This window comes from Streptomyces sp. NPDC058092, from assembly GCF_042884935.1.
Classification (GTDB): domain Bacteria; phylum Actinomycetota; class Actinomycetes; order Streptomycetales; family Streptomycetaceae; genus Streptomyces.
This window is the reverse complement of record NZ_JBHVSY010000010.1, coordinates 230,687-286,656: the sequence shown is the minus strand read 5'-3', so window position 1 is coordinate 286,656 and position 55,970 is coordinate 230,687. Positions and strand designations below refer to the sequence as shown.

Below are 55,970 nucleotides of genomic sequence, written 5' to 3'. Positions count from 1 at the left end.
GGCCACCGGGCCTCAGGAGGTGGTGAGCACCATCCGGAAGCGGGCCGCGCCGGACATCATCTTCTGGTACGCGGCCTCCGTGTCGTCCAGCGGCACGGTCTCGGTCATCGGGCGGATCCCGTGCAGGGTGCTGAACGCCAGGGTGTCCTGCACGTCCTGCGCGGTGCCGGACGGATGGCCCCGGACGACCTTGCCGGACATCAGCAACTGGTTCGGGCTGATCCCCAGCGGCTCCGGGTCCGCACCGATGACCACCAGCTCGCCGCGGGGCGCGAGCCCCTCCACGGTCGCCGTGATGGCCCCGGAGTTGGCGGCGGTGGCCAGGACGACCCGGGCGCCGCCCAGGGACTGCAGCGCGTCCGCGACGGTGGTGCCCGCGGTGCTGTCGATGTAGTGGTGCGCGCCGAGCTCCTTCGCGAAGTCGGCCTTGGCGGCTCCGCGGGCGATCGCCACCGTCTCGAAGCCCATCGCGGCCGCGTACTGCACGCCCAGGTGCCCGAGGCCGCCGATGCCGAGCACGGCGACCAGGTCTCCCGGCCGGGCGGCGCTGCGCCGCAGCCCGTTGTACGTGGTAACCCCCGCGCAGCCCATGGGCGCCGCGTCGACCGCCGACAGCGCGTCGGGGATCCGGGCCAGGGCGTCCATCGGGACGGTCACGCTCTCGGCATAGCCCCCGTCGTACGCCCACCCGGGCACCTTCAGGTGCAGGCAGACCATGAAGTCGCCCCGCCTGCACGGTGTGCAGTGGCCGCAGCTGCCGCCGAACCAGCCCACCGCCACCCGGTCACCCACCTGCCAGGAGCTCTGCGTGCCGTCGCCGAGCTCCTCGATCCGGCCGGCGATCTCGTGCCCGGGGACCACCGGGAACCGTACGCCGGGGAGCGCGTTGTCCACGAAGAGGGCGTCGCTGTGGCAGACGCCGCAGGCGTCCACGGCCACCCGGACATGACATGGACCCGGGTGCGGCACCGCCCGCTCGACGATCTCGAAAGGACCGCCGGCGGCGGTGGCCTGCGCGGCTCGGTAGACGCTGGGGACGCTCATCTGGATCTCTCCGGGACATAGGAGTGGACGGCCCCCTGGAATCAGCAGACCAGCTCCGGCCCGGTCGCGCGCGCCGAGCGGCGCGGACGGGGGCGGGCCCGCCCCCGTCCGCGCGTCGCCCGTTCAGGAGGAAGGCGCTCCTTCGCCGTGCCAGGAGCGCCAGAGCGCGGCGTAGGCGCCGTCGGCCGCCACGAGATCGTCGTGGGTGCCGAGTTCGGTGATCCGGCCGTCCTCCATCACGGCCACCCGGTCGGCGTCGTGAGCCGTCTGCAGGCGGTGTGCGACGGCGACGACGGTCCGGCCTTCGAGGACGGCGGCCAGCGCCCGCTCGGTGTGCCGGGCCGTCCTCGGGTCCAGGAGCGCGGTGGCCTCGTCGAGTATCAGCGTGTGCGGATCGGCCAGCACCACGCGCGCCAGGGCGAGCTGCTGCGACCGGGCGCCGTCCGGCCGATGCCCGCCGTGGCCCAGATCGGTGTCCAGGCCGTCCGGCAGCTCGTCGGCCCAGTCGGCGCCGACGGCGGCGAGTGCCGCGCGCAGTTCGGCATCGGTGGCGCCGGCCGAGGCGATCCTCAGGTTGTCCCGGACCGTGCCGAGGAAGACGTGGTGCTCCTGGGTGACCAGGACGACGTGCCGGCGCAGCCGTTCGGGGTCCAGCCCGGCGACCGGGACCCGCCCGACCGTCACGGAACCGGTGCGCGGTGCGTCCATGCCCGCCAGCAGCCTGCCCAGGGTGGTCTTGCCCGCGCCGGAGGGGCCGACGATCGCGAGCCGCTCGCCGGGACGGACCGTCAGGTCGACACCGTGCAGGACGTCGCCCCCGCCGTCGTAGGCGTAGCGCACATCCGTCACTTCGACCCGGTCGTCGGCCGGTGCGGGGGAGGCGGCCGGTGGCGTGTGCGCCGCCAGGCCGAGGCCCTCGACCCTGGCGAAGGAGGCGCTGCTGCTCTGCAGCTGTTCGAGCCGCTGGAGGATGGTGTCCAGGGGCTGGGAGAGCTGTCGCAGATACAGGGCCGAGGCGACCACCGCGCCCAGGCTCATCGTGCCGTGGTCGTGCAGTACGCCGCCGATCAGCAGGACACCGGCCACCGGAATGACGTACGAGATGTCCACGGCCGGGAAGAGCACACTGCGCAGGAACAGTGTCCGGGTCCGGGTGCTCCAGCACTTGTCGATGGCCTCCCGGCATGCCGTGATACGGCGCTGCTGAAGCCCGAGGGCCTCCACGGTGCGGGCGCCGGCGGCGGTGGCCGCGAGCTGCTCCGCGAGAGCCGAGTTGGCGGCTCCCTCGGCCAGGTACGCGGTGAGCGCCCGGCGCAGATACCAGCGGGCGGCGAACCAGATGCCGAGCAGGCCCAGCACCCCGCACGCACCGAGCAGCGGGTCGAGCGCGAAGACCGCACCGAGGATGAACAGCGCCTGGACCCCGGCGATGAGGACTTCGGGCCCGGCGTCCCGGAGGGTGGCGCCGACCCTGGCGACATCGGTGGTGCCGCGGGTCATCAGGTCGCCCGCGCCGGCCCGCTCGACCACCGGGGCGGGCAGCGCGAGCACCCGGTCGGCGAACTGCTCGCGGATGCGCGCCAGGGTCCGCTCGCCGAAGCGGTGTCCGACGTAGCCGGCGCAACGGACCAGGAGGAGCTGCGCCAGGGCGAAGGCGAGGATGGTGAGCGCCAGGCGGTCCACCGCGGCCACCCCGCCGCCGGCCCTGACCTCGTCGATGATGCGGCCGAGCAGCCACGGGCCGACGAGCCCGGCACCGGCGGCCAGCGCGTTGAGGCCGATCACGGCGGCGAAGACCCGACCGTCCAGCCGGATCAGCCGGAGCGCCGCCCGGCGTATCCGGGACGGTTCGGCGATGGGCAGGGCCTGGGGTGTCGGCTCGGATCCCGTGGTCATCGCACGGCCTCCCGGGACGGCGGAACGATTCCTTCGTCGGCGGGGCCGTCGTCCTCGTCGTCCGCGCCGCGGGACACCAGGAGGCGGTAGCCGGGCTCCCGGTCCAGGAGTTCACGATGGCTGCCGACGGCTGCGACACAGCCGTCGACCAGGTAGTACACGGTGTCCGCCCGGTCCAGCAGGAGCGGTGAGGTGCTGGTGACGACCGTGGTGCGGCCGGAGCGTGCGGCGCGCAGCCGGGTCGCCATGGCCGCCTCGGTGTGCGCGTCGACCGCCGAGGTGGGCTCGACCGCCAGCAGCACCTCGGGATCGGCCAGCAGGGCCCGGACCAGCCGGATGCGCTGGCGCTGGCCTCCGGAGAGATTGCGGCCCTGCGCGTCGACGGGCGAGTCGAGTCCGTCCGGCAGACCGCGGACGATGTCCTGCGCCACGGCCGCGTGCAGGCAGCGGCCGATGGATTCCTCGTCCCGGTCCCGGGCGCCGCTGATCACCTCGCGCAGCGGACCGGCGAACAGATCGGCCTCGTTGTCCGCGACCAGGATCCGCCGCCGCACCTGCGTCAGGTCGATCTCGTCCAGGCGTATCGCGCCCCAGGTCGCGGCCGACCCGGTGAACCGGCCGAGCCGCTCGACCACCGCCGCGGACTCCGACGGCCGGGCGCCGGCCAGCGCGGTCAGCCTCCCGGGCACCACCTCGACGCCGGACGCCGGATCACGGAGCGCGGACGGCGACCCGGGCCCGTCCACGGCCGCCTCGCCGCCCGCAGAGTCGGGCTCCAGGTCCAGGAAACGTATGACTCGGCGGGCGGCGACCAGCCCGCGGCTGAGGTCGTAGCCGCCCTCGATGAAGGACGAGACCGGCACCACGAGCACTGCGGCGTACCCGTAGACCGCGACCAACTCGCCTACGCTGATGGTTCCTTGAGCGGCCATCCGGGCCGCCAGCCAGGTCACGGCCCCGAGGAACAGGGTGGGCAGGCCGACGCCGAGGGCCTGGATCCAGCTGGTCACCGCGCCGACGCGGTACCCCTGCGCCCGCAACTCCCGCGAGCCGTGCCGGTAGCGCTCGGCGTACACCTCCTTGCCGCCGATGCCGTTGAGGACGCGCAGGCCCCCGACCATGTCCTCGAAACGGTTGGCGAGCCCGCCCTGCCGCTCCCGGTACGCCGCCTCGACGCCCTGCAGCCGCCCCAGCAGCGGGCCCACCAGCACCGCGAGCAGCGGCACCCCGAGCAGCACCACCGCGGCGAGCAGCGGCTCCACGGCCAGCAGCAGCGCGGCCACGACGACGAAGGCGAGGACCGCGCCGACACCGGGGCCGGTGATGGTCAGCGTGTTGGCGATCACGGCGACGTCACCGAAGCCGATCGTGACGACTTCCCCGGCGGTGGCCCGGCGCGGCAGCGCCCCGCCCAGCCGGGTCGCCTGCGCGACCACGGCCCGCACGGAACGGAAGGCGGCGTCCAGCCGCACCCTGGTCATCGTGCGGTGCCGCATGATGGCCAGCCACGCGTTCAGCACCCCCACACCCAGCAACGCCGCGACCCAGCCGGCCAGCGCGGGCCACCGCCCCGGTTGCAGCCCGTCGTCGATGGCGCGGGACAGCAGGTACGGCGGCAGCGTCAGACAGACCATCCAGGCGCTGCCGAGCAGCGCCCCGGCAGCGATCCGCCGGCGTTGACAGACGATCAGCCACCACAGGTACCGCAGGGCGCTGCGACGGTCGGGGGGTGGGATGGAGTACAGCGAGCGATTCTTGATCTGGATCCCTCCCCGGGGTGGCAGCGGAACGTGGTCGCGGGTGCCTGCTCCGTGGATCGTACGGACAGCGTGTACGTGCAGTCCGTGTCGGGGACGACGACGAGCAGTGGGGCGCCGCGCTTGAGGTGTGCGTGGGCGGCGCGTTGGCTCTCGCGGTCCTCACCAGGCGCGGAGTTCCGCGAGGTGGCCGAGGCGGGGGTCGAGGCCGAGCCGGTCCACGATCCACAGCGCCTGGCCGCCGAGCCACCGCAGCGCGAGGACGGGGGAGATGGTCCGGAAGGTGCCCAGGACGTACCGCGCCGTTTCGTCGGTGCCGTACACGAGCCCTTCGGCGAGCACCTCGCACTGGTAACTCATCGGCTCAGGCTGCCCGTTCACGCCGGGTCGGCCATCCACATCACCGGTCACAGGATCCGCCCCGCGCTCCGGGCATTGCACCGCGAGATCTCGGCCCGCAACCGCTCTATCGGGCTCGGCGGCCGCACGTTTGCGGGCTTCGCCTCCCACTCCGTCCCGCCGCAGACCGGTCGTAACGACCAGTACGGGCCGGCCACTCCCCGGAACTCTCCCACCTGGTCACGACGGCTGGTGTCCACCAACAGCGTGCCGGGGGAGGGTGCTTGTGGGGGGTTCTGCTCGTTCGGGGGGCCGTCTTCCGTAGACACGGGCCACTCCTCTCCGTAACGGTTCCGCTACCAAGGGGGATCAGCGTGGCTTAGAGTCGGAGGGTCTTCAACTTGCACAAGTTGTTTGGGGAATGAGGCGGTGGCCGTTGAATCGGAAAGAGTTAGACCCCGAGGCATCGCCGAGCGCGCAGTTCGGGCAACGTCTGCGCATGCTGAGGGATGAACGAGGCTGGACACAGGACGAGCTGGCCTCGCGCATCGGATGCTCGGGAACGCACATTTCCGCCGTAGAAACTGGGCGTCGGCCTCCAACTCGCCGCTTTGCTGCAAGCGTTGACAAGGTGTTCGGAACTGGAGACAGGTTCGAGCGTCAGAGCCTCGCTGTGCGTCAAACGGCGCTCATCGAAGGGTTCCCGGAGTACGTCGCCCATGAAGCGCGAGCCTCGGAGATCAGGCTGTATGAGGTGGGCGTCATCCCTGGCCTGCTTCAGACGCTGGAGTACGCAGCGGCGCTCGAAGCGGACGCAGTGCGGCGGGAATCAACCACCCCCGAGCAAGCAGACGAACGTGTCGGGCTGGTGGCAAGGCGCCAAGCTTCCCTCGTGCGGTCGCCATCGCCCCTGATCCTTGCGGTACTCGACGAAGGATGCATCCGCCGGCCAATGGGGTCTCCCGCTGTCACGGACGCCCAGTTCGCGCGCTTGCTCGAGTTCGCCGAGCTACCGAACACGGTGTTGCAGATCGCACCGTTCTCCATGGGGGAGCGCAGACCGTTCAGCCTGCCCATCACCGTGCTCACCATGCCGGACCGCTCGCTGATGTCCTACGCCGAGTCCACTCACCGGGGTCATCTCGAACGGGAAAGTACTTTCGTGCTGCCGATACTGACGGCCTACCATCAGCTACAGGCCGAGGCGCTCTCCCAGGCGGCATCCGTGGCCATGATCGAGCAGGTACGAAAGGGCACCCCGTGACTACCGAATCCCCCCGTTGGTTCACGTCCTCCTACAGCGGCAACGGCGGCCAGTGCATCGAGGTCGCCGCAAATCTCGTCGCTTCGCGCAGCGTGGTCCCTGTCCGCGACTCCAAGAACCCGAGCGGCCCGGTGCTGAGCGCCTCCGCCGCCTCGTTCGCCTCCTTCGTGGCGGGTGTCAAGGCCGGAGAGTTCGGCACCGTCTGACCAACCGGCTCCGCACGTACTGATCCCGGACACGACGAAAGCCCCGCCACACCCCTGGAATTCGCCGGGAGCGTGGCGGGGTCTTGAATCCGGCTGTGGGTCTGCCGTCCGGGGCCATCCAGCCCTGGGCCATCTGCCCGTCACGGGAGATGTGCCGCTGAAGCGAGGTCAGATGCTGCCCGGGGGGACCGCGAAGGCATGCGGCCCGCTGTCGGCGCCGAGCGCATCGAGATGCACGGCGAAGAGGCGAATGCGGAGCTCACCAGCCCGCTCGCCCCGGGTGATCCCCGGCGCTGAAGACGGTCATTTGCCGAATCGCCGTTCACGATTCGCGTACGAGCGAAGTGCGCGCAGGAAGTCCACGTGACGGAACGCCGGCCAGAAGCAGTCCACCCAGTGCATCTCGGCGTACGCGGACTGCCAGAGAAGGAAGCCGGACAGCCGCTGTTCTCCGGAGGTTCGGATGATGAAGTCGGTGTGGTCGGCTGTTGGCGAGTACAGATGCCGGGAGATGTCCTCGATTTCGAACCGCTCAACCAGTTCGGCAGGGTCGCCACCGGCAGCAATGTGTTCCTCGAAGGCGCTCTTCACCGCATCGACGATCTCCCGTCGGCCGCCGTAGCCGACCGCGACGTCCACCTTGAGCCCGCCTCGCCCCGCGGTCGCGGCGGCGGCCTCCTTGAGTACTTGGGCACTGGTACCAGGCAGCATGTCGAGCGAGCCGATCACCTGGACCTCCCAGGGACGGCCTGCGGCCGTGATGTCCCGGACGGTCTCTTCGATGATCTCGATCAGCGGGCCGAGCTGCTCGGCGGGGCGCCCGAGGTTGTCGTCGGAGAGCATGAAGAGGGTCACGTGCTCGATTCCGTCGGCAGTGCACCAGCCCAGGAACTCGGTCGTCTTGGCACCGCCCGCCCGGTACCCCTCCCGGACGTCCGTGTGACCCGCCTGCCGAGCCCAGCGCCGATTGCCGTCGAGCATGATCCCGACGTGCCGCGGGCGTGGCAGCCCCGCCAGGGTGGCGGCCAGTCGGCGCTCGTACACCGCCTCGATCGGCCGTCGGAGAAACAGCGGGAGCAGCCTCATGAACCATCTCCATCGCGTTGTGATGCTCTTCGCGGACCCTACCAGGGGCTCTTTGCCGAGCTCGGCGAGCATTCAGAACACCTCTGCTGTGCACGCTACTTGGCCAGGAGTGCACGCTTCGGTGGGTCTGTTCGGTGAGGGTACGCATCAGTGAACGTCGACCCCCGCTCTGGTGCCGCCGACGTAGTCCACCCCGGCGGCGCTTTCCGCGACCACCGGGGATGCGTGGGGGTGCAGCTCGTCCTGCGGGTTGCTCGAGATCAGCCGGGCAGTCGTTCATCGCCCACCGCGGGCGATCCGGGGCGGCCTCGGGAACCGGTCAGCCGGCTCGCCGGGTTCGCCCGAGGCCCCTCGCCCGAGGAGGGGGCGCCAGCGGTCGGCCGACTCCATGATGTCCAGGCTGACCCGCTCCAGGAATGCCCCCGCCCTGGCCATCCGTTGCCCCACGGGGCTGTCGGGCCCGGACGCCTCCGCCGTGGCCATCGCGGACTGCGCCGCATCGAGTGTCTGCCGCGTGCTGAGAACGATGGAGTGGTACCAGGCCTCGTCGTCGATGACGTAGACGTCGCGACGCCGCTGCGGATCGCGCTCGCGCCGGACATAGCCGTGCTGGACGAGGTAGTTCACGGCCACAGAGACGGAGGCGGGGCTGACCTTCAGCCTGCGGGTCAGCTCGGCCGCGGTGCGCCTGCCGTCTTCGGACAGCAGCAGGTCGACGTGCACGCGTGCTGTCATCCTCGGCAGCCCCGCCCGGACTGCCATCTCGATGATCTCCTCACCCGTCGTGTCACCCGGCGGTCCGGCCGCGCGCGCGGGTGCCGGTGTGCCACGCCGTGCTCGCTGGGCCGTCGCCCGGTGCGCCCGCTGGGGCTGGTAGCCGCTGGGGCCACCGTTGCGTCCGATTTCCCGGCTGATCGTCGAGGTCGGGCGGTCGAGCCGCCTGGCGATCCCGGCGTAGGAGAGCCCGTCGGCGATTCCGGCCGCGATGCGCTGGCGGTCCTGCTGGGTCAACCGTTCTCCTGGCATGTCGTCAGTATTGCTTTCGCCATCATTCATTGCAACGAACTATTGCATTCGACCGCATCGTCATTGCATCAATTCTCTGCCGCTGACCTGGGTAAATGCGTTTCCGTCGATTGACAGAAATTCTGAATGCAACGTAGCTTTCAAGCATCGTCAAACACGTGCTATCGCGAGATGAGGAATGATTATGAGTGAATTCCTGCACACCGTCGCGACGATGCCGACGGCGCGTCAGTCCGGCTGCCCCTTCGACCCGCCGGCCGAGCTGGTCGACGCCCGCCGGCACGGCCCCATCAGCCACTACACCTTCCCCGGCGGAAGACCCGGCTGGCTGATCACCGGATACGACCTGGTCAGGTCGGTCCTGGCCGACTCGCGGTTCAGCTCACGCAAGGAGCTCATGCTCCACCCGACCATCGACTACGGAGACATGAAGGCACCCCCGGCGCCGCCCGGCGAGTTCCTCCTCATGGACGAGCCCCGGCACAGCCGCTATCGAAAGCCGCTGATGGGCAAGTTCACCGTACGACGGATGCGACTGCTCACCGCGCGCGTCGAGCAGATCACCGCCGACCACCTGGACGCCATGGAGGAGGCCGGGCCGTCGGCGGACCTGGTGATCGCGTTCGCCAAGCCCATTCCCGCCATCGTGATCTGTGAACTGCTGGGGGTGCCGTACCAGGACCGGGGGTCCTTCCAGGAGCAGGTCGACTCGTTCATGAACGGGGAGACAAGCGACGAGGACCTGCTAGCGGCCTATACCGCGACCCAGGACTACCTCGCGGAGCTGGTGGCCGCCAAACGCGCGGACCCCACCGACGACGTGCTCAGCGACCTCACCGACAGCGATCTGACCGACGAGGAGCTGAAGGGGATCGCCCTGATCCTGCTGGCGGCCGGGCTCGACACCACCGCGAACATGCTGGCCCTTGGCACCTTCGCGCTGCTGCGCAACCCGGAACAGCTGGCCGCGCTGCGCGCCGATCCCGCGATCGCCGACCGGGCCGTGGAGGAGCTGCTGCGGTACCTCAGTGTCGCCAAGACGTTCATGAGGACGGCGCTGGAGGATGTCGAGGTGGGCGGCCGGACCATCAAGGCCGGCTCGCGGGTGATCCTGTCGTACAACACCGCCAACCGCGACCCCGAGTGCTTCGCCGATCCCTACGTGCTCGACCTCCGCAGGCAGGGCGGCGGGCATCTGGCCTTCGGCCACGGCATCCACCAGTGCCTGGGGCAGCAGCTGGCCCGCGTCGAGATGAGGGTCGCGTTCCCCGCGCTGCTCAACCGCTTCCCCACGCTGCGCCTGGCCGTACCCCCCGAAGAGGTTGCCCTGCGTCCGGAGACCGCGGACGTCTACGGGGTGAAGAGCCTCCCGGTCACCTGGGACGCGTGACCAATGAGGATCACTGTGGACGCCGAGCGCTGCGTCGGCTCCGGAATGTGCGTGTTGACGGTCGGCGAGGTGTTCGACCAGCGTCAGGACGACGGCAAGGCGATCGTGCTGCGACCCGAGCCGCCCGCCGGGACGCGGGACTCGGTTCGCGAAGCCGTCGACCTGTGCCCTGCCGCGGCGATCGCCCTGTCGACCCCGGGTACCCCTGTTTCGTAGGTGGTCGCTCATGGACGGTCTCCACCCGCCCCATCAGGCGCCCCGAGCTGGAGGCCGCTCACGCCAGGCTCTCCCGCCAAGCCCGGTGGAGCCCGGCGAAGCGGCCCGTGCCGCCGATGAGTTCGGACGGGGCACCGTCCTCCACGATGCGGCCGTGCTCCATCACCAGGATCCGGTCCGCGATCTCCACGGTCGACAGGCGGTGGGCGATCACCACCGCGGTGCGGCCGTGGAGCACCGTGTCCATGGCCCGCTGCACCGCCCGTTCGCCGGGGATGTCCAGGGAGCTCGTCGCCTCGTCGAGGATCAGCACGGACGGGTTCGCGAGCAGGGCCCGGGCGAACGCGACCAACTGGCGCTGACCGGCCGAGATCCGGCCGCCCCGCTTGCGTACGTCCGTGTCGTACCCCTCGGGCAGCCCGGCGATGAAATCGTGTGCGCCGATCGCCTTGGCGGCCTGCTCGATCTCCTCGCGGGTCGCGTCCGGGCTGCCGATCGCGATGTTCTCGGCGACCGTCCCGGAGAACAGGAACGCCTCCTGGGTCACCATCACCACACCCCGCCGCAGCTCGGGCACGGCCAGATCCCGCAGATCGGTCCCGTCGAGCAGCACCCGGCCCTCGGTCGGGTCGTAGAAGCGGGCCAGCAGCTTGGCGAGCGTCGACTTGCCCGCGCCCGTCGAACCGACCACGGCGACGGTCTGACCGGACGGGACCGTCAGATCGAAGCGGGGCAGCACCTCGCCACCCGTACGGTAGGCGAACCGCACCGAGTCGAAGACGACCTCGCGGCCCGGGTGCTCACCCGCGAGCGCGGGCAGGCCGACCGGATTCGTCGTCTCGGGGACGGAAGGGGCCTGGGCCAGCAGACCCGCGATCTTCTCCAGCGAAGCGGCGGCCGACTGGTAGGAGTTGAGGAACATGCCCAGCCGGTCGATCGGGTCGTACAGCCGGCGCAGATAGAGCACGGCCGCGGCCAGCACACCGAGCGCCAGCGCGCCCGACGCCACCCGGTACGCACCCCACAGCACGATCCCCGCGACCGCCGTGTTGGCGACCAGCCGGGAGCCGACGACATAGCGCGCCATCTCCAGCATCGCGCCGCTGTTCGCCCGCCGGTGAGCCGAGTTGAGGCCCTCGAAGTGCGCGTCGTTGAGACGCTCGCGGCGGAACGCCTGGAGGGGGCGGATGCCGTTCATCGACTCGGCGAACTTCACGATGACCGCGGCGATCGCCGTCGACCGCGCCGCGTAGAGCACTCCGGCCTGCCGCTGGAAGCGCCGTACCAGCAGATACAGCGGGACGAAGGAGAGCACCGCCACCGCGCCGAGACCGAAGTCCAGCCAGAGGAGCACCAGCGAGATGGAGACGAAGGACAGGACGATGCCGATCAGCTCCTGCAGCCCCTCGCTGAGCAGTTCCCGCAGCGATTCCACATCCGTGGTGGAACGCGAGATAAGCCGCCCCGAGGTGTAGCGCTCGTGGAAGTCCACACTCAGCGCCTGCGCGTGGCGGAAGATCCGGCCCCTCAGATCGAGCAGCACGTCCTGGTTGATCCGGGCGGAGACCATGATGAACGCGTACTGCATGAGCCCGGCGGCCGCCGAACACAGCGCGTACCCCACGGCCACCGCGATCAACGGCCCGTAGTCCGCGTCCCGGAACGCGGGCACACCGCTGTCGATGGCGTACGCGACGAGCAGCGGGCCCGCCTGTACCGCCGCCTGCTGGATCAGCAGCAACAGCGCCGACACCAGCACCCGGCTCCGGTGCGGCCGGAGCAGCGACATCAGCAGCGCCCGGGTCGCACCGCGGGGCGTGGGCAGATCGTCCCGGTCGAACCGGTCCCCGGCACCGTCGGAGGGGGACGGGCCCCCGGGCTCCTTCCGCGCGTCCGGCTGCCGCTCGGCGGGCCCGGCCGTCGTCGTACCGGTCGTCGTGCTGGTTGTCGGGCTGGTCATCGGGTACGGCCCTTCTCGGCAGGGAAGTCCGGTACGAGATGGCCCTCGCCGGACAGGTCGGGGACGGCGTCCACAGCGGGGGCACCCTCCTGTGCGCCGGTGGCCCCCGACATCAGCCACGCGTACTCCGCGTTGCCGCGCAGCAGTTCCTGATGGGTGCCGACGGCGGTGATCCGGCCCTCGGAGAGCAGCGCCACCCGGTCCGCGAGCATCACGGTGGACGGCCGGTGCGCGACCACGATCGCCGTCGTCTCCTCCAGCACCTGCCGCAGCGCGGCCTCCACCAGCGTCTCCGTATGCACGTCCAGGGCGGAGAGCGGATCGTCGAGCACCAGGAAGCGGGGCCGGCCGACCACGGCGCGGGCCAGCGCGAGCCGCTGCCGCTGCCCGCCGGAGAGGCTGAGCCCCTGCTCGCCGACCTGGGTGCCGATGCCGTCGGGCAGGTCGTACACGAAGTCGGCCTGCGCGACGTCGAGCGCCCGCCGCAACTCGTCCTCCCCGGCGCCCTCGGCGCCCATCAGCACGTTCTCCCCGACGGTCGCCGAGAAGAGCGTCGGCTCCTCGAAGGCCACGGACACCAGCTTGCGCAGTTCCTCCCGGGGCATGGCGGTGATGTCCCTGCCGTCCAGCGTGATCCGCCCCCCGGTGGCCTCGTGCAACCGTGGTACGAGAGCGGTGAGCGTCGTCTTCCCGGAGCCCGTGGCCCCGACCAGGGCCATCGTCTCGCCGGGGCGGATGCGCAGATCGATCCGGGACAGTACGGGTACGGATCCGGGCTCCGCGTCGGGATAGCGGAACTCCACGCCCTCGAAGACCATTTCGCCCCGACCGCCGTCCGTGCCCTGCGGCGCGCGGCCGTCGGCGGCGGCCGCGTCCTCCTCCTCGGCCACATCCATCACCTCGAAGAACCGCTCGGTCGCTGTCGCCGACTCCTGACTCATCGCCAGCAGGAAGCCGATCGACTCGATCGGCCACCGCAGCGCGAGCGCCGTCGACAGGAAGGCGACCAGCGTGCCCGCCGACAGCCCGCCGTCGGCGACCTGGACCGTGCCGAGGACCAGCGCCGCCCCGATGGCCAGCTCGGGGATCGTGGTGATGACGGCCCAGATGCCCGCGAGGAGACGTGCCTTGCCCAGCTCCGTGCTGCGCAGCCGCTGCGAGAGGGCACGGAACGCGAGGGCCTGGCTGCGGTGCCGGCCGAAGCCCTTGATGATGCGGATGCCGAGCACGCTCTCCTCGACGACCGTCGTCAGATCACCGACCTGGTCCTGCGCCTGGCGCGCCACGACCGAGTACTTCGTCTCGAAGACCGAGCAGAGAATCACCAACGGCACCACCGGAGCGAGCAGCACCAGCCCCAGCGTCCACTGCTGCATCAGCAGAATGATGAAACCGACCAGGATCGTCGTGCCGTTGACGAGCAGGAACGTCAGCGGAAAGGCCAGGAACATGCGCAGCAGCATCAGGTCCGTGGTCCCGCGCGAGAGCAACTGCCCCGACGGCCAGCGGTCGTGGAACGCCACCGGCAGCCGCTGCAGATGCCGGTACAGGTCGGCCCGCATCGCCGCTTCGACCCCCGCCAGCGGCCGGGCCACCAGCCACCGCCGTATCCCGAAGAACACGGCCTCGGCGATGCCCAGCAGGAGCAGGTACAGCGCGCCCAGCCAGACACCCCCCGGATCGCGGTCCGCCACCGGGCCGTCGACGATCCACTTCAGTACGAGAGGGATCACCAGCCCCATGCACGAGGCGACTATCGCGACCAGCGCGGCGCCGAACAGGCGGTTGCGCACCGGCTTCACATAGGGCCACAACCGCAGCAGGGAGCGTGCGGTGGACCGTTCCTTGGGCTCTGCATGTTCTTCGGGCATCACAGACGAGCCTACGGTTCACCACTGACAACGCTCATGTGGTTTTTCGGCCGTCCGGCGGTGCCTGAGCCGTCGTCCGGCGGTGCCTGAGCCGTCGTCCGGCGGTGCCTGAGCCGTCGTCCGGCGGTGCCTGAGCCCGCTGGTCGTACCCCGTATCAACCGATCGGCCGATGCCGTTTCGAGCGCGATGGACGATGGTGCGCCGGTTCCCCGGACACGATGCTCGTAGGCATGGCAATCATCGAAGTGAGCGCGGTGCACAAGGCCTACGCCGGGCGCCCCGCGGTGGACGGAGTGAGCTTCGCCGTCGACGAGGGGGAGATCTTCGGGATCCTCGGCCCCAACGGAGCGGGCAAGACCACCACCGTCGAGTGCATCGAGGGGCTGCGGGTCCCCGACGCCGGTACGGTCCGGGTGGCCGGCCTCGACCCCGTCGCCGACCACGACCGGGTGACCGGGCTGCTCGGCGCACAGCTCCAGGAGAGCGAACTCCAGCCCAAGCTCACCGTGGCCGAGGCGCTGGAGCTGTACAGCGCCTTCTATCCGGACCCCGCCGACTGGCGCGCGCTGGCCGAACGGCTCGGTCTGCACACCATGTACGGCACCCGGTTCGCCAAGCTGTCCGGCGGTCAGAAGCAACGGCTGTCCATCGCGCTCGCCCTGGTCGGCAACCCGCGGGTCGTGGTCCTCGACGAGCTGACCACCGGTCTGGACCCCCGGGCCCGCCGGGATACCTGGAAGCTGATCGAGGACGTACGCGACAGCGGTGTGACGGTCCTTCTGGTCACCCACTTCATGGAGGAGGCCAACCGGCTCTGTGACCGTGTCGCCGTGATCGACAAGGGAAAGGTCGTCGCCCTCGACACCCCGTCCGGGCTGGTCAGCAGGGCCGGCAGCGCCACGGTCATCTCCTTCACGCCGTCACAGCCGCTCGACGACACCGAGCTGGACCAGCTGCCCGGGGCGGTCTCCGTCGAACAGAACGGCGGCCGGATCGTCATCAACGGCACCGACGAGACGGTCAACGCGGTGATCTCGCTGCTGGCCCGCCACCGCGTCACCGCACACCAGCTCCGCGTCACCGAGGCAACGCTCGACGACGCCTTCCTCGACCTCACAGAACAGGCGGCCTGAGATGACCACGGCGAACCCGGCCAGGACGACGGCCACCCCCACCCCATGGGCAGCGGTACTCAGGGCCGAGACACGGCTCTTCCTCCGCGAGCCCGGCAGCCTGTTCTGGATCCTCGTCTTCCCGGCCGTGCTGCTGACGATCCTCGGCCTGATCCCGTCCTTCCGGGACCCCGACGACGCACTCGGCGGCCGCCGCGTCATCGATCTGTACGTACCGGTGTCGGTGCTGCTCGCCATGATCATGGCCGGACTGCAGGCCATGCCGCCCGTCCTCACCGGCTACCGCGAGCGCGGGATCCTGCGCCGCATGTCGACCACTCCGGTACGGCCGTCCGCCCTGCTCACCTCGCAGATCGCCCTGCACGGCGCCGCGGCCCTCGGCTCCGCCGCGCTGGTGATGGCCGTCGGCCGGACCGCCTTCCAGGTCACGCTGCCCGGACAGCCCTTCGGTTATGTCCTGGCGCTGCTCCTGGCGACGGCGAGCGTCCTCGCCCTCGGCGCACTGCTCTGTGCGCTCTCCCGCACCACCAAGGCCTCCGCCGCCATCGGCTCGGTCGTCTACCTCGTGATGATGTTCACCGCCGGGGTCTGGATCCCGGTGCAGACCATGCCCGACACCCTCCGGCGCATCGTTCAGGTCACCCCGTTCGGTGCGGCCTCCCAGGCGCTGGACCGGGCGGCGTCCGGGGGCTGGCCCGGCTGGGCCCAGCTGGGCGTGATGGCGCTGTGGGCGGCCCTGGTGACCCTGCTCGCGACCCGTCTGTTCCGATGGGAGTGACCGGTTCCGGGGGAGACTTCACCCATGAACGCGGGGGACATGGCTGAGGCGACCACAACCGGACCGACGACGGCCGCGCAGTTGGGCGATCGGTTCTTCCGGTACGGGCCGTACGGTCTGCTCGGCCTGGGCACCGCGGTCTCGGCCGTGGCCGCCGACCTCGTCATGTCCCGCGCGGACGTGTACGCCGTCGCGGTACTGGTTCCGGTGGCGCTCGTCCTCCAGCTCTGGTGGGGGCGGGTGCGGCCGGGTGTTCCCCCGAAGTCGCGGGTGGCGCAGTTCTACTTTGTCGCCCGCACCCTGCTCGCCTTCGCCCTGACCTGGTGCAACCCGTTCTTCTCGATGTTCGCGGTGCTCGGCTACTTCGACGCGGGCCGGCTGCTCCCGGATCGGGCCTTCCGGGCCGGCCTGCTCGCCACCGCCGTCATCATGGCGGGCTCGCAGTGCGGCAGTGGTCTCCCGCCGGACACTCTCATGAACTGGATTGCCTTTGGCATCCTCCTTGCTCTGCATGGGACTCTCACGATGGTGTTCGCCCAGATCGGCTACCGGGAGGCCGAGCACGCCCGCAACCAGGTCGACACCATCACCGAGCTGGAGTCCGCCAACGCCCGACTCGAACAGGCCCTCGCCGAGAACGCGGGCCTGCACGCCCAACTCCTCGTCCAGGCCCGCGAAGCGGGCGTCGCCGACGAGCGGCGCCGGCTCGCCGCCGAGATCCACGACACCCTCGCGCAAGGCCTGACCGGCATCATCGCCCAGCTCCAGGTGGTGACCTCGGTCGCCGACACCGATCCCGCTCTGGCCAGGGAGCACCTCGACCGTGCCACCGCCCTCGCCCGGCACAGCCTGGGCGAGGCGCGCCGCTCGGTACACGATCTGGTCCCCGCCGCACTGGAGCACGACGACCTGCCGGGCGCGCTGAAGAAGACGGTCGCCGGCTGGGCCGAACGCCACGCGGTCCGGGCCGAGTTCACCGTCACCGGTACCGTCGAGCCGCTCCACGACGAGATAGCAGCCACCCTGCTCCGTATCGCCGAGGAAGCCCTCGCCAACGCCGGCCGCCACTCCGGGGCCTCACGGGTCGGCATCACCCTGTCCTTCATGGGTGACGAACTGGCCCTGGACGTACGGGACGACGGCTGCGGCTTCGACCCCGTCGCCCTGCCGCCGCGCCGCCGCGGCGCGGGCGGATTCGGGCTCGGCGGCATGCGGGCCCGCGCCGAACGCATCGCGGGCACCGTCGAGGTGGAGACGGAACCGGGCCGGGGCACGGCGGTCTGCGCCCGGGTGCCCCTGGTCCGGCACGGCTGATGACCAGTACGGTTGCCCTGCCATGGCTGAGGATTCCGCACGCGTCATCACGCTCGTCGTCGTCGACGACCACCCCGTCGTACGGGACGGTCTGCGCGGCATGTTCGACTCCGACCCGGGGTTCCGGGTCCTCGGGGAGGCGCCGGACGGGGTGGCGGGCGTCGACCTCGTGGCCCGGCTCGACCCCGATGTCGTCCTGATGGATCTGCGGATGCCGGGCGGCGGCGGAGTCGCCGCCATCGCCGAACTGACCGGGCGCCGCGCCCGGTCCAAGGTGCTCGTCCTGACCACGTACGACACCGACTCCGACACTCTCCCCGCGATCGAGGCCGGCGCGACCGGCTATCTGCTCAAGGACGCGCCCCGCGACGAGCTGTTCAACGCGGTCCGCGCCGCCGCCGACGGCCGGACCGTGCTCTCGCCCGCCGTCGCCTCCCGACTGATCTCACGGGTGCGCACCCCGGCGGCGCAGGGCAACGAGTCGCTGTCGGGCCGTGAGCGCGAGGTGCTCGAACTCGTCGCGAAGGGCACCTCGAACCGGGAGATAGCCGCCGAATTGTTCATCAGCGAGGCCACCGTGAAGACCCACCTCACCCATATCTTCGCCAAGCTGGGCGCCAAGGACCGGGCCGCCGCCGTCGCGGTCGGCTACGACCGCGGCATCCTCGGCTGACCCCCGCTCCCGGCCGCTCACTCCCTGACCCGCAGCAGCAGCACCGACCTGGGCGGCACAGCCAGCACCGTGCCGCCCGGGTGGACGGTGCCCGGCGCCTCGGCCTGGTCCTCCCGCGAGGTGTCCAGGACCAGTTCGTAACTCTGCGCCCACGGCGGTCCGGGCAGCCGGAAGCCGCTCGGCCGGTGGTCCGCGTGCAGGATCGCCAGGAAGCTGTCGTCCGTGACGGGTTCGCCGCGGGCGTCCCGGCCGGGGATGTCGCGCCCGGAGAGATAGAGCCCGACCGTCGCGGCCGGTGCGTACCAGTCCTCCTCCGTCATCTCCGCGCCCTGCCGGGTGAACCACGCCAGATCCCGCAGCCCGTCCGCCGCCTGCGCACGCCCGGCGAAGAAGGCGCGGCGGCGCAGTACGGGATGGGTGTGGCGCAGGGTGAGGACCCGGGAGGTCAGCTCGGTCAGCGTCCGCCACTCCGGCCGGCCGAGCAGGGACCAGTCCAGCCAGCCGACCTCGTTGTCCTGGCAGTACGCGTTGTTGTTGCCGCCCTGCGTACGGCCCATCTCGTCGCCCGCGACCAGCATCGGCACCCCCGTCGACAGCAGGAGGGTGGTGAGCAGATTGCGCAGCTGGCGGCGGCGCAGCGCGTTGACGGCGGGGTCGTCGCTCTCGCCCTCGGCGCCGCAGTTCCAGGCCCGGTTGTCCGAGGTGCCGTCCCGGTTGTCCTCGCCGTTGGCCTCGTTGTGCTTCTGCTCGTAACTGACCAGATCGCGCAGGGTGAAGCCGTCGTGCGCGGTGATGAAGTTGACCGAGGCGTACGGGCGTCGGCCGCCCCACGCGTACAGATCGCTGGACCCGGTCAGCCGGTAGCCGAGATCCCGTACGTCGGGCAGGGCGCCGCGCCAGAAGTCCCGTACGGCGTCCCGGTAGTGGTCGTTCCATTCGGTCCACAGCGGGGGGAAGGCGCCGACCTGGTAGCCGCCGTTGCCGACGTCCCACGGCTCGGCGATCAGCTTCACCCGGCGCAGCACCGGGTCCTGGGCGATCACCGCGAGGAACGGGGAGAGCATGTCGACGTCGTGCATCGAGCGGGCCAGCGCGGCTGCAAGATCGAAGCGGAAACCGTCGACGCCCATCTCCGTGACCCAGTACCGCAGCGAGTCCGTGATCAGCCGCAGCACGTGCGGCTGGACCACGTGCAGGGTGTTGCCGCAGCCGGTGTAGTCCGCGTATCTGCGGGCGTCCGGCTGGAGGCGGTAGTAGCCGCGGTTGTCGATGCCGCGCAGCGACAGCATCGGACCCAGCTCGCTCGCCTCCGCCGTGTGGTTGTAGACCACGTCGAGGATCACCTCGATCCCGGCGTCGTGCAGGGCCCGTACCATCCGCTTGAACTCGCCGACCTGCTGGCCCGCGGTCCCGCTCGCGGAGTAGTCGGCGTGCGGGGCGAAGTAGCCGATGGAGTTGTAGCCCCAGTAGTTGTGCAGGCCGCGCCGGAGCAGATGGTCCTCGTGGGCGAACTGATGCACCGGAAGCAGTTCCACCGCCGTCACTCCCAGCCGCCGCAGATGACCGACGGCGGCCGGATGGGCGAGACCGGCGTACGTGCCCCGCAGCTCCTCCGGGATTCCGGGGTGCAGCTTGGTGAAGCCGCGCACATGCAGCTCGTAGATGACGGAGTCCGCCCACGGGGTCTTGGGGCGGCGGTCCTCCGCCCAGTCGTCGTCATCGTGGACGACGACGCCCTTCGGGACGTACGGAGCGGAGTCCCGTTCGTCGCGCACGGTGTCGGCGACCTGCTGGTGCGGCCAGTCCCTCACATGGCCGTACACCTCGGCCGGGAGGGTGAACGAGCCGTCCACGGCACGCGCGTACGGGTCGAGAAGCAGCTTCGCCGCGTTCCAGCGCGCACCGGTCCAGGGGTCCCAGCGGCCGTGCACCCGGTAGCCGTACCGCTGCCCCGGCCGTACGCCCGGCACGAAGCCGTGCCAGATCTCATGGGTCAGTTCGGTCAGCGGAAGGCGCCGCTCGCCTCCCTCCTCGTCGAAGAGGCAGAGCTCGACGGCCTCCGCACCGCCCGCCCAGAGCGCGAAATTGGTGCCCGCCACTCCGTCGGGGCCCACCCGGAAGCGGGCCCCGAGCGGCATCGGGGCACCTGGCCACACGGCGGCCGGCCGCCCCGGCACGGTCCCCGGCGTGCTCTCCCGCTCCTCCGTCTCCCCGGTCTCCTGCACTGCCTCCTGCTCGGCTGCGCTCGACACCTGCTCGCCTCCCGCGGCTCGTGGGGACCGGCACCGAAAAGGAGCGCACGGCGTCCCGACCGCGGCTCCCCGAGTGTGGTCCTCCCCTCTGTTCTGCCCACACCGGCGCCCGGACTCACGTTTCCCCCGACCGGCCCCGTCGTTGGGGGGACGTGAACCACGTAGCGAAGAGGGCGGTGGCGAGCTCGGCCACCGTGCTGAGATGGGCAGGACTGCTCACCGTGCTGGCCCTGCTGAGCAGCTGCAGCGACGCCGGATCCGTCTCCGACGGGAAGGCGCGCTCCCCGCAGGACGCGATCCTGATCACCCCGAGCGAGGGAGCGCGGAACGTAGGCCCGGACGACCGGATGGAGGTGAAGGTCCCCGACGGGCGGCTGGAGAGCGTCAAGGTGGCGCGGATCGAGGACGCGCAGAGCCAGGAGGTGCCGGGCCGGATCGCGCACGACGGTCTCTCCTGGACACCGTGGGGGAAGGCGGGCCGGTTCAGGCTCGCCGCCAAGTACAGCGTCGACGTGGTGGCCGTGGACGGCGCCGGGCACCGCTCGGCCCGTCACACCACCTTCACCACGGTGGTCCCCGAACACCGATTCATCGGCTACTTCAAGCCGGAGAACCGGTCCACGGTCGGCACCGGAATGATCGTCTCCTTCGGCTTCGACCGCCCGGTCAAGAACCACGCGGCCGTGCAGCGGGCCATCCGGGTGAGCTCCGCGCCGGCGGTCGAGGTGGTGGGGCACTGGTTCGGCGACAGCCGCCTCGACTTCCGGCCCGCCGTCTACTGGAAGCCGGGCACCGAGGTCACCGTCGAGGTGGGGCTGCGGGATGTGGAGGGTGCGCCGCACGTGTACGGCACCCAGGACGAGACGGTCGCCTTCACGGTGGGCCGCTCGCAGACGTCCCTGGTCGACGCGGCCGCCCACACCATGGAGGTACGCCGCGACGGCCGGCTCGTCTCCACGGTCCCGATCACGGCGGGCTACCCGGGGGTGGACACGTACAACGGGAAGATGGTGGTCAGCGAGATGTACGGCGTGACCCGGATGGACGGCCGCACGGTCGGTTTCGGCGGCGAGTACGACATCAAGGACGTCCCGCACGCCCTCCGGCTCACCAACTCCGGCACGTTCCTGCACGGCAACTACTGGTCGGACGAGGACGTCTTCGGCTCGGACAACGTCAGCCACGGCTGCGTCGGGCTGCGCGATGTGCGGGGTGGCAGCAGCTACACCCCGGCCGGCTGGTTCTTCGACCGGACACTCATCGGCGATGTCGTCGAGGTCGTCAACTCCAAGGACAAGCAGGTCGCGCCCGACAACGGCCTCGGAGGCTGGAATCTGAACTGGAATCAGTGGAAGGCCGGCTCCGCCCTCCGCTGATCTCCCGGCACCTCCTTACCCCATGTCACCTGGAGAAGTCCCGGGACGAGTTGGGACTGAACGGTGACATTCTGCGGGGTCAATTCCGCACAGTGAGTGTGATTATCTTTCGCTGAGCGCGCATGTGCAGCGTGCGGGGGTGGGGCCCGAGGGCCCCCAGGGCCTTGGCGCGGCCAGGCCGTGTGAGGGGAGACGACCACATTGAACGGGCAGCCGATATCGGGGACATCGGCCGGGGCGGACAGCGGGCGGCGCGGACGTGGGGCCACCGGACTGCTGGCTCTGGTACTGGGTGCGCTGCTGTTGCTGGTGACGGCGTGCGGCGGGGGAGACGACGCCGGCAGCGCGGGCGAGGACCGCAAGGGCGGGGCGAAGGTCGATGACACCGCGGCCTCGCAGGCCGTGGTGACCGTCGCACCGAAGGACGGGGCGGACTCCGTCGCCACCAGTGGGGCGCTGAAGATCTCCGCTGCGCAGGGGAAGCTGACGACGGTCAAGGTCGCCGGTCCCAAGGGCGCCGAGGTCGAGGGCAGGATCGCGGCGGACGGCACGAGCTGGACACCGGACCGGCACCTGGCCGCCGCGACCAAGTACACGGTCCACGCGGTCGCCAAGGACGCCAAGGGCCGCGAGTCGGCCAAGGACACCAGCTTCACGACGCTGGTCCCGCAGAACACCTTCATCGGGCAGTACACCCCGGAGGACGGTTCCACGGTCGGCGTCGGCATGCCCGTCTCGATCCACTTCACCCGCGGCATCACCGACCCGGCCGCGGTCGAGAAGGCCATCAAGGTGACCGCCGTGCCCTCCGTGCCGATCGAGGGTCACTGGTTCGGCAACGACCGCCTCGACTTCCGCCCCGAGGACTACTGGGCCGCGGGCACCAAGGTGACCGTGAAGCTCGACCTCGACGGCGTCGAGGGGCGTCCCGGCGTCTACGGCAAGCAGGCCAAGACGATCGCCTTCACCATCGGCCGCAAGCAGGTCAGCACCGTCGACGCGAGCACGCACCGGATGAAGGTCGTCCGTGACGACAAGCAGATCAAGGACATCGCGATCTCGGCGGGCGCCCCGGCGACCACCACGTACAACGGTCGGATGGTCATCAGCGAGAAGCTCAAGGTGACCCGGATGAACGGCGACACCGTGGGCTTCGGCGGCGAGTACGACATCAAGGACGTGCCGCACGCGATGCGCCTGTCCACCTCGGGCACCTTCATCCACGGCAACTACTGGGGCGGCTCCGGCATCTTCGGCACGACCAACACCAGTCACGGCTGCGTCGGCCTGCAGGACGTGCGAGGCGCCTGGAGCAAGAAGACCCCGGCTGCCTGGTTCTTCGACAACTCGCTCATCGGCGACGTCGTCGTCGTGAAGAACTCGAAGGACAGGACGATCCAGCCTGACAACGGCCTCAACGGCTGGAACATGTCCTGGTCGGAGTGGACCAAGTAGCTCCCGACGTACATGACACGGGCGGGCCCGGCGCTGTGACCGACAGTACCGGGCCCGCCGTCGTTAGCGCCGGTCAAGACCGACCGGCAATTGGGGGGGCGGCGTCGCGGGGCTGGGCACGCACTCCCCCAAGGCCTTAAGGGCCAGGGGGACCCCCTCCCGCGTTGTCGTCAATCACCATGGCTCCTTCCCCAAGCTCTCGGCTTCGCTCGAGCAGGGGAGACCCCATCTGCCTCAGTCCTCCGCCTTGCAGCTGCACGCACCCAGCCCCGCTCCTTCTCCCACCCCCCAATTGCCGGTCGGTCTAACCTGCCTCTCATGACCGCAAATCTCGAAGTGACCGACGGTGTCGGCACGATCCTGCTGGACCGTCCGCCCATGAACGCCCTGGATGTCGCCACCCAGGACCGGCTGCGTGAACTCGCCGAGGAGGCGACCCGGCGCGAGGACGTGCGGGCCGTGGTCCTCTACGGTGGCGAGAAGGTGTTCGCGGCGGGCGCGGACATCAAGGAGATGCAGGCGATGGACCACGCGGCGATGGTCGTACGGTCCAAGGCGCTGCAGGACTCCTTCACCGCGGTGGCCCGGATCCCCAAGCCCGTCGTCGCCGCAGTCACCGGCTACGCGCTGGGCGGCGGCTGCGAGTTGGCGCTCTGTGCCGACTTCCGGATCGCCGCCGACAACGCCAGGCTGGGCCAGCCCGAGATCCTGCTCGGCCTGATCCCCGGCGCGGGCGGCACCCAGCGCCTCGCCCGGCTGATCGGCCCCTCCCGGGCCAAGGACCTGATCTTCACCGGCCGTCACGTGAAGGCCGAGGAGGCCCTGACGATCGGACTGGTGGACCGCGTGGTGCCCGCCGCCGAGGTGTACGAGCAGGCGCACGCCTGGGCCGCCGGGCTGGCGAAGGGGCCCGCCCTCGCGCTGCGCGCCGCCAAGGAATCCGTCGACGCCGGTCTGGAGACGGACATCGACACCGGGCTCACGATCGAGCGGAACTGGTTCGCAGGTCTGTTCGCCACCGAGGACCGGGAGCGCGGAATGCGCAGCTTTGTGGAAGAGGGCCCGGGCAAGGCCAAGTTCCTCTGAGCGGACGTCAGTTGGGCACAGGCTGACGCGGGTTCATCCGTGCGGGCGGATTAGCCGGGCCTTAAGAGGACCTTGAGGCCCAGCTCTCCGAAGGGGCCGGCAGCCCCGCTCGGACGCGGTATTCCTGCAGGTCAACAGGGGTACGGTGGACCGCATTCTGCCAGGGGCATATGCCTACCGACCTCTGCGGAATGATGCATTCCGGGGTGCGGATTCCGTCGGAACGGCCCCGGAGGGCCCGCCTTGCGGCCATGATGGTGTGCATGGCGGGCCTGGAGGGTGTGGAACAGCCGCGACCGCACAGCGGCGCGACGGCGGCACGCCGGATGCCGACCATCGAGGACGAACAGGCGTTCAAAGCGCTGGAGTTGTTCGGGAATCCGGCGGAAGGCGAAGTCCGGCTGCCCTCCCGCCCGGAGTCCGCGGCCACCGCTCGGCGGCTCACCTCCTGTGTGGTGCTGCGTCAGTGGGCGCTCTCCCCGCAGACCGCCGAGTACGCCGTCCTGCTCGTCTCGGAGCTCGTCGGCAATGCCGTCCGGCACACCGGCGCCCGGGTCTTCGGGTTACGGATGCTGCGCCGCCGCGGCTGGATCAGGATCGAGGTGCGCGACCCCTCGCGCGGACTGCCGTGCCTGATGCCCGTCCGGGAGATGGACACCAGCGGGCGGGGGCTCTTCCTCGTCGACAGGCTCTCCGACCGGTGGGGCGTGGATCTGCTGCCGCGCGGCAAGACCACCTGGTTCGAGATGCGGATCTCCGACCGCTGACCCCCGCCGGCGCGCGCCCAGGACGCACAGAAGCCCCCGGTCCGCCGTCGTGGGGCGCTTCGGGGGCTGCTGTGTGGGGGCCGTGAAATGGGGGGTGTGTTCACGGCCGCTTGTGACGACCGAGCTCGGGTCGATGCGGTCGTGTCACCGACTATGGCAGACGGGCGACCTCTCCGCCAAAGGTGCAAACAGGGCATTCATGGAAAATCTGGATCATTTTCCAGGTGAATCACAGGTGTTATGGGTCACTTGCCTGGAAATCCATGAATATTTATAGGATTCGTTGAGTGATTCATTCGCGCCGCCCATAAGTCTAAATTGTTATTTTCACAACATTTCGCCCCTATCGTTCTGCGCATGAACGCCTCCGACCCACCGGTGCACCGCCGCAGCGCCCTGCGCGCGGGAGCAGGGGCCGCCCTCGCCGGTGCCCTGACCGCCGGATGCGCGGACCGCGGCGACGCCGCCGGTGCGTCGGCCAGGACCGTCACGGCCGCGGCGAGCCCGAAGAACAACCCCGCGGCGACCACCGGGCACCCGGCCCCGCACCCCGCGCCCGCCCCGCGCCGCTTCCCCGGGCAGCCGGCATGGATCGACCACGGCCCCCGCGACCGCGCCCGCGTCGCCCTCACCTTCCACGGCCAGGGCGACCCCGCGATCGCCCGGACCGTACTCGCCGAGGCCGAACGGGCCCACGCCCGGATCACCGTCCTCGCCGTCGGCAGCTGGCTCGACGAACACCCCGAGATGGCCCGCCGCATCCTCGACGGCGGCCACGACCTCGGCAACCACACCCAGCGCCACCTCGACATCTCCGCGATGGGCGAGGCCGAGGCGTACGCGGAGATCACCGGCTGCGCCCAGCGGCTGCGCCGGCTCACCGGCTCCATCGGCACCTGGTTCCGGCCCTCGCGCACCCGGTACGCCACCCCGCTCGTCCAGCGGCTCGCCGCCCGGGCGGGCTACCCGCACGTCCTCTCGTACGACGTGGACTCCCTCGACTTCACCTCTCCCGGCGCCGCGGCCGTCATCCGCAAGGTGGCCGGGGAGATCCGCAACGGATCGGTGGTGAGCCTGCATTTCGGCTACGCGGACACGGTCGCCGCCCTGCCTCTCCTCCTCACCGAAATCGACCGCCGCCAACTGAGCGCGGTGACGACCACGGAGCTGCTGACCTGATGTCTCCCTCCACCAAGCACACCGCGGCCCTGCTCGGGGGCGTCCTCCTCGCCGTACTCACCGGCTGTGGCACCCCCGCCGAGAAGGGGACCGTCAAGGCCGCCGCACCGCACGCCGAAACGGAACGCGTCACACCGCCGGGCCTGCCCGGCATGCCGCCGGTGCTCGACGCCAAGGACGTCTACGCGGCCGACCGGCCGGGGAAGCTCTCCCCGGCCGTCAAGGACTTCCCGTCCCGGGTGTACGTCCCCAACACCAACTCCGACACCGTGTCGGTGATCGACCCGGCCACGTACAAGGTCATCCGGACCATCAAGGTCGGCCGCCAGCCGCAGCACGTCGTCCCGTCCTGGGACCTGAAGACCCTCTGGGTCAACAACGACATCGGCGACAGCCTCACGGCCATCGATCCCGCCACCGGGAAGGTGGGCCGCACGGTGTCCGTCTCCGACCCGTACAACCTCTACTTCACCCCGGACGGCAAGTACGCCGTGGTGATGGCCTCGATGGACCGCGAACTGGTCTTCCGCGACGCCCACACCATGAAGACGGCCAAGACCGTCCCGGTCAGCTGCGCGGGCGTCAACCACGCCGACTTCTCCACGGACGGCCGGTACTTCATCGTCTCCTGCGAGTTCTCCGGCGAACTCCTCAAGGTCGACACGGCGAAGATGAAGGTCGTCGGCCAGCAGAAGCTGCCCTTCAAGGGCGCGATGCCGCAGGACGTGAAGCTGTCACCCGACGGCAGCACGTTCTACATCGCGGACATGATCGCGAACGGTGTGTGGGTGCTGGACGGGAAGAAGTTCACCACCCCGAAGCTGCTGCGCACCGGCAAGGGCGCCCACGGCCTCTACGTCAGCCGCGACTCCAAGGAGATGTACGTCTCCAACCGGGGCGAGGGCTCCATCTCGGTCTTCGACTTCGGCCGGCGCGAGCTGGTGAAGAAGTGGCGCCTGCCGGGCGGCGGAAGCCCCGACATGGGCGGAGTCTCGTCGGACGGCAAGGTCCTCTGGCTGAGCGGGCGTTACAACTCCGTGGTGTACGCGATCGACACCGCCACCGGCAGACAACTCGCCCGCATCCCGGTGGGCAGCGGCCCGCACGGACTCGCCGTGTACCCGCAGCCGGGCCGTTACTCGCTCGGCCACACCGGCGTCTTCCGCTGACGGCCCGGCGTCAACGCTCCGCCTGACACGCTCGCCTTCGGGGGACGCTCCACGGCCCGGCGTCGCACTGCCGAGACAGTGACCATCATGATGATCACTTCTCGTCTGCGGCGTCGGGCCGCAGTTGCCGTTCTCGCCTTCTCCGCCGTACTCGTCCCGGCCGCCGCCACCGAGGCCGCCCCCGCCGCCGCTCCTGCGGCCGTCGCGTTCAAGCCCGGTGGCTGCCCGGTCGTCGCCGACCATCTCTTCGCCGCCGCCGACCCGGTGGACATCCGCCGGATCGCCCCGCGGCCCTCCTGGCGGGACAACTGCCGCCAGCTCTACCGGGCGGACGGCCGGGGCCCGCAGGCCATCTTCGACGAGGGCTTCCACGCCAGGGACATCGTCTACGGCCAGTACGACCTGGAGAAGTACGTCCTGGTCAACCAGCCCTCGCCGTTCGTCTCCACCACGTACGACCACGACCTGTACAAGCGGTGGAAGAGCGAGTTCAACTACTACATCGACGCCCCCGGCGGCATCGACGTGAACAAGACGATCGGTGACACCCACAAGTACGCCGACCAGGTGGAGGTCGCCTTCCCCGGCGGCGTCGACCGCACGTTCATCGTCGGGGCGTGCCCCATCGACCAGGCGACCAAGACCGAGATCATGAACAAGTGTGTCGACAACCCGCACTACAAGCCGTGGCGCAGCTGATCCGCTGAACCGTCACCCCGCGACGAACAGTGCCTCCGAGCCCACCGGCCGGTAGCCCGCCGCCTGGAACGTCCGCACACTGCGGGCGTTCCCCGGCGACTGCTGAGCCCACACCACCGAGTCCGGCACCAGATGCCGGGCCGCCCGCGCCAGCTGTTCGCCCAGCCGTCGGCCGCGCGCCTCCTCGGCCACCTCGATCGCCGTCTCCCAGCGCCCCGCGACTCCCCGGCCGAGGATCACCACTCCGCCGTCGGTGGACCAGACCCGCACCTCGTCGCGGTACTTCATCGCCCGCGCCACCCGGGGATGTTCCGGGTCCTCGATCTCCCGCAGCGCGATCTCCGGCTCACCCGGCAGCGCGTCCGCGACCGTCAGCAGATCGATGGTGTTCATGTGCCGGCCGCTCCGGGCCAGCAATGCGCCCAGGAAGTACGGATTCATCGTCGCGGCGAGCGCGTCGCCGGGGGTGGCGGCCAGCACGGCCCGCACCCAGCCGGGATCCTCGTCGGTGAACACCACCGAGTGCGCGGTGAACGCCAGCACCCCCGCGTCCCGGACACCGGGCTGCCCCACCACGATCGTTGCCCCGTCCGGCGGGGGGAACCTTCCGTGCGCGGCGGCCGTCAGGATCCGTGCCAGTGCGTCATCCATCGGTGTCCCGCTCCCCGGTCCGGGCCGTGGGCCCGCCGGGCGGCGGACGCCCACCCATGATCGACGACCGGCCGCCGCGACCGCCAGCCGTCCCGCCCGTTAATCTGGCCCCCGTCAGTCAGACACTGGTCAGGCTCTGATCAGGCAGTGGTGTGGCATTACGAAAGGGCGGAACCGTGGCGGACATCGAGTCGGCGCGCAAGGCATTCGAGCGGTTCGATCTGAACGGCGACGGGCTCATATCGGCCGCCGAGTACAAGAGCGTGATGGCTCAGCTCGGCGACCCCTACGTCACCGAGCCGGTGGCCCAGGCCGTCATCAACTCGCACGACGCCAATGGCGACGGGCTGCTCACGTTCGACGAGTTCTGGGCGGCGCAGAACAAGGGCTGATGGCCGAAAGGACCCCCGGCCGGCGGGCCGGGGGCCGCCGAGCGCACCGTCGTCCGCGGCGTGCCGGCCGGTGTCAGGTGTCCTTCCGGTACGGTGCCCAGCCGGGCAGCTCCTCGTCGCGCGGGGCGCGGAGGCAGCGCGGGATCCGGGCCTCCGGCCCCGCGCCGTCGGACCGGTCGGGGCTCCTGGTCAAGACGGCCGGTCAAGACGGCCGGTCAAGACGGCCGGTCAGGGCGGCGGTCAGGGCGACCTGTCAGGCGGCGAAGTACCGTGACAGCGAGTCCCGTTCGTCGACCTCCACCAGATCGGGGCGGGTGTAGCGCTCCGCGCGGGCGTGGTAGTCGAAGTCGCCCCGCACCAGCCCGCGGTAGTCCTGCACGCACCGCTCCAGCGCGGCCCGGGTACGGCCGTGGACCCCGGCCGCCTCTATCTCCTCGATCAGTTCCTTCTCGGCGCGCTGCACCCGTTCCGCTATCTCCGCGAGCTGCGCCCCGGCCTCGTCGACGGCCTCCTGGAGGGTGAATCCGTGGTCGCGCTGAATGAGCCGTACCGCATTGTGCTCGTAACCGAGCAGCGCCTCCTTCTCGAAGGAGCAGATGTCGTTGCAGAGCCCCGAGTGATCGGTGACGGCGTTGCGCAGAGCGATATACGCGGGAAGGCTGCGGGCCGATTCCGGAAGGTCGATTCCGGCGGTGATCTCATGCAGATCCAGGAAGGGCTGCATGGCCACTGATTCCCGGCGGTGCTTCACGAATTCGGCCCTGGTCGGCACCTGCCCGGCGGCCCGCTCCACGGCCTCGGCGTAGTACGTCCACAGCCAGGCGACCGTGTCCCGCCGGAACTGCCGGATCCAGCGCGGCGAGCGGTCCCGGTACGTCCGGGCCCGCAGTCCCACGAGCGCGTACTCCATGGCGCCGCGCGGCTGTTCGCCGTCGAGCACCGCCACCAGCCGTTCGATCGCCGCCTCGCACATGCGGGGATCGCGTCCGGCGGGTCCGTCGTCGAACTCGTCGTCGACGAGGAAGGCCCAGAAGAGCCACTGGCAGAAGAGATCGAGATGCTGCTGCGAAGCAGCGGGAAATATGAGGGATATCCAGAGTTCGGGCCTGGTCCGGATCATCTTCTTCCGGGCCGTCGGGGAGAGTGCGAGACCATTGGATTCGGCCCATTCCCATGCGGCCTTCCTGGTCTCCTCGATGCCCGGATTGCATCCGGTGCTCTGGAACGGCATATGAAACTCCGGCAGCGCAATCTGGCTCATTGGTGCCCCTCGTCGAGACGATGCGGATGAACGATACGAACGGGGATCTGATCGAATTCACACGTCGGCGCCGTACGCACAAGGGGACGCGCCGCCCGTTCCCGCCCGACGCCGGCCGAGGGGCACCGTACGAGGTAGGACGGTCATCCCTGCTCACTCTCCTCTGCCGGGCAACAGGGCATCGGGGCCGGGCTCGCGGGCCCGCGGTGGCAATCGCCCTTGGCTCAGGACGGCGGCATCACCATGCGTGACCCCCAGTCAACCCCCTGTGCGTGAGGGAGGGAAGCCGCGTGTGACCGAAATTGTGTGATCGTCAGGAACGGGTGCATATCTCTGAGCAGTTGGTGACCTCTTGGAACGATCACCCGTGTCGATCGCCGGCGGCTGCCACGGACTGGCCGGTTCGCGTCAGGCGGTTCGCTTCAGGCGGTCCGCGTTAGGCCGTTCCGCGTCCGGACGGTCCGTTCGGCTCAGGCGCCCTTCAGATGCCGCATCAGCCGCTCGAAGTCCCTCGAGGCGCGGCGGAACGTCCACTTCGCGGCAGTCCTTGCGGAGTTGGACGAGCGACGACCGCGGCTGATGACGGGTGGGCCGTACTGCGTGCCCCAGCCGGTCGGCGCCCTCGCCGGTCGGCCTTCCGGGTGGCTACGGGCGGAGGTGCTTCTCCGCCTCGGCCTGTTCGACCAGCTCCGCGTACGAGTCGTCTTCGTCGAGCCCCGACCCATGGAGAAGGGATACCGACCACGGAATCGGGCACGGTGGGGCGTGGTCGGGGTCCGGGCACAGCAGCCTGGCGATGCGTTCCTCGACCTCTTCGGCCTGCTGCCGAGTGGCGTAGATGCCCAGCCGTACTTCCCAGACACTCGGGTTCTCAGGCACCGCTCACATCCCGGATCGGCGGAGGAAGAAGGGGGTGGAGAAAGGAGTCCGAGGCCCGGATTGCGGAGGCGGTGCGTGCCCGGCGCTGACCGTCTCCGTGCACCACCCGCGGTCGCACCATGACCGTGACAACCGCTGCCGCACCGCCCCTCGCCGCAGGCGACGGCCGGCCGAGAGTGGCGCTGCGCGTGAAGGTCGGCCGAGGCGGCCGGGAGCACCTCGGCCGCCGTGCGTACGGTGTGGGCCGCGCATCTCGACCCGTTGCCGGCGCTCGGCGTCCAGGCACACGGCCCGGACGTCCTGACCGAAGTCGTACGCGCCGCCGAACGCCTCGGCCACGGTGACCGCCCACTGGTGCGATCGGCGGCAGGGCTTCTCGCCGTATGGCGGTGAACGGGCGCGTGCTTGGGCCCGCGCCGTCGAAATCGGGCGTCCGCGGGCCGCGGCGTGAGAACCGGCGGGTCCCCACGGCTGAAGCACACGTTGACAGGGATCCGGGGCGGCGCGTTCGATCAGCTTCTGCGTGAGCGTTTCTCGAAGGGAGTGACCAGTGGAGTACGTACTGCAGTGGCTGACACCCGAGTCCTGGGACGAGGTCGGCGTTCTCGGCCTGGACGCGGCCGCGGTCGCGTCGGCGGCGAGTGTCCGGAGCCCGTGCGTGAGGCTCTGGAAGTGGCCCGTACCTACGGGTTGCCGAACGAGGTGTACGGGATGTTCTACCCGTGCGAGCAGGGCGCCGCGTTCACCCGGGTGACGGCGAAGGCGGGCGAGGGACCGTACTGGCGACTCGGCCGGCACGAGTCCTCGCACGCCCTGGAGTACGTGCTCGACGCGGAGGGACGGGTCGTGATCCCCGACCCGTCCCTCCCCGGACCCCGCTTCGTCAACAGCTCGCTGCTCGCCTTCCTCGACGCCCTGGCGGCGTGGGACCACCGCAGCGAGCACCTGGACGACTTCGACGAGCTGGAGCCGGACGACCCCGAGGAGGAGGACGACCCGGCCGAGGCCGCCCGGGTCGCCTTCGGATTGAAGATCAGGGACGGGCTCCGTGGCCAGGACCCGGCCGCCTTCAGGGACGACATCGCTACCTGGTGGCAGCGGGTCTACGAGGAGGTCGAGCTCGACGCCATCTGACGTCGAGCACGGTGACCACCCATGCCTTGGGCGGGCAGGCCGGGCGTCGCGGCTACAGCGGCTGGACCGCCGGCTTTCCGCTCGCGCTCACGACGATGCGCTGCGCGCCCCAACTGCCGTCCTGCGAAGGGCCGACGGCGACGGCGCCGCCGCCCGGGACCTGCGCGATCTGCGGACCCGCGGAAGCCAGCAGCGTACGGGTGTTGCCGCCCTGCAACGGGGTGGCGACGAGCGGACCGCCGGGGCCCGTCGAGGTGCCGGGCGCCGGGCGGTAGGCGGTCAGCAGCCACTCCCCGGCCAGACCCACGAACGGGGTGTCGGTCCCGTACCGGGGCACGGGCACCACGGTCTGCGCCCCGGCCGCGTCGTCGCGCTGTACGACACGAGCCTCGCTCGTGCCCTCCTCGTACACCGCAAGGTGCGTCGGCGAGAGCGCGGCCTGGAGGTGGAGCGACTCGTCGACGCGCGCGTGGGTTGCGAGGGTGGTGAGGCTGCCGGTCGCGAGATCGAGCACCCCGATGTCGTTCGCGTGCCGCAGCCGGATGAGCGCCGTGCGGTGGTCACCGGCCAGCAGCGGCTGGGTGTGGAAGAACTGGGCTTCCGGCGCTTCGACCGGGATGTCGGTGACGATTGCCCCGCCGTCCGTGGTCCGCAGCACGTGCAGGCGGGCGGGCTGCCAGACCTCGTTGTACTCCTGGGTGATCACTGTGGAGCCGAAGACACCGACGAGGTACTGCCCGTCGGGCAGGGTGACGTCGTTGGTCACGCCGGTCGCCGGAGCACGCAGCTGCACCACACCACTGGTGGCTGCGGAGACCCGCAGAACGTCCGTACCGGCACCGTAATAGCCGTACTCACCGGGAAGCGCGCCGGTGAAGGAGTCGAGCGTCTGCTCGCTGCCGTCGTAGCCTCGCCAGACGTACGGCCCCGTTGAACCGTCCGTGGCGGCCCTGCGGTGCAGATAGCCGGTGTCCCCGGCAGCGTAGAGCGAGTCCTGTACGTACTGGACGACCTCGGCACGGCTCGCGGCAGCGGTTGGTGCAGGGCTCGCGGCACGGGCCCCCGGTGCGAGTGCGGTCACGGATCCGACAGCGAGGGCGAACGCCGCGACGGCGGTGACCGTGCCGCGGCTCAGAGCGATACGACGGGGGGCAGGCAGGTGCCGTTCTGACATGAAACCTCCAAGTGGTGGATGAAGGACGGCAGTCGGGCAGCGCGGAGCAGGCCGGCCCGGGACAGCCGTCCGCCGGAGGTGCGGGAACGTAGCACGGTGAACATTCGTACAGCTACTCGAATCGCAATTCGACTCAAAGTGCGTGAATACGCCTCATTGTGCAGATCGTGGCACGCGGAAGACCGAAGAGCACTGCCGCGCCGAAGGCAACCGAGCCCGAAGGCAACGAGGAGGGACTACGAACGGCGTGACGGCAGCATCTGACCGAGTGCCATGAGGACCAGCCCCGAGATCATCAGGGCATTCGCGCCGAAGAAGTGGATCTCCCAGGGCGGGGGTGGCACGATTCGGAAGTAGAAGAGACCCTGTATTGCGCAGGGCGCGCCCAGGAACAGTGCTCCCAGGCCGTGGAGCGAGGGTCGGGTGACGTGGCGGCCCACCCCGGGCAACGTCCAGCCGGTGCGTATCGACGCCGTGCCCAGGGCGATCAGTAGCAAGCCCCCGAGCATGCCACTTCCCACGACCCATTCCATGCGCGCCCCTCGCTGTTCCCGGCGCAGGCACCCCGCGCTGCGCACGGATCCCGCCTCTGTCAATTATCCAGGCAGAGGCGGGGTATTGACCAGCTTGTTCAGCACTCGATGATGTTCACCGCGAGCCCGCCGCGCGCCGTCTCCTTGTACTTCACGCTCATGTCCGCGCCCGTCTCCTTCATGGTCTTGATGACCTTGTCCAGGGAGACCTTGTGGCTGCCGTCGCCGCGCAGCGCCATCTTCGCCGCCGTGACGGCCTTGACCGCGGCCATGCCGTTGCGTTCGATGCACGGGATCTGGACGAGACCGCCGACCGGGTCGCAGGTCAGGCCGAGGTTGTGTTCCATGCCGATCTCGGCGGCGTTCTCGACCTGCTCGGGGGTGCCGCCGAGGACCTCGGCGAGGGCGCCCGCGGCCATCGAGCAGGCGGAGCCGACCTCGCCCTGGCAGCCGACCTCGGCGCCGGAGATCGAGGCGTTCTCCTTGAAGAGCATGCCGATGGCTCCGGCGGCGAGGAGGAAGCGGACCACGCTGTCCTCCTTCTCCGCCCCGGTGGCGCCGCCGGCCGCGAAGTTCATGTAGTAGTGCAGCACGGCCGGGATGATGCCCGCGGCGCCGTTGGTGGGCGCGGTGACGACCCGGCCGCCCGCCGCGTTCTCCTCGTTGACCGCCATCGCGTAGAGGGTGATCCACTCCATCGCGTGGGCCTGCGGGTCGCCCTCGGCGCGCAGCTGGCGGGCGGTGTTCGCGGCGCGGCGGCGGACCTTGAGGCCGCCGGGCAGGATGCCCTCGCGGGACATGCCGCGCGACACGCACGCCTGCATGACGCGCCAGATGTCGAGCAGCCCGGAGCGGATCTCGTCCTCGGTGCGCCAGGCGCGCTCGTTGTCGAGCATCAGCGAGGAGATCGACAGTCCGGTGTCCTTCGCGAGCCGCAGCAGTTCGTCGCCGGTGCGGAAGGGGTGCTTGAGGACGGTGTCGTCGAGAACGATCCGGTCCTCGCCCACCGCGTCCTCGTCCACGACGAAGCCGCCGCCGACGGAGTAGTACGTCTTCTCCAGCAGCGGGGCGCCCTCGTGGTCGAAGGCGAAGATCGTCATGCCGTTGGCGTGGTACGGGAGGGCCTTGCGGCGGTGCAGGACCAGCTGCTCGTCGGCGTCGAAGTCGATCTCGTGCATGCCGAGCAGATTGATCCGGCCGGTGGTACGGATGCGCTCCACCCGGTCATCGGCGGACTCCACGTCGACCGTACGGGGCGACTCGCCCTCCAGACCGAGCAGGACCGCCTTGGGGGTGCCGTGGCCGTGACCGGTCGCACCGAGGGAGCCGTACAGCTCGGCGCGTATGGAGACGGTGTGGGCGATCAGGCCCTCGTTCTTCAGCCGGCGCGCGAACATACGGGCGGCGCGCATCGGGCCGACCGTATGGGAGCTGGACGGGCCGATGCCGATCGAGAACAGGTCGAAGACCGAGATGGCCACGGGTGACTCCTAAGGGTTGGTAGACGCCGTTGTCTGCCGGGTGGTGCGGTAAGGACCGGTCGGCCCGAAGAGCAGCGGGGCAAGGGATGGGGCACCGCGCTCACTGCCCAGTGTGCGCGGTGCCCCGCCCGAAAGATGACGAAGTGTGTCCTGTATTACTCCAGGGACGACCCTCGTTACGGACTACTTCAGGCCGGGGTACAGCGGGAACTTCTCGGCCAGCGCGATGACACGGGCCTTCAGCTCATCCGCGTCGTAGGACGGCTTGAGTGCCGACGCGATGATCTCCGCGACCTCGGTGAAGTCCTCGGCCTGGAAACCGCGGGTGGCCAGGGCCGGCGTACCGATCCGCAGACCCGAGGTGACCATCGGCGGCCGCGGGTCGTTCGGGATGGCGTTCCGGTTGACCGTGATGCCCAGCTCGTGCAGCCGGTCCTCGGCCTGCTGGCCGTCCAGCTCGGAGTTGCGCAGGTCGACGAGGACCAGGTGGACGTCCGTCCCGCCGGACAGCACGGAGACACCGACCTCGGTGACGTCCGGCTGGACCAGACGCTCGGCGAGGATGCGGGCGCCGTCCAGGGTGCGCTGCTGGCGCTCCTTGAACTCCTCGGTCGCCGCCACCTTGAACGAGACCGCCTTGGCCGCGATCACGTGCTCCAGCGGACCACCCTGCTGGCCCGGGAAGACCGCGGAGTTGATCTTCTTGGCGAGCTCCTGCGTCGACAGGATGACGCCACCGCGCGGACCGCCGAGGGTCTTGTGCGTGGTGGTCGTGACGACATGGGCGTGCGGCACCGGGTTGGGGTGCAGACCCGCGGCCACCAGGCCCGCGAAGTGCGCCATGTCGACCATCAGGTACGCGCCGACCTCGTCCGCGATGCGGCGGAAGGCGGGGAAGTCCAGCTGACGGGGGTACGCGGACCAGCCGGCGACGATCAGCTGCGGCTTGGACTCCTTGGCCAGGCGCTCGACCTCGGCCATGTCCACGACGCCGGTCTCGTCGACGTGGTACGGGACCACGTTGTAGAGCTTGCCGGAGAAGTTGATCTTCATGCCGTGGGTCAGGTGACCGCCGTGGGCCAGGCTTAGGCCCATGATCGTGTCGCCCGGCTTCAGCAGCGCGAACATCGCGGCGGCGTTGGCCTGCGCACCGGAGTGCGGCTGGACGTTCGCGGCCTCGGCGCCGAACAGCGCCTTGATGCGGTCGATGGCGATCTGCTCGACGACGTCGACGTGCTCACAGCCGCCGTAGTAGCGACGGCCCGGGTAGCCCTCGGCGTACTTGTTGGTGAGGACGGAGCCCTGGGCCTCCATGACCGCGACCGGAGCGAAGTTCTCCGAAGCGATCATTTCGAGGGTGGACTGCTGACGGTGGAGCTCGGCGTCGACAGCGGCGGCGACGTCCGGGTCCAGCTCGTGGAGGGAGGAGTTGAGAAGCGACATCAGGTGGTCCCTTGGGTCTCAGTTGCCGGAGAACTCGGTGTACTCGTCGGCGGAGAGCAGGTCCTTCGGCTCCTCGGCGACGCGTACCTTGAACAGCCAGCCGCCCTCGAACGGAGCGGAGTTCACCAGCGACGGGTCGTCCACGACGTCCTGGTTCGCGGCGGTGACCTCACCGGTCACCGGCGAGTACAGGTCGCTCACCGACTTGGTCGACTCCAGCTCGCCGCAGGTCTCGCCCGCGGTCACCGTGTCACCGACCTCGGGGAGCTGGGCGTAGACGACATCGCCGAGCGCGTTGGCGGCGAATTCGGTGATACCGATCGTGGCCACACCGTCCTCGACGGCCGACAGCCACTCGTGCTCCTTGCTGTAACGCAGCTGCTGGGGGTTGCTCATGACCTGAATTCTCCTGTACGCGAGGGAGTGCTGATGAACGGTGGTCTTACGGTGTGAGACGGGACTACGTCACTTCCGAGGTGCGCGGACGTCACTTCTGACGCTTGTAGAACGGCAGCGCCACGACCTCGTACGGCTCGTGGCTGCCCCGGATGTCCACTCCGACGCCCGCGGTTCCGGGCGTGGCGTGCGCGACGTCCACGTACGCCATGGCGATCGGCTTGCCCAGGGTGGGCGACGGGGCGCCCGAGGTGACCTCGCCGATGACCTCGCCCCCGGCGACCACGGAGAAGCCGGCGCGCGGCACGCGGCGGCCCTCGGCGATCAGGCCGACCAGCTTGCGGGGCGGGGCGGTCTCGGCGTGCTCGGCGGCGGCCCGGAGGGCCTTGCGGCCGACGAAGTCGCCCTCCTTCTCGAACTTCACGACGCGGCCGAGACCGGCGTCGAACGGGGTCAGCCCGGTGGTCAGCTCGTGCCCGTACAGCGGCATGCCCGCCTCCAGACGCAGCGTGTCGCGGCAGGAGAGCCCGCACGGGATCAGGCCACGGGAGGCGCCCGCCTCGGTGAGGGCCCTCCACAGCTGCTCGGCGTGCTCGGGGGCGACGAACAGCTCGAAGCCGTCCTCGCCGGTGTAGCCGGTACGGGCGATCAGTGCGGGGACACCGGCGACGGTGCCGGGCAGACCGGCGTAGTACTTCAGGCCGTCCAGGTCGGCGTCGGTGACGGCGGCCAGGATGGCGGGGGACTCGGGCCCCTGGACGGCGAGCAGCGCGTACGCGTCGCGGTCGTCGCGCACCCCGGTGTCGAAACCGTCGGCCCGCGCGCTCAGCGCGTCCAGCACGATCTGGGCGTTGCCGGCGTTGGCGACCACCATGTACTCGGTCTCGCCCAGCCGGTAGACGATCAGGTCGTCCAGGATGCCGCCGTCCTCGGCGCAGATCATCGTGTAGCGGGCGCGGCCCACGGCGACGGTGGCGATGTTGCCGACCAGTGCGAAGTTCAGGAAGGCCGCGGCCTCGGGGCCGGTGACGGTGATCTCGCCCATGTGCGACAGGTCGAAGAGACCGGCCCTGGTGCGGACCGCGTTGTGCTCGTCGCGTTCACTGCCGTACCGCAGGGGCATGTCCCAGCCCGCGAAGTCGGTCATGGTCGCGCCCAGCGAACGGTGCAGGGCATCGAGGGCGGTGAGACGGGGGGCGGTGCTCATGGATGGGGCTCCCAGGGCATGACGACGGAGACGATCCCTCCCCATCTGTCATCGGAACCTGAGAGGTTCGCCGAGAGCCCCCTGAAGGGTTCGGCTTGCACCTTGGGTGGAGCCGCAGAGCGGCCCGCTTTTCAGATCTGCCTCATCCACGCGGTACGGGGCCTGAGAGATTCAAGGGAGGAACTTGCTCCTTCGGCGCCCGGCACATGCAGTGACCGGAACTCTCCCGCGCGGATTCAAGCGGCCTTTATGCAGTTGGCCGGGTCATCATCGCACGCATCGCGCCGGGGTGGGTCCCCGGTCCCTCGCGGGAATCAACGGCGTGGACGGTTGTGCCGCATTACCTTTTCTTTACACTTCAGGGGCATGTGTGGGGTGATCCGGCAGGGGGAGGGGCGATGACGTTGCAGCGGTACGCGACGACCGCGGGGGTCGCGCACGGCGCGATGCCCGCACAACCGGGGGCGGTGCCTGTCACGGAAGCGCGCGGCCCGCACGCGCCCGTCGTGCGGGACCTGCGGGAGCGGGGCGGGCGCAGCCCGCGCAGCCTGCACTTCGCGGCGGGCGACGTGGTGGTGGTGTCCGGGCTGCCCGGCAGCGGCAAATCCACGCTCATCCGGCGGGCGGTGACGACGGCCCACGCCATCGACTCCCAGGACACCCGGGACCGCTGGGCGGGGCTCGTGCCCGGGTTAGTGCCGTACGCCCTCTACCGTCCCCTCGTCCGCGTCGCCCACTACTGGGGACTGTGGCGGGTGCTGCGCTCCGGTGAGTCCGTCGTCGTCCACGACTGCGGAACCCAGGCGTGGGTACGCGGCTGGCTGGCCCGTGCCGCGCGGCGCCGGGGCCGCGTCCTGCACCTCGTCCTGCTCGACGTCACACCGCAGACGGCGAGGGACGGCCAGCGGGAACGCGGTCGCGGCGTCTCCGGATACGCCTTCGCCCGGCACCGCAGGGCGGTGGGGAGGCTGCTGCGGGGCACCGAGACCGGCCTGCTGCCGCCCGGGTGCGCCTCGGCGGTGCTGCTGGACAGGGAGGCGGCCGGGCTGCTGGCCCGGATCGCGTTCGCGGACGTACAGGGCCCGGGAGCCGGACGTTAACCTTCTGCCGGAAAGCTTGGGGAAGAAGGGGAAGCAGTGGACATTCCGGCACAGGGTCAGTCCCATCCGCGGAGCGGATGGCCCGCCAATGAGCTCGAAGAGGTGCTGATGGCCTCGGTGGGCAGCCCGGAGGCGGGCGGACGGCTCGTCGAGGTGCTCGGGCGCAGCCAGGTCTGGGTGCCTCTGCCGGGCGGCGGCGGACCCGACTCCCCCGACCTGGACCTGCCGACGCTGGAGATCGAGGGTGCCGCGTATGTGCCCGTATTCAGCTCCGAACAGCAGTTCCTCAGCTGTGTCGGCACCGCCATGCCCTTCGCTGTCGCGCCCGCCCGCGATTTCGCCCGCGGACTGCCCCCGCAGCTCGGCATCGCGGTGAACCCGGGCGGCGCTGTCGGGATGCCGCTGCCGCCGCCCGCCGTGGCCGAGCTCTGCCGCGCCGGACGCGCCCTGCTGGACGGACCGGCCGGCGGCGGCCGGGTCCGGCTGTACGAGCCGGACTGGAAGGAGGAGCCCGTCGACTTCCTCGCCGCGGCGGCCGGCGAATTCGAGGAGAGCGGTGTCGTGCTCACCGCGCGCCGGACACTGGCCAGCATCGAGGGGGGCGAGCCCGTCCTTTTCATAGGCGTGGAGTTCTCCACCTGGGAGGGCGCCGGGCGCAATGCCCCCATGGACGCCCTCGGCCGTGCGCTCGGCCGCGTCGAGGTGCCCTGGCCGGTCAATCTGGTCCTGCTCGATGTGGCGCAGGACCCGGTCGGGGACTGGATGCGGGAGAAGGTCCGGCCGTTCTACCGGCGCGAGACCCAGTAGCACGCCGACGGCTCCGGAGCCGATTGCAGCGTCGGCCCATGGCGTCAAGTCGGTGTCAGGACCGGCGCATAAGCTGGTTTGATGGCTGGTGCCACGGCATCATGCCGCACCCGTGTGCCCCGGGAGCGGCGGGCCGACACAGTGGATCGAAGAGGGGCGGGACCAGGTGAGTGCGTCAGGCACCGCGGCGGCCGGGCAGGTCGAGCACATGCTGCGCCAAGTGACGCCCGGGCGCTACGACGCGTACGAGGCACTGCTGCAGGCTCTCGCGAACGACCGGATCTGGATGCTCCTCTGGCACGGTCAGGCGGGCTCGCCCGACGCCCAGTACGGGAACATGGAGGTCGACGGCCTCGGCTACGCCCCCTGTGTGACCTCCGCCCAGGAGCTCTCCGCCAGCGGCTGGAACCGGGCCCATGAGCTCGTCACCGGCCGCGACATCGCCCGCGCCCTCTTCCCCGACCGCTGGGGCATCTGGCTCAACCCGCACGCCCCGGGCGGCGGCGTCGGCATCCCCTGGCTGGACCTGCGCCGGATCGCCACCGGCCTCGACCGGATGCCCGCGGGCCCGCTCCGGCTCACCGAGCCGGCCATCGAGATCCCGCAGTTCTACGCCCTGCTCACGCAGAACGCCCACCACACCCCCGCGATCCGCTCGCTGCGCCGCGCCTGGGTGCAGCCCGCGCTCGGGGTTCCGTATCTCGCCATCGGCCTCGATCTCTACGACACGAGCCAGCCCTCGGTCGACACGGTGCGCGCGATGATGCAGCAGTCGATCGGCGCGGTCCCGGACGGGCTGCCCGTCTCCACGGTCGCGATGTCCGACGAGTACGACCCGGTCGCGATGTGGCTGCGCGCCAACACCCGCCCGTTCTACGACCGCGAGGCGCACGCCCCGGCGGCCCCGGTGGCCGGCTACGGCTACCCGCCGCCGCAGGGCGCGTACTGAGCCTGCCGGCAGTCGTACGTACCGGGGGCGTTCCGGCGTGCCCGGAAGGCCGCTGCCCCCTCGTGCCCGTAAAGCCGCCGTCCGCACCCCGCAACCCCGTGCCCCGCACCCGGAATGCAGGTGTACGAACCGGGTGTGCCGGGAATGCATGCGTATGGTCCTGATGACCGGAACGTAACGTACGTATACGGCACCAACTCTCCGAATTCCGGCCCGCGTTCCCGGTCCTTCCGCATGCCGCCGCGCTCCCGTGCGGGCCTCGTGGAAACCCTCCGCGCGGCTTCCCGCTCCCGATGTCCGAGATCTCCGTGCTGGGGATGTCTGATGGTGAAAGCGACGTGAATCTACGCGCGTGCCCCTCTTCCGCCCCAACTGACCTGTGTTCGGCGGGCGTTCACATCCGTCCGGATAACGGAACACCCCTGACCGCATCACGGTTAGGCATCCATTCGCCTGACGGTATGGCTACCGCGCGCAACAGCAATGAAGACTCCCGCAGCAAGGGCGTCCTGCCGCCTCTGTGTACGACTGACTGATCCGTGCCGCCACAGCGGCCAGTTCGGCCCGGCCACCGCCGGTTGAGAGGGGTCCTTGCCACGATGACGGCACCACTGCATGAGCCGACCACGGAAGCGGACCCGATCGCGACCGGTGGTCCCGCAGCCGACTCCGGGGTGAAGAAGGTCGAGGGACGCTCTCTCAAGCAGATCGCCTGGAACCGCCTGAAGCAGGACAAGGTCGCGCTGACGGGTGGCATCGTTGTCCTCGTCCTGATCGTGGTGGCGATCTTCGCGCCCCTCATCGTGGGGCTGCTGGGGCACCCGCCGAACGACTTCCACCAGGACAAGCTCGACCCGCTGACCAATCTCCCCACCGGTTCCCTCGGCGGCGTGAGCGGCGACTTCCTCTTCGGCGTCGAGCCCAACAAGGGGCGCGACGTCTTCAGCCGGATCGTCTACGGCGCCCGGATCTCGCTGCTCGTGGCGTTCCTCGCGGCCGTGGTCGCGGTGGCGCTCGGCACGCTCTTCGGGATCATCGCCGGTTACTTCGGCGGCTGGGTCGACGCGGTGATCAGCCGGGTCATGGACGTGCTGCTGTCGTTCCCGCAGCTCCTGTTCATCATCTCCCTCGTCTCCGTCCTCCCCGACGATCTGCTCGGCCTCACCGGCAGCGGGGTGCGCATCGCCGTACTCGTCGCCGTCATCGGCTTCTTCGGCTGGCCGTACGTGGGACGCATCGTCCGGGGCCAGACGCTCTCGCTGCGCGAGCGCGAGTACGTGGAGGCGGCGCGCAGCCTCGGCGGCGGGCGCGGACACATCCTCTTCCGCGAGCTGCTGCCGAACCTGGTGGCGCCGATCACCGTCTACGCGACGCTCATGATCCCCACCAACATCCTCACCGAAGCGGCCCTCAGCTTCCTCGGCGCCGGTGTCCGGCCGCCCACGGCCTCCTGGGGCGGCATGCTGCGGGACGCCCTGGAGACGTACGAGCACGACCCGATGTTCATGGTCTTCCCCGGCGTGACGATCTTCATCACCGTACTGGCCTTCAACCTCTTCGGGGACGGGCTGCGCGACGCCCTGGACCCCAAGGGGACCCGATAGCCCACAACTTGCCCCTGCCGCACTGTCAGGTGGCTCTTCCCATGGTTCTCCGGCAAGCAATGGCCTGGGACCGCGATCTCGGAGGTTACGAGAAAATGTCCACAGTTACCTCGAAACGACGGCTCACCGCGGGTGCGGCCCTCGTGGTCGCGGCGCTGATGACCACCACGGCGTGCGGCGGCGGCGACGACGGCGACAGCGGCGGCGGCAGCAAGGCGAAGGGCGCCGGCTTCAACGCGGCGTTCAACAAGGTCGCCAACGCGTCCACCAAGAAGGGGGGAACGCTGAAGATGGTCGGCAAGCAGGACCTCGACTCCGCCGACCCCCAGCGTGCCTACTACGGCATGGCCTGGGACTTCATGCGCTTCTACACCCGCCAGCTGGTCACGTACGACACCAAGCCGGGTGCCGCCTCCACCAAGCTGGTCGGCGACCTCGCCACCGGCCCCGGGGTGATCTCGGACGGCGGCAAGACGTACACGTACAAGCTGCGGTCCGGCCTCACCTGGGAGGACGGCTCCAAGCTGACATCCAAGGACGTCAAGTACGGCATCGAGCGCGTCTGGGCGACGGACACCATCACCGGTGGCCCGCAGTACCTGATGCAGACGCTGGACCCCAAGCACGAGTACAAGGGCCCGTACAAGGACACGTCCGCGGACAAGCTCGGTCTGAAGGCGATCGAGACGCCCGACGACAGCACCGTCATCTTCAAGCTGCCCAAGCCCAACGGTGACTTCGAGCAGTTCCTCGCCATGCCTTCCGGCTCGCCCGTGAAGGCGTCGGAGGACACCAAGGCGAAGTACACCCAGCGGCCGTTCTCCTCGGGCCCGTACAAGTTCGAGTCGTACAAGCCGGGCAAGAGCATCGTGCTCGTCCGCAACGACAAGTGGGACAAGTCCTCGGACCCGCTCCGTGCCGCGCTCCCGGACAAGGTCACGGTGACGATCTCCGCCAACCTGGAGGAGAACGACAAGAAGCTGATGGAGGGCGACTACGACGTCGACCTCAACGGCACCGGCATGACCCAGTCCGGCCGTGTGACCGCCGTCCAGGACCACAAGGACAGCGTCGACAACATGCAGACGTCCTTCGTCCGCTACGTCGCGCTCGTCCACACGGCGAAGCCGCTGGACGACGTCCACTGCCGCAAGGCCGTCTTCTACGCCACGGACTTCGCGGCCCTGCAGCAGACCCGCGGTGGCGAGATCGCCGGTGGCGCGATCGCCAACAGCACCCTGCCGGCCTCCATCAAGGGCCACAGCGACTACGACCCGTACGGTGTCCTCGCCCGCAAGGGCAAGCCGGACGCAGCCAAGGCTAAGGAAGAGCTGAAGGCATGCGGTAAGCCCACCGGCTTCACCACCAAGCTCAGCGCCCGTAACAACAACCCGGGCGAGGTCGACGTCGCCGAGGCGCTCCAGGAGCAGCTCGGCAAGGTCGGCATCAAGATCGAGGTCGACCCGATCGACGGCGCCGAGGCCTCCAGCATCACCGGTTCGCCGTCCGTCGTGAAGAAGCGCGGCTACGGCATGACGATGAGCGGCTGGGGCCCGGACTTCCCGTCCGGCCAGGGCTTCGGCCAGCCGCTGTGGGACAGCCGGTTCCTCTCCGAGACCGGTAACTACAACGAGTCGCAGCTCAAGGACCCGCAGGTCGACAAGATCTTCGACGAAGCGATCGCGGAGACCGACCCGGTCAAGGCCGGCGAGATCTACAAGAGCCTCGACAAGCGGATCCTGGACCAGGCCGACTGGATGCCCTTCATCTACGAGAAGAACATCACCTGGCGCGGTAAGCGACTGACGAACGCCTACATGTCCGACGCCTACAACGGCCGTTACGACTACGTCTCGCTCGGCGTCGTCAAGTAATCGCTGTAGTCAACAGCATGTGCAGTCAACCCGGTTGACTGCTCCACCGCCGCCGAAACCCGCCAGTCCGAAGGGCAGGTGATGGCCCGGGGCGGTGGCCGGGAGCCCCCGCAAGGGGTTCCCGGCCACCGGCGGGCCGCGCACAGTGCTTGCTTATCTCATCCGGCGCCTGTTCGCCGTAGTCATCATGGTGCTCGTCGTACTGCTCGCGACCTTCACCATCTTCTTCATGCTGCCCAAGTGGGCGGGTCAGGACGTCGCAGTCCTCTTCGCCGGCAAGGCTTCCGGTGCCGAGCAGCTCCAGGGCATCCGGATAAAACTGGGTCTCGACGACCCCCTCCTCGTCCAGTTCTGGGACTTCGTCAAGGGCATCCCGATGGGGCGCGACTACGCGAACGGTGACGACGTCACCCACTGCGCCGCACCCTGCTTCGGCTACTCCTTCCGCACGGAGGTACCGGTCTGGACCACCCTCAAGGACGCCCTGCCCGTCACCGGTGGGCTTGCCGCCGGTGCCTGCGTCCTGTGGCTCACCGGCGGCGTCGCCACGGGTGTCGTGTCCGCGCTCAGGCGCGGCACCATCTGGGACCGTGCCGCGATGACCACCGCCCTCGGCGGTGTCTCCCTGCCGATCTTCTTCACCGGCATGGTCGCGATGGGCCTCTTCGTGCACAACCTCGGCTGGGTGCACATCGCCGACAACCTCTCCACGGACGACGGCATCGGCACCTGGTTCCAGACCCTGATCCTGCCGTGGATCGTGCTCGCCTTCCTGAACGCCGCGATGTACGCCCGCCTCACCCGAGCCACCATGCTCGACGTGCTCGGCGAGGACTACATCCGCACCGCGCGTGCCAAGGGCCTGGGCGAGGGGACCGTCATCACCCGGCACGCCCTGCGCTCCGCGATGACGCCGATCCTCACCGTCTTCGGCCTCGACATCGGTGTGCTCCTCGGTGGCGCCGTCCTCACCGAGTCCACGTTCAACCTGCCGGGGCTCGGACTCGCGGCGGTCCAGGCCATCAGCAACAAGGACCTGCCCGTGATCCTCGGCGTCACACTGTTCGCGGCTCTCGCGATCGCCGTCGCCAACCTCGTCGTCGACATTCTGTACGCCGTCATCGACCCGCGAGTGAGGCTGGGATGACCGAACTGCACAAGAGCGGTGCCGCGCTGGGCGAACCCGCCCCGGCGGGCTCGCCCGCTCCCACCGCCTTCCTCGAAGTGCGCGACCTGAAGGTGCACTTCCCGACCGACGACGGTCTGGTCAAGTCCGTCGACGGGCTCAGTTTCACATTGGAGAAGGGCAAGACCCTCGGCATCGTCGGAGAGTCCGGCTCCGGCAAGTCCGTCACGTCCCTGGGCATCATGGGCCTGCACACCGCGGGCCAGTACGGAAAGCGCAAGGCACAGCTCTCCGGCGAGATCTGGCTGGACGGCAAGGAGTTGCTGTCGGCAGACCCCGACGAGGTGCGCAAGCTGCGCGGCCGCGACATGGCCATGATCTTCCAGGACCCGCTGTCCGCGCTGCACCCGTACTACACGATCGGCAAGCAGATCGTGGAGGCGTACCGGGTCCATAACGACGTGGACAAGAAGACCGCGCGCAAGCGTGCGATCGAGATGCTCGACCGGGTCGGCATCCCGCAGCCCGACAAGCGCGTCGACAGTTACCCGCACGAGTTCTCCGGCGGGATGCGCCAACGCGCGATGATCGCCATGTCGCTGGTCAACAACCCCGAGCTGCTCATCGCCGACGAGCCGACGACCGCGCTGGACGTCACCGTCCAGGCGCAGATCCTCGACCTGATCCGGGATCTGCAGAAGGAGTTCGGCTCCGCGGTCATCGTCATCACCCACGACCTGGGCGTCGTGGCCGAGCTCGCCGACGACATCCTGGTGATGTACGGCGGGCGCTGCATCGAGCGCGGACCGGCCGAGCAGGTGTTCTACGAGCCCCGGCACCCCTACACCTGGGGACTGCTGGGCTCGATGCCGCGCCTCGACCGCGACCAGACCGACCGGCTCATCCCGGTCAAGGGTTCCCCGCCGTCGCTCATCAACATCCCGTCGGGCTGCGCCTTCAACCCGCGCTGCCCGTACGCGGACGTGCCCAAGGACGACGTGACCCGCACCGTACGGCCCGAGCTGCAGGAGGTCGGCAGCCGGCACTGGGCGGCCTGCCACATGTCGCAGGAGCAGCGGGAGCGTATCTGGACCGAAGAGATTGCGCCCAAGCTGTGAGCGAGGACAAGGCTGTGACGAGCGAGGACAAGGGCGTGGACGTTCCGGCGCAGAGGCCTGCCGGGGGCGGCGGGACGGTCAAGGGCGCAGCCTCCCCCGAGGTGCTGCTCAAGGTGACCGGGCTGCAGAAGCACTTCCCCCTCAAGAAGGGGCTGCTGCAGCGCAGCGCCGGTGCCGTGAAGGCCGTCGACGGGATCGACTTCGAGGTGCACTCGGGCGAGACCCTGGGTGTCGTCGGGGAGTCCGGCTGCGGAAAGTCGACGATGGGCCGGCTGGTCACCCGGCTGCTCGAACCCACCGCGGGGAAGATCGAGTTCGAGGGCCAGGACATCACGCACCTCGGCGTCGGCGCCATGCGCCCGATGCGCCGGGACATGCAGATGATCTTCCAGGACCCGTTCTCCTCGCTGAACCCCCGGCACACGATCGGCACGATCGTGTCGGCCCCCTTCAAGCTGCAGGGCGTCACGCCCGAGGGCGGCGTCAAGAAGGAGGTGCAGCGGCTGCTGGAGGTCGTGGGTCTCAACCCCGAGCACTACAACCGCTATCCGCACGAGTTCTCCGGCGGCCAGCGCCAGCGCATCGGGATCGCCCGCGCGCTCGCGCTCAACCCCAAACTGGTCGTGGCGGACGAGCCGGTGTCGGCGCTGGACGTCTCCATCCAGGCGCAGGTGGTGAACCTGCTCGACGATCTCCAGACCGAGCTGGGCCTGACGTACGTGATCATCGCCCATGACCTCTCGGTCGTCCGGCACGTCTCGGACCGGATCGCGGTGATGTACCTCGGCAAGATCGTGGAGCTGGCCGACCGCGAGTCGCTCTACAAGGCGCCGATGCATCCATACACCAAGGCGCTGCTCTCGGCGGTCCCGATCCCGGACCCGAGGCGCCGCTCGGCCAAGAGCGAGCGCATCCTGCTGAAGGGCGACGTGCCGTCGCCGATCTCGCCGCCCAGCGGCTGCCGCTTCCACACCCGGTGCTGGAAGGCGACGCAGGTCTGCAAGACGCAGGAACCGCCGCTGGTCGCGCTGAAGACCGGGCACCAGGTGGCCTGCCACCATCCGGAGAACGCGCCGGACCAGGTGCCCGGCGAGATGGTGACGGCGGCCGCGCGCGAGGCGATCGAGGTCGTCCAGGTGGGGAAGCCGGAGGCCGGCGCCGTACGGGAGCCGGAGGCCGACGAGAACACGGCCGACGAGAACACGGCGGAGGAGAACGCGGCGGAGGAGAACGCGGCCGACAAGAACGCGGCCGACAATGGCGCCGCATCACCCGAAACGCCGGAGGACAGCCCGAAGGAGTAGTACGGGCACAATTGCCCGGTGCTCAACGAACTGTTCACGTCCTCCGTCCAGCATGCGCTCGACATCGCCGGAATTTTCGTCTTCGCGATCTCCGGCGCACTGCTCGCCGTACGCAAGAACTTCGATGTCTTCGGCATCGCGGTACTTGCCGAGGTGACCGCGCTGGGCGGGGGACTGTTCCGTGACATCATCATCGGGGCGGTCCCGCCCGCGGCTTTCACAGATCTCGGCTACTTCACCACCCCGCTCATCGCCGCGTCTCTGGTGTTCTTCCTGCATCCGCAGGTCGAGCGGATCCAGGTGGGCGTCAACGTCTTCGACGCGGCCGGCCTCGGGCTGTTCTGCGTCACGGGCACGGTCAAGGCGTACGGCTACGGCCTCGGCCTCACCGCATCGGCGGCCCTGGGCCTGGCCACCGCGGTCGGCGGCGGTGTGCTGCGTGACGTACTGGCCAACGAGGTGCCCTCGCTGCTGCGCTGGGACCGCGACCTGTACGCGGTGCCCGCGATCGTCGGCGCCACGGTGATCGTGCTGTGCATCCGCTTCGAGGTGCTCAACGGGTTCACCAGCGGTGCCGCGGTGATCACGGCCTTCGTGCTGCGGCTGCTCTCGATGCGCTACCACTGGCGGGCCCCGCGCGCCTACAACCGGCGGTCGGCGACGGCCGAGGAGGGGTCCGAGGCCACCTGACAAGTCCCGCACCGACGCTGAGAGCCGACATCTTCCGACCACTAAAAAGCTACCGCTCAGTAATACAATCGGTGTACGGTGCATCGCATGGCACAGGCAGCAGAGCAGGTGGCGCGGACCGCGCAGGCAACCATCGGGGACAGCGAGTTCGACCGCGACACCGCCGTCTCCTTTCGCGAAGAAGGCGTCTACGACGCGGAGCTCTCCGCCGGATGGACGATCATGCACGCGGTCAACGGCGGCTATCTGCTGGCCATGCTCGGCCGTGCGCTCGGCGAGGCCCTGCCGCACCCGGACCCCTTCTCGGTCTCCGCGCACTACCTCACCGCGTCCGTCCCGGGCCCCGCGGTGATCCGCACCCAGAGGGTCCGCACCGGCCGCACCCTCTCCACCGGCCAGGCCTCCCTCTTCCAGTACGCGGAGGACGGCACCGAGGTCGAGCGCATCCGGGTCCTCGCCACCTACGGCGATCTGGACGCGCTGTCCGACGAGGTCCGCACATCGGCGAAGCCGCCGGCCATTCCGCCGCAGGAGCACTGCCTCGGCCCGAGCGACGGCCCGGCCCCGATCCCCGGCAGCTCCGCCATCACCGAGCGGCTCGACATCAAGCTGGATCCGGCGACGGTCGGCTGGGCCGTCGGCGCGCCCTCCGGCAAGGGCGAGATGCGCGGCTGGTTCGGTCTCGCGGACGGCCGCGACGCCGACCCGCTCTCGCTGCTGCTCACCGTCGACGCGCTGCCGCCCACCTCGTTCGAGCTGGGCCTCAAGGGCTGGACGCCGACCATCGAACTCACCACCCACATCCGCTGCCGCCCCGCCCCCGGCCCCCTGCGCGTCTCCATCACCACCCGCAACCTCGCGGGCGGCTTCCTGGAGGAGGACGCGGACGTCTGGGACAGCGCGGACCGGCTGGTGGCCCAGTCCCGCCAGCTGGCCAGGACGGCGCGCTCCTAGCGTCCTTCGCGGGGCGGGCGCTGCGCGTCCAGCCTTACGGGGGCCGGGGGCCGGGGGCCGGGAACCGGGCACGGGGTAACGAGGCACGGGGCAACGAGGCACGCGGAGCCACGAGGGAAGCTGGTGGCGTGAAATCCGACCGGTTACTCTCGATCCTCCTGCCGCTCAGACCCGCGTCCGCCGCGGCCCGAGGAGGAGCAAGGGGGTGGGGCGCAGGCCGAGTTGGTCGTCGACTCGGTGGAGTGGGCCCGTTCCCTGCTCTCCTTCGGCCCGAACCTCGAAGTGCTCTCGCCGCCGGAGGCGCGGGACCTCCTCGCCCGTCACGCGGCGGCTGTCGTGGCGCTGTACGGGGAGGCGGGTGCGGAGCAGGGCGTGGAGGGGAAAGACAGCCGAGGCGGGCCGGGACGGTGCCGGCTGCCGTACGGCGCATCGCTCGGGCCCCGCGCCACGTAGCGCGCTCAGCCGCAACTACCTCGGGGACGACCGTGACGACCGTGCAAGGCCGCGCCGCCGCGGCGCGGTCAGAGCCGGCGCACCCCGTCGGCAATTCTTGGGGGTTTCGGCCAAAACATTCGTCCCTGGCCATTGTCGGCCGGCCAGGCATGCGTCATGGAGGCGCGGGATAGAAAGGCCCCGACACCTGACGGAACTTTTGCTGGCGTCTCGGTGAATACAGGGGGTTTCATCGCGTGAGCGGCTTCGCAGATCTCGAAGTACAGGTGAAGAACTTCCACGAGAACGGTTACCTGGTGCTGCCCGGTTTCCTTCCCGCCGGTCTTGTCGGGCGCCTGGCGCCCGAAGTCGACGAATGGGTCTCCACCGGTCTGCGGCAGTTGTCCATCGACGCCTGCTTATGTCCGCAGGAGTGTGCTCCGCCGGCCAGGGTGGAGTTACAGATGGACGCGCACGGGGAACTCGCTGCCTATGCCCCACTGCTGGAACTGCTCAGTGATGCCGGTCTGCTCGGGTCGTCCTTCGTCTTCCACCACCTGCACAGTGACCGCCGTCCGCCCGGAGGCGGCGGCAAGAGCTGGCACCACGACTACGAGCAGCACCCACAGCGGGACCGCGAGTACCCCATGATTCATGCCCTGCACTACATCCACGGGCTCCAACCCGCGATGGGCGCTCTGGCCGTGCTGCCCGGGTCGCACCGGCAGGTTGCCGAGAAGGACGCGTGGAGCCACCTCGGGACGGCCGAGCTGCCGGGTGAGGTGCTTATAGACGAGCTTCCGCTGGGCTCCACCGTGGTTCTGCACTCCGCGCTCTTCCATACCCGGCGCGCTGCGCCCGCTCCACTGCGGGGCGGGGGTCCTCGGTACATGATCGACGCGTCCTACTGCCGGACGGGCACACTGTGGCCGCCTGTCAAGCCGTACTGGCGCATGGTGCTGGCCGTGGGCCGCGAGCGGCGGCTGGGGAAGGGGCATTGGCCGGAGCTTTTCGCCGACCGGCACTTCGACGAGTACGGGCGCACGAGCACGGGGATGCCGTCATGAGAGTGCTTGAAGTCGTCACGTTCGAAGCCGTCATGAGCCATTTCGGCCGGGAGCATCTGTATGACGAAGAGGACGAGTCCAACTCGAACGACGAAGCCGAGACACACATCCGTAACGCGCAGCTGACTCTGCGGGGTCGCTGGCACCGGGTGCTTCTGGAGGGCACCGAGGTGCTCGATGTGGTGCTGCCCTGGCATGTGGGGGAGGACGGCGAGGTGGAGCTGATTCCGAAGACGGGTCTCACCGTGGCCGCGGCCGCATCGCGGCTGGCCGGAGCCGGGGCGTCGTACGCCAGGACCAACCCCCTGTGCGCGCTCAAGCTGGCACGCCAGACCCATGCCCTACCCAGACCGCTGTTCCTCAGCACCCGGGCGGTGCCCGGGCGGGACTACGAGGCGCTGACGGTCCGCGCGGGGCTGATCCACCTCGACGGGCTGCACCGGATGCTGGCCTGGGAGCGGGCCGGGCGGCTGGTACCCGGCCGCTGGATCGAGGCGTACGTCGCGGGGCTACCCCCGGCCGATGTAGGGCATGGAGCTCGGCATGATTAGGACGGACTGGATGTTCACCCCGGCCGGCAGCGCCGCCATCGTGCGGACCATGTCGACGACGTGCTGCATGTCCATGGTCGGCTCCACCCGCAGTGAGTCGTCGGCCTGGCGCACCGCGGGCTGCGGCCGGTCCTGCGGGGTCACATTGCCGATGTCGATCTGGCCGCAGGAGATGTCGTAGCGGCGGCCGTCGAGGGAGAGGGAACGGGTCAGGCCGGCCACGGCGTGTTTGGCCGCGGTGAAGGCGATCGAGTCGGGCCGTGGCGCCTGGGCGGAGGGAGCACCGTTGTTGATGATCCGGCCGCCTCGCGGCGACTGCTGCTTCATCAACCCAAACGCGGCCCGAGAGCACAGAAAGGTGCCGGTGGCGATGGAGTCCATGACCCGATGCCAGTCCTCGGTGCTCACGTCCTCGGTGGGGGTGTAGGGCATGGTGTCGGCGGCGTTGTTGAACAACAGGTCGAGCCGGCCGAACCGGTCCGCCACGCCGGCGAACAAGTCATCGACGGCTGCCGGGTCGGTGATGTCGGCGGAGACTGCCACGGCGCGGCCTCGGTCCACATCGGGCGCGAGCCGGGCCGTTTCCTCCAGCGGGTCCTTGCGCCGGCCGGTGAGTACGACCGTCCAGCCGTCGGCCAGCAACCCCAGTGCACAGGCCCGTCCGATACCGCTCCCCGCCCCCGTGACGACAGCCGTCTTCACAGCCACGTTGTACACACCCTCTCCCTGTGAGCCCGCTTCCCGGCGAATGATTCTCGGAGCGTGTCCCACGGTGTCCTCATCCAAACAGGAGCAGCAATGAATGGCGTTTTCCCGGCGCTGGGCGGTACGGACAGCAGCCGATCCTGGTTCGAGCGTGCGCAGCGATCCCTCGCCGGCGGCATCAGCTCTTCCTCCCGGCTGACCTCGACCGGACCGGACCCGTACCCGCTCTACATGAGCAGCGGGTCGGGCGCCCGTATCCGCGACGTCGACGGCAACGAGTACATCGACTACCTCATCTCCTACGGCAGCGCCGTCCTGGGGCACGCCTCCCCTCTGCTCACCAACGCCCTGACCGAGGTCCTGCGCACCGGCACGATGTTCGGCACCTGCAACGTGCCGGAGGTCGAGCTGGCCGAGCTGATCTGCCGGATGGTGCCGTGTGCCGATCTCGTCCGGTTCGCCAATTCGGGCAGCGAAGCAGTGCAGGGAGCGGTGCGCGCGGCGCGCGGGTACACCGGACGGTCAAAGATTCTGAAGTTCGAGGGGCATTACCACGGCTGGTCCGACACCCTGGCCATCTCCAACCGGCCGACCGCCGCCGAAGCCGGACCGTACGACACACCGCAGTCCGTACCTCACTCGCCCGGCATCCCGCAGGGTGTCGTGGAGGACGTGGTGGTCTGCCCGTGGAACGATCCCGCCGCCCTGCGAGCCGTCCTCGACGCCCACCGCGACGTGGCGGCCGTCATATGTGAACCCATCGTGGCCAACAACGCCTGCACCATGCCCGACGCGGGCTTCCTGGACCTGCTGCGCGAGGAGTGCACCGCGCGGGGCATCGTGCTGATCTTCGACGAGGTGTGCACCGGGTTCCGAACGGGCCCCGGCGGCGCCCAGGCACTTTTCGGGGTGGTACCGGACCTCGCGGTGTTCTCCAAAGCGCTGGGGGGCGGTCTGCCGATCGCCGCGTTCGCCGGCCGACACGAGGTGATGGAACCGCTGGCACGGGGAGAGGTCAAACACGGGGGCACCTACAACGCCTCACCATTGTGTGCCACTGCCGCCCTCGTGACACTCCGTGCGCTCCACGACCCCGCCGTCACCAAACGCATCGACGAGACCGGTCGCCGCGTGATGGAAGCAGTGCGACGCGCGGCCCATGACAGTGGCGTGCCCTGCGCGGTCCAAGGCGTCGGAGCAATGTTTCAAGTCGTGTTCTCCCCGGACGGTACGCGCACCCGGCAGTACCGGGACCTGCTGCGGACCGATGGCGCCCGGTACGACACCTTCCGGCACGAGCTGCTCAAACGCGGTGTACACACCAACGCCTACGCAATGGCGTGCTGGTTCGTGCCCGCCACCGTGACGGACGACGATCTCACGGCCACCTGTCAGGCCGTGGAAGAAGCCTTCAAAGCCCTGTGATCGCGTCGCTGCGCGCATCCGTGATCACCACAGCGGCGGCAGCCCGGTGCGATCCCGCGAGCGGGTCACCTCGCGCAGTACCAGGCCGCTGAGGCTCTGGTGCTCCAGGAGTCCGAGCGCGGCGTCCAGCAGTGCCTGACGGCCGACACGCACGGCCCGCACTCCGCAACCCGCACCAACAACCCGCACCGGCGGTCTCCGCCGACGCCGCCCCCGACCGGATCAGGTTCCGGATCGGACTCCGGATCGGGGCGGGCGATCGACTGCCCCGCCCGGTGCGCGGGCACCGGACTGCGATGCGCCCGGCATACGCCCCACCGAGGGCTCGTAGAATCGAGCCCACCATGGCTTACCTCGACCACGCCGCGACCACGCCGATGCTTCCGGAGGCGATCGCGGCGATGACCGCCCAGCTCGCCGTCACCGGTAACGCGTCCTCACTGCACGCCGCCGGGCGCCGGGCCCGCCGTACCGTCGAGGAGTCGAGAGAGACCCTCGCCGACGCCCTCGGCGCACGCCCCAGCGAGGTGGTCCTCACCTCCGGGGGCACCGAGGCGGACAACCTCGCGGTGAAGGGTCTGTACTGGGCCCGCCGCGACGCCGACCCCCACCGCACCCGGGTGCTGGCCAGTCCCGTCGAGCACCACGCGGTGCTGGACGCCGTCGACTGGCTCGCCGAACACGAGGGCGCGAACGTCGAATACCTCCCCGTCGATCGGTACGGACGCGTCCACCCGGACGTCCTGCGCGAGGCGATCCTCCGTAACCCCGACGATGTCGCGCTGGTCACCGTGATGTGGGCCAACAACGAGATCGGCACGATCATGCCGGTACGTGAACTGGCTGCCGTGGCCCGTGAGTTCGACGTGCCGATGCATGCCGACGCGGTGCAGGCGTTCGGACAGCTGGAGGTCGACTTCGCCCGGTCGGGGCTGGCCGCGATGACGGTCAGCGCGCACAAGATCGGCGGACCGTTCGGCGTCGGTGCGCTGCTGCTCGGCCGTGAGTACACCCCCGTACCCGTGCTCCACGGCGGCGGCCAGGAGCGGCACGTCCGCTCGGGCACCCTCGACGTGCCCGCCGTCGCCGCCTTCGCCGTCGCGGGACGGCTGGCCTCCGACGGGCGCGAGGAATTCGCCCGCGAGATCGGCGCTCTCCGCGACGACCTCGTCGCGGCGGTGCTGGCGGCCGTGCCGGACGCCGTCCTCGGCGGTGACCCGGCCCCCGGCGGCCGGCTCCCGGCGAACGCCCACTTCACCTTCCCCGGCTGCGAGGGCGACTCCCTGCTCCTGCTGCTCGACGCCCAGGGCATCGAATGCTCCACCGGCTCCGCCTGCACCGCCGGGATCGCCCAGCCCAGCCACGTCCTGCTGGCCACCGGCAGCGACCCGGACCTGGCCCGCGGCACCCTGCGCTTCTCGCTCGGCCACACGTCCACCAAGCAGGACATCGACGAGGTGGCACGCGCGATCGGACCGGCGGTACAGCGGGCACGGACGGCGGGACTCAGCTAGGGTCTCTCGGCCTCGTCCGGCGATCGGGCCTGCCCGGCGATCGGCCCCGTCATCGGGCACGCCCGGGGGTCGGCCCTGTCCGGTCGTCGGCCCCGTCCGGCGATCGGCCCTATCCAGTCATTGGCCCTGTCCGGGGATCGGGCGGCGGCCACGCGGTCACCGCGCGCCCGCCGCCCGGACCAGCTTCAGATACCGGTCCCAGTCCCAGTGCTTCCCCGGATCGGTGTGGTCCGTGCCCGGCACCTCCACATGCCCGATGATG

Annotated in this window: 54 protein-coding genes, 1 pseudogene and 1 riboswitch (1 of these 56 cut by a window edge); of the genes and pseudogenes, 33 read left to right on the top strand and 22 right to left on the bottom strand. The window is 70.0% G+C overall.

Features of this window, described 5'->3' with window-relative positions:
• Window positions 1–12 precede the first annotated feature (12 nt).
• The 5 genes from ACFVV1_RS19380 to ACFVV1_RS19360 form a co-directional block, all read right to left on the bottom strand.
• Window positions 13–1,044, bottom strand: a complete 1,032-nt coding sequence (locus ACFVV1_RS19380; protein ID WP_389990459.1) for an alcohol dehydrogenase — start codon at window positions 1,042–1,044, stop codon at window positions 13–15.
• Window positions 1,045–1,167: 123 nt separating this feature from the next.
• Complete coding sequence (locus ACFVV1_RS19375; RefSeq protein WP_389990457.1) at window positions 1,168–2,940, bottom strand: ABC transporter ATP-binding protein; 1,773 nt, start codon at window positions 2,938–2,940, stop codon at window positions 1,168–1,170.
• Window positions 2,937–4,574, bottom strand: coding sequence for an ABC transporter transmembrane domain-containing protein (locus ACFVV1_RS19370; protein ID WP_389990455.1), 1,638 nt, complete (start codon window positions 4,572–4,574; stop codon window positions 2,937–2,939). The genes ACFVV1_RS19375 and ACFVV1_RS19370 overlap by 4 nt, the downstream gene beginning before the upstream one ends.
• Window positions 4,575–4,859: 285 nt before the next feature.
• A complete protein-coding gene (locus ACFVV1_RS19365) occupies window positions 4,860–5,057 on the bottom strand; it encodes a hypothetical protein (protein WP_389990453.1) in 198 nt (65 codons plus the stop codon).
• 47 nt (window positions 5,058–5,104) lie between these two features.
• The gene (locus tag ACFVV1_RS19360) at window positions 5,105–5,365 is read right to left on the bottom strand and encodes a hypothetical protein (RefSeq protein WP_389990451.1); all 261 of its coding nucleotides are present in this window, start codon (window positions 5,363–5,365) and stop codon (window positions 5,105–5,107) included.
• 92 nt (window positions 5,366–5,457) lie between these two features.
• On the opposite strand from ACFVV1_RS19360, the gene ACFVV1_RS19355 reads away from it, so the two are divergent.
• Together ACFVV1_RS19355 and ACFVV1_RS19350 are read left to right on the top strand one after the other, a co-directional pair.
• Entirely contained in the window at window positions 5,458–6,300 is an 843-nt protein-coding gene (locus ACFVV1_RS19355; protein ID WP_389990449.1) for a Scr1 family TA system antitoxin-like transcriptional regulator, read from the top strand.
• A complete protein-coding gene (locus ACFVV1_RS19350) occupies window positions 6,297–6,506 on the top strand; it encodes a DUF397 domain-containing protein (protein WP_389990447.1) in 210 nt (69 codons plus the stop codon). The genes ACFVV1_RS19355 and ACFVV1_RS19350 overlap by 4 nt, the downstream gene beginning before the upstream one ends.
• 303 nt (window positions 6,507–6,809) lie before the next feature.
• Here the strand turns inward: ACFVV1_RS19350 and ACFVV1_RS19345 are convergent, their stop codons facing one another.
• Together ACFVV1_RS19345 and ACFVV1_RS19340 are read right to left on the bottom strand one after the other, a co-directional pair.
• Window positions 6,810–7,592 (bottom strand): isoprenyl transferase, encoded by a 783-nt coding sequence (locus ACFVV1_RS19345; protein ID WP_389990445.1) that lies wholly within the window; start codon window positions 7,590–7,592, stop codon window positions 6,810–6,812.
• Between the two features lie 276 nt (window positions 7,593–7,868).
• Complete coding sequence (locus tag ACFVV1_RS19340) at window positions 7,869–8,603, bottom strand: helix-turn-helix domain-containing protein (RefSeq protein ID WP_389990443.1); 735 nt, start codon at window positions 8,601–8,603, stop codon at window positions 7,869–7,871.
• A 199-nt stretch (window positions 8,604–8,802) separates the two neighbouring features.
• Here ACFVV1_RS19340 and ACFVV1_RS19335 point away from each other — a divergent pair, with 199 nt between their 5' ends.
• Both ACFVV1_RS19335 and ACFVV1_RS19330 read left to right on the top strand, forming a co-directional pair.
• Window positions 8,803–10,008, top strand: a complete 1,206-nt coding sequence (locus ACFVV1_RS19335; protein ID WP_389990441.1) for a cytochrome P450 — start codon at window positions 8,803–8,805, stop codon at window positions 10,006–10,008.
• Between the two features lie 3 nt (window positions 10,009–10,011).
• Complete coding sequence (locus ACFVV1_RS19330) at window positions 10,012–10,224, top strand: ferredoxin (RefSeq protein WP_389990439.1); 213 nt, start codon at window positions 10,012–10,014, stop codon at window positions 10,222–10,224.
• A 58-nt stretch (window positions 10,225–10,282) separates the two neighbouring features.
• Here the strand turns inward: ACFVV1_RS19330 and ACFVV1_RS19325 are convergent, their stop codons facing one another.
• Both ACFVV1_RS19325 and ACFVV1_RS19320 read right to left on the bottom strand, forming a co-directional pair.
• On the bottom strand, window positions 10,283–12,184 hold the full coding sequence (locus ACFVV1_RS19325; RefSeq protein ID WP_389990437.1) for an ABC transporter ATP-binding protein: 1,902 nt from the start codon (window positions 12,182–12,184) through the stop codon (window positions 10,283–10,285).
• Complete coding sequence (locus tag ACFVV1_RS19320; protein ID WP_389990435.1) at window positions 12,181–14,055, bottom strand: ABC transporter ATP-binding protein; 1,875 nt, start codon at window positions 14,053–14,055, stop codon at window positions 12,181–12,183. Before ACFVV1_RS19320 ends, ACFVV1_RS19325 begins: the two co-directional genes overlap by 4 nt.
• Window positions 14,056–14,286: 231 nt before the next feature.
• Between ACFVV1_RS19320 and ACFVV1_RS19315 the strand changes: the two genes are divergently transcribed.
• From ACFVV1_RS19315 to ACFVV1_RS19300, 4 genes are read left to right on the top strand one after another with little or no spacing between them, the layout of a single operon-like run.
• Window positions 14,287–15,189: an ATP-binding cassette domain-containing protein gene (locus ACFVV1_RS19315; protein WP_389990433.1), complete on the top strand. Its 903-nt coding sequence runs from the start codon at window positions 14,287–14,289 to the stop codon at window positions 15,187–15,189.
• Between the two features lies 1 nt (window position 15,190).
• Window positions 15,191–15,967, top strand: a complete 777-nt coding sequence (locus ACFVV1_RS19310; protein WP_389990431.1) for an ABC transporter permease — start codon at window positions 15,191–15,193, stop codon at window positions 15,965–15,967.
• 24 nt (window positions 15,968–15,991) lie between these two features.
• A complete protein-coding gene (locus ACFVV1_RS19305; RefSeq protein WP_389990429.1) occupies window positions 15,992–17,281 on the top strand; it encodes a sensor histidine kinase in 1,290 nt (429 codons plus the stop codon).
• Window positions 17,282–17,303: 22 nt separating this feature from the next.
• On the top strand, window positions 17,304–17,954 hold the full coding sequence (locus ACFVV1_RS19300; protein ID WP_389990427.1) for a response regulator: 651 nt from the start codon (window positions 17,304–17,306) through the stop codon (window positions 17,952–17,954).
• 17 nt (window positions 17,955–17,971) lie between these two features.
• Here the strand turns inward: ACFVV1_RS19300 and glgX are convergent, their stop codons facing one another.
• Window positions 17,972–20,179: a glycogen debranching protein GlgX gene (glgX, locus tag ACFVV1_RS19295; RefSeq protein WP_389990503.1), complete on the bottom strand. Its 2,208-nt coding sequence runs from the start codon at window positions 20,177–20,179 to the stop codon at window positions 17,972–17,974.
• Window positions 20,180–20,358: 179 nt separating this feature from the next.
• Here glgX and ACFVV1_RS19290 point away from each other — a divergent pair, with 179 nt between their 5' ends.
• From ACFVV1_RS19290 to ACFVV1_RS19260, 7 genes are all read left to right on the top strand, one after another.
• Complete coding sequence (locus tag ACFVV1_RS19290; RefSeq protein ID WP_389990425.1) at window positions 20,359–21,582, top strand: Ig-like domain-containing protein; 1,224 nt, start codon at window positions 20,359–20,361, stop codon at window positions 21,580–21,582.
• 201 nt (window positions 21,583–21,783) lie between these two features.
• Window positions 21,784–23,037 (top strand): Ig-like domain-containing protein, encoded by a 1,254-nt coding sequence (locus ACFVV1_RS19285; protein WP_389990423.1) that lies wholly within the window; start codon window positions 21,784–21,786, stop codon window positions 23,035–23,037.
• A 318-nt stretch (window positions 23,038–23,355) separates the two neighbouring features.
• The gene (locus tag ACFVV1_RS19280) at window positions 23,356–24,123 is read left to right on the top strand and encodes an enoyl-CoA hydratase/isomerase family protein (protein WP_389990421.1); all 768 of its coding nucleotides are present in this window, start codon (window positions 23,356–23,358) and stop codon (window positions 24,121–24,123) included.
• 251 nt (window positions 24,124–24,374) lie between these two features.
• Window positions 24,375–24,890 (top strand): ATP-binding protein, encoded by a 516-nt coding sequence (locus ACFVV1_RS19275; RefSeq protein WP_389990419.1) that lies wholly within the window; start codon window positions 24,375–24,377, stop codon window positions 24,888–24,890.
• Window positions 24,891–25,247: 357 nt separating this feature from the next.
• On the top strand, window positions 25,248–26,069 hold the full coding sequence (locus tag ACFVV1_RS19270) for a polysaccharide deacetylase family protein (RefSeq protein ID WP_389990417.1): 822 nt from the start codon (window positions 25,248–25,250) through the stop codon (window positions 26,067–26,069).
• A complete protein-coding gene (locus ACFVV1_RS19265) occupies window positions 26,069–27,238 on the top strand; it encodes a hypothetical protein (RefSeq protein ID WP_389990415.1) in 1,170 nt (389 codons plus the stop codon). The genes ACFVV1_RS19270 and ACFVV1_RS19265 overlap by 1 nt, the downstream gene beginning before the upstream one ends.
• 90 nt (window positions 27,239–27,328) lie before the next feature.
• Complete coding sequence (locus ACFVV1_RS19260) at window positions 27,329–27,937, top strand: ADP-ribosyltransferase (protein ID WP_389990501.1); 609 nt, start codon at window positions 27,329–27,331, stop codon at window positions 27,935–27,937.
• A 12-nt stretch (window positions 27,938–27,949) separates the two neighbouring features.
• Here the strand turns inward: ACFVV1_RS19260 and ACFVV1_RS19255 are convergent, their stop codons facing one another.
• Window positions 27,950–28,588, bottom strand: coding sequence for a GNAT family N-acetyltransferase (locus ACFVV1_RS19255; RefSeq protein WP_389990413.1), 639 nt, complete (start codon window positions 28,586–28,588; stop codon window positions 27,950–27,952).
• 176 nt (window positions 28,589–28,764) lie between these two features.
• Here ACFVV1_RS19255 and ACFVV1_RS19250 point away from each other — a divergent pair, with 176 nt between their 5' ends.
• Complete coding sequence (locus ACFVV1_RS19250; protein WP_123461777.1) at window positions 28,765–28,980, top strand: EF-hand domain-containing protein; 216 nt, start codon at window positions 28,765–28,767, stop codon at window positions 28,978–28,980.
• Window positions 28,981–29,233: 253 nt separating this feature from the next.
• On the opposite strand, the gene ACFVV1_RS19245 is transcribed toward ACFVV1_RS19250, so the two are convergent.
• Together ACFVV1_RS19245 and ACFVV1_RS19240 are read right to left on the bottom strand one after the other, a co-directional pair.
• Window positions 29,234–30,211, bottom strand: coding sequence for a terpene synthase family protein (locus ACFVV1_RS19245; RefSeq protein WP_389990499.1), 978 nt, complete (start codon window positions 30,209–30,211; stop codon window positions 29,234–29,236).
• A 675-nt stretch (window positions 30,212–30,886) separates the two neighbouring features.
• A complete protein-coding gene (locus ACFVV1_RS19240; protein WP_389990411.1) occupies window positions 30,887–31,120 on the bottom strand; it encodes a hypothetical protein in 234 nt (77 codons plus the stop codon).
• A gap of 228 nt (window positions 31,121–31,348) precedes the next feature.
• Between ACFVV1_RS19240 and ACFVV1_RS19235 the strand changes: the two genes are divergently transcribed.
• Both ACFVV1_RS19235 and ACFVV1_RS19230 read left to right on the top strand, forming a co-directional pair.
• Complete coding sequence (locus ACFVV1_RS19235; protein WP_389990409.1) at window positions 31,349–31,513, top strand: hypothetical protein; 165 nt, start codon at window positions 31,349–31,351, stop codon at window positions 31,511–31,513.
• Window positions 31,514–31,774: 261 nt separating this feature from the next.
• On the top strand, window positions 31,775–32,254 hold the full coding sequence (locus ACFVV1_RS19230) for an SUKH-4 family immunity protein (RefSeq protein WP_389990407.1): 480 nt from the start codon (window positions 31,775–31,777) through the stop codon (window positions 32,252–32,254).
• Window positions 32,255–32,306: 52 nt separating this feature from the next.
• On the opposite strand, the gene ACFVV1_RS19225 is transcribed toward ACFVV1_RS19230, so the two are convergent.
• The 6 genes from ACFVV1_RS19225 to gcvT all read right to left on the bottom strand — a co-directional run bounded on the left by ACFVV1_RS19225 (window position 32,307) and on the right by gcvT (window position 38,488).
• A complete protein-coding gene (locus ACFVV1_RS19225; protein ID WP_389990405.1) occupies window positions 32,307–33,428 on the bottom strand; it encodes a hypothetical protein in 1,122 nt (373 codons plus the stop codon).
• Window positions 33,429–33,664: 236 nt separating this feature from the next.
• Window positions 33,665–33,961, bottom strand: coding sequence for a hypothetical protein (locus ACFVV1_RS19220; protein ID WP_389990403.1), 297 nt, complete (start codon window positions 33,959–33,961; stop codon window positions 33,665–33,667).
• A gap of 98 nt (window positions 33,962–34,059) precedes the next feature.
• Window positions 34,060–35,442, bottom strand: a complete 1,383-nt coding sequence (locus tag ACFVV1_RS19215; RefSeq protein ID WP_389990401.1) for an L-serine ammonia-lyase — start codon at window positions 35,440–35,442, stop codon at window positions 34,060–34,062.
• 183 nt (window positions 35,443–35,625) lie between these two features.
• Window positions 35,626–36,885 carry a serine hydroxymethyltransferase gene (glyA, locus tag ACFVV1_RS19210; protein WP_389990399.1) on the bottom strand — a complete coding sequence of 420 codons (1,260 nt, stop codon included), beginning with the start codon at window positions 36,883–36,885 and terminating at the stop codon, window positions 35,626–35,628.
• Window positions 36,886–36,903: 18 nt separating this feature from the next.
• Window positions 36,904–37,281, bottom strand: a complete 378-nt coding sequence (gcvH, locus tag ACFVV1_RS19205; RefSeq protein ID WP_266748730.1) for a glycine cleavage system protein GcvH — start codon at window positions 37,279–37,281, stop codon at window positions 36,904–36,906.
• A gap of 91 nt (window positions 37,282–37,372) precedes the next feature.
• Entirely contained in the window at window positions 37,373–38,488 is a 1,116-nt protein-coding gene (gene gcvT / locus ACFVV1_RS19200; protein ID WP_389990397.1) for a glycine cleavage system aminomethyltransferase GcvT, read from the bottom strand.
• 141 nt (window positions 38,489–38,629) lie between these two features.
• Window positions 38,630–38,727, bottom strand: a riboswitch (glycine riboswitch).
• 159 nt (window positions 38,728–38,886) lie between these two features.
• Between gcvT and ACFVV1_RS19195 the strand changes: the two genes are divergently transcribed.
• The 13 genes and pseudogenes from ACFVV1_RS19195 to ACFVV1_RS19135 all read left to right on the top strand — a co-directional run bounded on the left by ACFVV1_RS19195 (window position 38,887) and on the right by ACFVV1_RS19135 (window position 52,064).
• Window positions 38,887–39,588 carry an AAA family ATPase gene (locus ACFVV1_RS19195; RefSeq protein ID WP_389990395.1) on the top strand — a complete coding sequence of 234 codons (702 nt, stop codon included), beginning with the start codon at window positions 38,887–38,889 and terminating at the stop codon, window positions 39,586–39,588.
• Between the two features lie 36 nt (window positions 39,589–39,624).
• Entirely contained in the window at window positions 39,625–40,395 is a 771-nt protein-coding gene (locus tag ACFVV1_RS19190) for an enhanced serine sensitivity protein SseB (RefSeq protein WP_389990393.1), read from the top strand.
• 166 nt (window positions 40,396–40,561) lie between these two features.
• On the top strand, window positions 40,562–41,344 hold the full coding sequence (locus ACFVV1_RS19185; RefSeq protein ID WP_389990391.1) for an enhanced serine sensitivity protein SseB C-terminal domain-containing protein: 783 nt from the start codon (window positions 40,562–40,564) through the stop codon (window positions 41,342–41,344).
• Between the two features lie 599 nt (window positions 41,345–41,943).
• The gene (locus ACFVV1_RS19180; RefSeq protein ID WP_389990389.1) at window positions 41,944–42,948 is read left to right on the top strand and encodes an ABC transporter permease; all 1,005 of its coding nucleotides are present in this window, start codon (window positions 41,944–41,946) and stop codon (window positions 42,946–42,948) included.
• Window positions 42,949–43,043: 95 nt separating this feature from the next.
• Complete coding sequence (locus tag ACFVV1_RS19175) at window positions 43,044–44,822, top strand: ABC transporter substrate-binding protein (RefSeq protein WP_389990387.1); 1,779 nt, start codon at window positions 43,044–43,046, stop codon at window positions 44,820–44,822.
• 145 nt (window positions 44,823–44,967) lie between these two features.
• On the top strand, window positions 44,968–45,969 hold the full coding sequence (locus tag ACFVV1_RS19170; RefSeq protein ID WP_389990497.1) for an ABC transporter permease: 1,002 nt from the start codon (window positions 44,968–44,970) through the stop codon (window positions 45,967–45,969).
• A complete protein-coding gene (locus tag ACFVV1_RS19165; RefSeq protein ID WP_389990385.1) occupies window positions 45,966–47,066 on the top strand; it encodes an ABC transporter ATP-binding protein in 1,101 nt (366 codons plus the stop codon). The genes ACFVV1_RS19170 and ACFVV1_RS19165 overlap by 4 nt, the downstream gene beginning before the upstream one ends.
• A 35-nt stretch (window positions 47,067–47,101) precedes the next feature.
• Window positions 47,102–48,370 carry an ABC transporter ATP-binding protein gene (locus ACFVV1_RS19160; protein ID WP_389990495.1) on the top strand — a complete coding sequence of 423 codons (1,269 nt, stop codon included), beginning with the start codon at window positions 47,102–47,104 and terminating at the stop codon, window positions 48,368–48,370.
• 18 nt (window positions 48,371–48,388) lie between these two features.
• Window positions 48,389–49,060 carry a trimeric intracellular cation channel family protein gene (locus ACFVV1_RS19155; RefSeq protein ID WP_389990383.1) on the top strand — a complete coding sequence of 224 codons (672 nt, stop codon included), beginning with the start codon at window positions 48,389–48,391 and terminating at the stop codon, window positions 49,058–49,060.
• Window positions 49,061–49,147: 87 nt separating this feature from the next.
• Window positions 49,148–50,014, top strand: a complete 867-nt coding sequence (locus ACFVV1_RS19150; protein ID WP_389990381.1) for a thioesterase family protein — start codon at window positions 49,148–49,150, stop codon at window positions 50,012–50,014.
• 201 nt (window positions 50,015–50,215) lie between these two features.
• Window positions 50,216–50,467: pseudogene (locus tag ACFVV1_RS19145) on the top strand (WYL domain-containing protein); the annotation flags it as partial.
• Window positions 50,468–50,703: 236 nt separating this feature from the next.
• Window positions 50,704–51,513 (top strand): phytanoyl-CoA dioxygenase family protein, encoded by an 810-nt coding sequence (locus ACFVV1_RS19140; RefSeq protein ID WP_389990379.1) that lies wholly within the window; start codon window positions 50,704–50,706, stop codon window positions 51,511–51,513.
• Window positions 51,510–52,064, top strand: a complete 555-nt coding sequence (locus ACFVV1_RS19135; protein ID WP_389990377.1) for a DUF6309 family protein — start codon at window positions 51,510–51,512, stop codon at window positions 52,062–52,064. The genes ACFVV1_RS19140 and ACFVV1_RS19135 overlap by 4 nt, the downstream gene beginning before the upstream one ends.
• Here the strand turns inward: ACFVV1_RS19135 and ACFVV1_RS19130 are convergent.
• Window positions 52,023–52,772 (bottom strand): SDR family oxidoreductase, encoded by a 750-nt coding sequence (locus ACFVV1_RS19130; protein ID WP_389990375.1) that lies wholly within the window; start codon window positions 52,770–52,772, stop codon window positions 52,023–52,025. The genes ACFVV1_RS19135 and ACFVV1_RS19130 overlap by 42 nt on opposite strands.
• A gap of 90 nt (window positions 52,773–52,862) precedes the next feature.
• Between ACFVV1_RS19130 and ACFVV1_RS19125 the strand changes: the two genes are divergently transcribed.
• Complete coding sequence (locus ACFVV1_RS19125) at window positions 52,863–54,194, top strand: aspartate aminotransferase family protein (protein WP_389990373.1); 1,332 nt, start codon at window positions 52,863–52,865, stop codon at window positions 54,192–54,194.
• Window positions 54,195–54,218: 24 nt separating this feature from the next.
• On the opposite strand, the gene ACFVV1_RS19120 is transcribed toward ACFVV1_RS19125, so the two are convergent.
• The gene (locus ACFVV1_RS19120; protein ID WP_389990509.1) at window positions 54,219–54,347 is read right to left on the bottom strand and encodes a hypothetical protein; all 129 of its coding nucleotides are present in this window, start codon (window positions 54,345–54,347) and stop codon (window positions 54,219–54,221) included.
• A 191-nt stretch (window positions 54,348–54,538) separates the two neighbouring features.
• On the opposite strand from ACFVV1_RS19120, the gene ACFVV1_RS19115 reads away from it, so the two are divergent.
• Complete coding sequence (locus ACFVV1_RS19115) at window positions 54,539–55,708, top strand: cysteine desulfurase family protein (RefSeq protein WP_389990371.1); 1,170 nt, start codon at window positions 54,539–54,541, stop codon at window positions 55,706–55,708.
• Window positions 55,709–55,864: 156 nt separating this feature from the next.
• Here ACFVV1_RS19115 and ACFVV1_RS19110 read toward each other — a convergent pair whose 3' ends face one another.
• Window positions 55,865–55,970: the end of an N-acetylmuramoyl-L-alanine amidase gene (locus ACFVV1_RS19110; protein WP_389990369.1), read on the bottom strand. Its footprint extends 575 nt past the window's final position; only the last 106 of its 681 coding nucleotides appear in the window; its start codon lies beyond the right edge, outside the window — the gene reads right to left on this strand; it ends in the stop codon at window positions 55,865–55,867.

Bases quoted from the DNA above. Each gene is read 5' to 3' on its own strand.
- ACFVV1_RS19180 (WP_389990389.1), top strand. From the start codon at position 41,944: ATGACGGCACCACTGCATGAGCCGACCACGGAAGCGGACCCGATCGCG.
- ACFVV1_RS19355 (WP_389990449.1), top strand. From the start codon at position 5,458: ATGAGGCGGTGGCCGTTGAATCGGAAAGAGTTAGACCCCGAGGCATCG.
- ACFVV1_RS19305 (WP_389990429.1), top strand. From the start codon at position 15,992: ATGAACGCGGGGGACATGGCTGAGGCGACCACAACCGGACCGACGACG.
- ACFVV1_RS19370 (WP_389990455.1), bottom strand. From the start codon at position 4,574: ATGGTCTGTCTGACGCTGCCGCCGTACCTGCTGTCCCGCGCCATCGAC.
- ACFVV1_RS19310 (WP_389990431.1), top strand. From the start codon at position 15,191: ATGACCACGGCGAACCCGGCCAGGACGACGGCCACCCCCACCCCATGG.
- ACFVV1_RS19280 (WP_389990421.1), top strand. From the start codon at position 23,356: ATGACCGCAAATCTCGAAGTGACCGACGGTGTCGGCACGATCCTGCTG.
- ACFVV1_RS19300 (WP_389990427.1), top strand. From the start codon at position 17,304: ATGGCTGAGGATTCCGCACGCGTCATCACGCTCGTCGTCGTCGACGAC.
- ACFVV1_RS19265 (WP_389990415.1), top strand. From the start codon at position 26,069: ATGTCTCCCTCCACCAAGCACACCGCGGCCCTGCTCGGGGGCGTCCTC.
- ACFVV1_RS19125 (WP_389990373.1), top strand. From the start codon at position 52,863: ATGAATGGCGTTTTCCCGGCGCTGGGCGGTACGGACAGCAGCCGATCC.
- gcvT (WP_389990397.1), bottom strand. From the start codon at position 38,488: ATGAGCACCGCCCCCCGTCTCACCGCCCTCGATGCCCTGCACCGTTCG.
- ACFVV1_RS19115 (WP_389990371.1), top strand. From the start codon at position 54,539: ATGGCTTACCTCGACCACGCCGCGACCACGCCGATGCTTCCGGAGGCG.
- ACFVV1_RS19380 (WP_389990459.1), bottom strand. From the start codon at position 1,044: ATGAGCGTCCCCAGCGTCTACCGAGCCGCGCAGGCCACCGCCGCCGGC.
- ACFVV1_RS19275 (WP_389990419.1), top strand. From the start codon at position 24,375: ATGATGGTGTGCATGGCGGGCCTGGAGGGTGTGGAACAGCCGCGACCG.
- ACFVV1_RS19255 (WP_389990413.1), bottom strand. From the start codon at position 28,588: ATGGATGACGCACTGGCACGGATCCTGACGGCCGCCGCGCACGGAAGG.
- ACFVV1_RS19245 (WP_389990499.1), bottom strand. From the start codon at position 30,211: ATGCCGTTCCAGAGCACCGGATGCAATCCGGGCATCGAGGAGACCAGG.
- ACFVV1_RS19225 (WP_389990405.1), bottom strand. From the start codon at position 33,428: ATGTCAGAACGGCACCTGCCTGCCCCCCGTCGTATCGCTCTGAGCCGC.
- ACFVV1_RS19365 (WP_389990453.1), bottom strand. From the start codon at position 5,057: ATGAGTTACCAGTGCGAGGTGCTCGCCGAAGGGCTCGTGTACGGCACC.
- ACFVV1_RS19320 (WP_389990435.1), bottom strand. From the start codon at position 14,055: ATGCCCGAAGAACATGCAGAGCCCAAGGAACGGTCCACCGCACGCTCC.
- ACFVV1_RS19135 (WP_389990377.1), top strand. From the start codon at position 51,510: ATGAGAGTGCTTGAAGTCGTCACGTTCGAAGCCGTCATGAGCCATTTC.
- ACFVV1_RS19220 (WP_389990403.1), bottom strand. From the start codon at position 33,961: ATGGAATGGGTCGTGGGAAGTGGCATGCTCGGGGGCTTGCTACTGATC.
- ACFVV1_RS19330 (WP_389990439.1), top strand. From the start codon at position 10,012: ATGAGGATCACTGTGGACGCCGAGCGCTGCGTCGGCTCCGGAATGTGC.
- ACFVV1_RS19375 (WP_389990457.1), bottom strand. From the start codon at position 2,940: ATGACCACGGGATCCGAGCCGACACCCCAGGCCCTGCCCATCGCCGAA.
- ACFVV1_RS19325 (WP_389990437.1), bottom strand. From the start codon at position 12,184: ATGACCAGCCCGACAACCAGCACGACGACCGGTACGACGACGGCCGGG.
- ACFVV1_RS19315 (WP_389990433.1), top strand. From the start codon at position 14,287: ATGGCAATCATCGAAGTGAGCGCGGTGCACAAGGCCTACGCCGGGCGC.
- ACFVV1_RS19270 (WP_389990417.1), top strand. From the start codon at position 25,248: ATGAACGCCTCCGACCCACCGGTGCACCGCCGCAGCGCCCTGCGCGCG.
- ACFVV1_RS19345 (WP_389990445.1), bottom strand. From the start codon at position 7,592: ATGAGGCTGCTCCCGCTGTTTCTCCGACGGCCGATCGAGGCGGTGTAC.
- ACFVV1_RS19150 (WP_389990381.1), top strand. From the start codon at position 49,148: ATGGCACAGGCAGCAGAGCAGGTGGCGCGGACCGCGCAGGCAACCATC.
- ACFVV1_RS19260 (WP_389990501.1), top strand. From the start codon at position 27,329: ATGATCACTTCTCGTCTGCGGCGTCGGGCCGCAGTTGCCGTTCTCGCC.
- ACFVV1_RS19195 (WP_389990395.1), top strand. From the start codon at position 38,887: ATGACGTTGCAGCGGTACGCGACGACCGCGGGGGTCGCGCACGGCGCG.
- gcvH (WP_266748730.1), bottom strand. From the start codon at position 37,281: ATGAGCAACCCCCAGCAGCTGCGTTACAGCAAGGAGCACGAGTGGCTG.
- ACFVV1_RS19175 (WP_389990387.1), top strand. From the start codon at position 43,044: ATGTCCACAGTTACCTCGAAACGACGGCTCACCGCGGGTGCGGCCCTC.
- ACFVV1_RS19165 (WP_389990385.1), top strand. From the start codon at position 45,966: ATGACCGAACTGCACAAGAGCGGTGCCGCGCTGGGCGAACCCGCCCCG.
- ACFVV1_RS19335 (WP_389990441.1), top strand. From the start codon at position 8,803: ATGAGTGAATTCCTGCACACCGTCGCGACGATGCCGACGGCGCGTCAG.
- glyA (WP_389990399.1), bottom strand. From the start codon at position 36,885: ATGTCGCTTCTCAACTCCTCCCTCCACGAGCTGGACCCGGACGTCGCC.